This is a genomic window from Azonexus sp. R2A61 (genome assembly GCF_021401135.1).
Taxonomy (GTDB): domain Bacteria; phylum Pseudomonadota; class Gammaproteobacteria; order Burkholderiales; family Rhodocyclaceae; genus Azonexus.
In genome coordinates, this window is record NZ_JACBFO010000003.1 from 279384 (window position 1) to 335591 (window position 56208).

A 56208-nucleotide genomic window follows, 5' to 3' on the forward strand; every position below is an offset into this window, starting at 1 on the left:
CGAGATTCCGGGGTGTGAGTTAAAGGCTGGGCTGGCGCGGCCGGGGAGTGGCGGGTTTGGCTTGCATGTGGCAAGCGGCGGGAGCGGTGAGCCGCTTGCCTGACGCGCCCGGTGGACGGAATTTCCCGGAATCCTGCGGTCGACCGCAGGATTCGTCGAAATTCCGCTTGGGCGACGGGGCGATCCGGCGTTGCTGGCGGGCGCGCAGGATCCGCTGGATCGCAGCCTCAGGAAATGAGGTTTTTCAAGGCGCCAAGCCAGGGCATCCAGCGCGGGTCCGGGCCGGCATAGGCGTTCCAGGTCGTGTTGTTGCATACGTAAGCAACCGCCGTCCCGCTTTCCGGATGAGCAAAGCCGATTCGGCCTCCCATGCCCGGTTGTCCGAAAGAACCGTGGCCGAGCATTGGCGATGCCGCGTAAGGCAATTCGTAACCGAGACCGAAGCGTTGTTTCAGCGGCATTGGCAGGGCCTTGGCGAAGCTTGGTGCGTACAGGCCGCGCAAGAATTCCGGGTACGGCTCCAAGGGCAATCCATCGGTCCGCGGGGCGCGTATCCGTTCCATCGTCTCCTGGCGCAACAGCCTCGTTCCATCGACTTCACCGATCAATGCGGCATACATCCTGGCCAGGGAGCGCGCATCGCTGACGCCATTGCCCGACGGAATTTCCGCGACAAGCGCTTCGCGGAGGTTCATGAACCAGATGAAAGGATTGGCCGAGAAATTGCTGTTGAAAATCGGTGCGACCCGGTTTTCTTCGCTCAAGGGCAAGCCGATCCAGGCATTGAGTCCCAGGGGTTTGGCGATTTCGTCGGCCAGAAAGCGGCCAATCGTTTTTCCGGAAACCCGGCGAACCAGTTCCCCGATCAGGTAGCCGTGAGTGGCCGAGTGATACTGATAGGCGGTTTCCGGCGTCCATAAGGGTTTCATTGCTGCCAGCGCGTCGATGCAACGCTGCCAGTCGACCAGCCCCAGCATCTGGATGCCGGTGTCGGGAGGAAACCAGGGCAAGCCCGAGGTATGTGACAGCAGCGCAGAGACGGGGATGCCCGCCTTGCCGTTGGCGGCAAATTCCGGCCAGTAGCGTGAGACCGGCGCATCAATATCGATCTGTCCGCGTTCCGCCAGCATATGCAGGCATGTCGAGACCATGCCTTTCGCGGCAGAAAATATCACGGTGATGGTTTCGCCGGTGTAGGGGCGGTTGTTGACCTTGTCCAGCCCGCACCAGAGGTCGACCACCGCTTTTCCATGCCGATAGATGCACAACTGCGCGCCGCCCGGATCGTTGGCCTGGGCTGCCGCGAAGGCTTGGCGCACGCTTTCGTAGCCGTCGGCGACATGGCCTTCCACCTTGATCGTTTTGCTGTCTTCGACTGCCGTCTGTGCCTTTGCTTCGGGCATCAGTCCGTTGATCTGGCTGCCCATGCCCAGCGCAGCGGCGGCGGTCATGAACTGTCTGCGGCCCGTTCGGATTTGTTGTTTTTCCACGTTTGTTCCCTCGCTTTTCCGGTACCGGGTCAGAATGACACCGTACCCCGGAGGCCGATCGTCCGCGGTACGGTGCGGGTGGCGAAATTGACCGGGTTGGGGAAGGTCTGTCCGCGGTCATTCATCAGGTTCTCACCGTAGAGCTCGATGCCGTACTGTTTCCTGCTCAACGAAAGGCGCAGGTTCAGCAGTTCGATCCTGTCGTTTGCCGCTGTCGCGTTGTATGTCCTCTGCGCAAAGACCGAACTGCCACGAACGATGTAGTCGGCGCGGAAGCGCGCTTTCACGTTGTGGACGAGGCTGGTCTGCGTTTCGACAAAGACGGCGTAGTTGTATTTCGGGATGTAATTCAGGCGATCACCCTCGGCATAGGAACTGTTGGCCTTGACGGAAACGACTTCGGTGTCCTGCAGCGTGCCGTTGGCGCCGAACGTCACCCAGTCGGCAGGCCGTACTTTGAAGGCCCAGTCGAGTCCCTTGATGTGCGCGCGCCCGATGTTGTCGGTGTAGAAGGTGTTGGGCGTCGCGGCCAGGGTCGACGTCTGCATGTCGGTATAACGACTGACAAAAGCGGCGATTTGCCCGCCGAATAGTCCCCCCATCGCTTCGAACTTGCTGCCGAGTTCATAGCTCCAGACGGTTTCCGGCTTGAACGTTCCGGGAAATGCCGGATTGGCGGCGTTGAAGCCGCCGCTTCGGAATCCCTTTGCCGCACTCGTATAGACGTTCCAGTCCCGCATCAGCTTGTACGAGGCGTACAGCCGGGGATCGATCGAGTCGAAGTGCTGGCTGCTTTGTCCGGCATTGGGGGCCGCCTGTTCGTCGATGAAGTAGCGCAGGCCGCCACCGATCTGGAATCGCTCCGTCAGATCGAAACTGGTGTTGCCATAGAACGACCAACTCTTCGACTTGATCGGCGTAACGGTCACCGTAGCGGGAACGGGCAAGGGGGTGGGGCTGTTGATCGCTCCCATCTGGGAGGCGGTGACGGTCTGGTTGTAATCGACATCGCGGTAGAGTGTGCCGACCGTCCATTGCCAGCGGCCGGGGGTATCGGACATCAGCCGCAACTCACCGCTTTGTGCCTTGTCGCGGTTCTCGAACTTCGAGATGACACCGATCAGTCCGTTCGGCGTCGTACTGTAATAACCGCCCTCCGAGTCGTTGCGGAACATCGATCCGATCGCCAGCAGCTTGATACCGTCAAGGACTTCCCAATCTGCCGTCAGGCTGTAGAGTTCATGGTCATTCCGGGCCGACTGGACGGCGTTGGGCGCGAACGCCGGTAAGACGAGATTGCCGTCGGCGTTCTCCCCGTTGTTCAACGAGCCGACCTTGTTGCGATGGATCTGAACCATCGGGATCAGGGACAACCGGTCGGTGAGGGCGAACAGTCCCTTGATCCGTAGCTGCGCCAATTTTCCGTCGTTGATGTCTTTCTGGCCGGCGGTCGGCGCGTCGATCCAGCCGCCGGTATCCTCGAATGTGCCGGCGATCCGAAGGGCGGCCTGATCTCCGAGCGACAGATTGGCGACGCCGGTCAATCGCTGCGACGGGGCACCTCGCTTGGTGCTCGACACCTCTGCTGCGGCGGTCATGCTGGTCTCGCCGACGACCGCATCGTGGGTCAGGAAGCGAACCGTGCCGCCCATGGCACCCTGGCCGTACAGCGTGCCCTGCGGTCCGTTCAGCACCTCGACGCGTTCAATGTCCAGCGGACGGATATCCAGTCCTCCGCGGAGCGGTCCGTCAACGGCCACTTCGTCCTGGCGGATGCCGACCAGCGGGAAATTGCCGCCACCGGCGCCTTCACCGATCCCTCGCAGCATGACCCGGTTCTGAGCCATGCCCGTCACCACCGTGGTCATCCCGGGTACGGCGAATGACAGGCTTTGCAGATCGGTGATGCCCCGATTGGCAATTTCCTCGGCGCTCAGCGCATTGATTGCGATCGGTACGTCGATTTCACGTTGCGTACGCTGCTGAGCCGTGACAATCACTTCGCCCAGTTCGACAGGATTCCGGCTGCCTTCCGTAGCGGCGGTTCCATTCTTCGGAGCGGCACGGATCGCCACCGATCTTTCTCCCGTGAATTGGTAGGTCAGCCCGCTGCCGGCCAAGGCTCTATCCAGCGCTTCGCGGAGACTGTATTTACCCTTGACGCCGGGGCTTTGCGCGCCCTGCACGGCATGATCGGAAAAGAAGGGCTGCAGGCCGGATTGTCTGCTCAGCGACTCGATCGCCTGTTTGGCCGGTTGGGCGGGAATGTTGAAGTCGTAAGTGACTTCCTGACCGTGCGCGAAGGCGGAAGCAATGGCCAGACAGATGGCGGCCACGGGTTGGTGAAGATGCTGCATTGAAATCCCCTCTGGTTGGATTTGTTCGTACTCCCGGTGTATGACCGGGCGAGGGGAAGAAAACCGCCAGTTGTCGGAAAAATCCTTACGGGAATCCTGTTGACCGCACGCCTCTTCTCAGCGCCGGTCGATCCGCCAGTGTTGCGGGCCGGTTTGCGTCAGCTTGATCGGCAGTGCAGCGGCCATGGTGTGCAGGGCCAGGGGAAGATTGTCGGTCGGGAAGGTGCCGCTGACCCGGGTGTCCAGAATTTGCGGCGTGCTGACGGTGATGCCGGCAGGGTGATAGCGCCCCAGTTCTTCAAGCACCTCCTTCAGCGCTTGTCCCCGGAATACCAGTTGTCCCTCGCGCCAGGCCGAAACCGTGTTGAGATCGATCGGTTGCGGCGCAGTCAACTCGCCGGCGCGGGTGTAGCTGAGGCGCAAGCCGCGTTGCAGTCGCCGGGTAGGCACGGCATCGGCATTTCCGGAAATTTCGATTTCCCCATCCAGGACGGCGACCGACACCCGGTCTTCCATCAGCCGGACGTCGAACTGGGTCCCGATATCGCGGATTCTCCCGCCGCCGGCCAGCACGTCAAAAGGGCGGCTATCGTCATGGGCGACGGTAAACACGGCCTGGCCCCGGATCAGCCGGATTTCCCGGCTGCGCCGGGAATAGTGGACGGTGGCTTCCGAATGCGTGTTGAGTTCGAGTTGGGAACCGTCCGGTAGATTGATTTTCTTTCGCTCGCCCAGTGCGGTTCGATAGGTCTGCTCGTTGAGATGGCTGAGCAGGTCGGAATACCAGAGCAGGCCTGTCGCAAGCAGTAGCGCAGCGGCGAGCGCGACGAGCTTTTGCCGGCCCGGCCGCTTCCGGCACTTTTCCCGGTAAGCCCGGGCTTCGGCCAGCTGTCGATCGGCGATCTCGTCGATGTTGCGCATCCGTTCCCAGAGCGATTCCGCCTGTTCATAAGCCCTGCGATGGCTATCGCTGGCGTTGATCCACAGGAGGAAGGCGCGCTGGTCCTCGGCGCTGGATTCGCCATTATTTCTTCGCGCCACCCATTGGGCGGCGGTGTTCTGCAATTCGCTTGGCGATCTCGGCGTGGGCACAGGATAAGAGCTTGCGGTGAATCCGGTTGGCACTCATTGTATAAGACAGCCTGGTCGGGCAAGAACCGCCACGCATTGGACGACGCTATTCCCCGGCTCGTGCCAGGCAATGGGCTAGCGCTTTGGCGATATAGCGCTCCACCGTGCGTTTCGGAATGTCGAGCGCACCGGCGACTTCGCTTTGCGAAAGCCCGTCGATCCGGTGCAGCAGGAAGACGTGCCGGTAGATTTCCGGCAGTTCATCCAATGCGGACAGGCAGTTTTGCAATTCACTGCGCGCTGCAACGGTGGCTTCCGGACCTGGCGTCGACGCATGGAGCGTCTCCGGTTCGACATCGGGGTCGGTCCATTTCTCGCGGGTTTGGGTCTTGCTGCCGTGATCGTTCGCAACATTGGCGGTGATGCGATAAAGATAAGCGCGCGGGTTTTCCAGCGTGGTTTTTTCCGCGTAATCGATCAGCCGGAGGTAGGCATCATGAACGACGTCCCGCGAATCCTCGCGGCCAACGCGCCGACGTGCGAATGCCTCGAGTTCGCCGGCGTGTGCTTCGTAGAGCGTCCGGAGATTGTTGCCGCTCAATGGCTCAGCCTCCGCCCAGCCGCCCTCTGGCCTGTTTTGCCAGGTCGAAAGCGGTTTTCCGCATGCCGCCGAACATGTCGTCGAGGAACTGGCGGACGACCGCCGGGGCCTTTTCCGGTGAGCCCGCGTCGAACGGCGGTGCCGGGTCGTATTCCAGATAGAGCTGGATGGCCTTGGCGTAATCGGGGCTGCGCAGCAAGGCCGCGATTTCGAGACCGAAATCGATGCCTGCCGTCACGCCGCCGCCGGTGATCCGGTTGCGGTCCCTGACCACCCGTTGCCGGGTGGGGATGGCGCCGAACACATTCAACACGTCGTGCGTGGCCCAGTGGGAAGTTGCCCGGTAACCGTTGAGCAGGCCGGCGGCACCGAGAATCAGCGAGCCGGTGCAGACGCTGGTGACGAAACGCGCATTGCGGCCCCGGTCGGCCAGGAAGGCCAGGACTTCGCGGTCCTCCATCAAGGCAAAGGTGCCCGGAACGCCGCCCGGCACGAACAGCACGTCGAGCGTTTCCGGGCAATCGCGAAAGGCGGTGGTCGGTTTGACCGGAATCAGCACCGGGGTTTCCGGCTTGTCGCCGGCGACCACATCGAGATTTTTCCACAACAGGTGGATGTCGCGGTTCATCAAGGATTCGAATACCGTCAGCGGTCCGACCAGATCCTGCAGAAACATGCCCGGGTAAACCAGCAGACCGATGACGAGCTTGGGGCCTTCGGTCAGCGCGGCATAGCGCCGCATGGCATCGAGATGCAGCTGTTCGGCGCGCTCTCCGCCGGGACCTGCATCGGCCGACGAGTCCTGTGCGGCATCGCTCGTACCCGGTGTGCCGAGCAGGCGCGTCAGTCCCAGGATGCTCGTCCAGCGAGCAAAATCGCGTCGGTTCATCGATGTATTCCGGCATGCGGGCAGTCCGGGACTGCCCGACGAACGATTAGAAGGAGAAGTTGGCCGTGGCGGTGATCGTTCTCGGCAAGGCAGGAATGACCTGGCCACCGCCGAAGTAAGTTGTCGGAACGTAGTATTTCTTGTCGGTCAGGTTGACGATGTTCAGGCCGAAACGCGCTTTCCAGATCGTGTAGGAAAGCTGTGCGTCCCAAACCGTCGTCGCCGGCGTGAAGAAGGTGTTGGTCGATGTGCCCGGCAGCTTCGCGCTGTGGGTCAGGCCGAGGCCGAGGCCGAGACCGGCCAGACTGCCGCTGCGGAAATCGTAGCGGGTGGCCAGGCGGGCGGTCTTTTCCGGAACGTTGAACAGTTGCTTGCCGACCAGCGTGGCGTCGCTGTCTTCGGTGATTTCGGCCTTCTGCACGGCGAACGCGGCGATCCAGGCCCAGGCTGGCGTGGCCTGCCAGCGCAGGTCGACATCCACCCCCTTCGATTCCTGCTTGCCGGCCTGGATCGAATACCCGGGATTGGCCGGGTCACCGATCGCGACGTTCTTGCGCGTCAGATCGAACCAGGCCACGGTGGCGGTGACGCCCGCCAGATCCTTCAGACGGAAGCCGATTTCGGTCTGTTTCGATTCTTCCGGCTTGGGCGGTTTCGAGAAGACGGAAAACGCCGGTACCTGCATGCCTTCGCCGTAACCGGCGAATAGCGAGATGGCCGGCGTCAGTTCATACACTGCGCCGATTCTCGGCGTCAGTTTGGAATTGCTGCTGACGTTGTCGATACCCCACGACGGATTGACGTCGACCACCTTGATGTTCGAGTAGCGGATGCCACCCAGGAAATGCCAGTTGCCGATATCGACCTGGTCCTGGAGGTAGGCGACTTTCGAGGTGTAGCGGTTTTGCCAGTCGGGCGTTCCGGACACGGCGGGTTCGGACCAGGGGGGATAAACCGGGTTGGTCAGATCGACGTTGTTGGGGGAAATCGGGCCGAGCCCGTTCGAATAGGCCATGATCCCGTCATCGCGCGTCTTTTCGTAATCGACGCCGAGATTCAGCGTGTGGCTGGCTGGGCCGGTCCGGAATTTTCCGGTCAGGCTCGGCGACAGGGTCACGGTCTTGACGTTGGCCCACATGCGCGTGCCGCACATCGTGTTCAGCGTCGGCGTGGCGCTGCCGTAGGCCATGCAGCCCATCATGCCGGCCGAATCGACCAGCCAGGTTCCGCGTTGGTCCAGGGTGATTTCGTTGTAGGCGGTCAGCAGCGAGAAATGCCAGGCATCGTTCAGTTTCTGCGTCCATTGCAGGTTGACGCCCTTGGCCTTGTTGGTCGTCTCGGGAAGGTCGCTGGGGGCGATGTTGGTGCTTCTCGGCAGCGTGTAGGTCGAGGTGTTCAGCGTGCCGTTGACCGGCAGGGCGCTGTAGTCGAGCGTGGCGTTTTCGAGGTAGCGCAGGCGGAGTACCACTTTGGTATCGGCGCCGGGGTTCCAGGACAGGCTCGGGAACAGCGCGCGGCGCTTGAAGTAGACGCGGTCCGTTTCACTGTCGCTGTCGGACCATTCACCGGCGACCCGGAATGCCCATGCCGGATCGAGCGGCTGGTTGAGGTCGAAATGGGTGCCCTTTTCGCCGTAGGAGCCGATTTTGAAGCCGATCCGGCGCAGGGTTTCCTGGCTTGGCTCGGCCGTCGTGATCGCGATGGTTCCGCCCAGGGTGCCGTAGCCGCCAACGCCCTGACTGCCGTAAAGGGCGCCGGACGGCCCCTTGATGACGTCGATCCGTTCGGCGTTGACCAGACTTTCCTGGTTCGTGAAATTGCCTTTCATGGCAACGCCGTCGACCACGGTTGCCGAGGTGAAACCGCGAATCCTGAAGACCACGTTGTTGGCATCGCGTGGGTCGATCGAATTGATATTGCTGACATTGCGCAGGGCGTCGGAAAGGGTTTTCGATCCCTGATCCTCGATCATCGCCCGCGGCACGGTGATGACCGACTGCGGGATGTTCTCGACCGGCGTTTCGGTCCGCGTTCCTGCGCTGACCGATTTGACGACATAGCCGGAATCGGCGCGATCCCGGACCTCGATCGTGCCCAGTTGCGTGATTTCTTCTGCATGAATGCCGCCGAAACAGGCCGCCAAGGCGGTGGCGACGATGGTTTTGCGCAATGCTTGCCGGACAGCCGGCTGGTCGTCGCGATCGATGTTCATGAAATTCAGGCCCCGTGGTCAGAATGGCGGGCTGGAAAGCATGGATAAAAGACTCGCCCAAGACCCACCCGAAAGAACCGCCGGAGGTTAATCAAAACGATTCCGCTCGGGAATGCGACACGTTGTCGCACCGCCGGCAGCGCCTCGTGCCGGTTTCCGGTGCGACAACGTGTCGCAGGGCCTTCTGCCGCTCGCTTGCTAGAGTTCGCCAGCTTTTGCAACGGGGGAGATCATGCCAAAACACAAACCAAGCACACTTTTCCTGCTGATGGCGTCGGTATTCGGAACGTCGTCGGCCTGGGCTGAGGAATTGCCGGTGATGACCGAAATGACCGTCGTCGCCACCCGGACGCCGAATGCCGTCGACCGGACGCCGGCATCGGTCAGCGTGGCCAGCGGCGAGGCGCTGGAAGACATGCAGGCGGCGACGATTCAGCCTGTGGTCCGGACGATGCCGAATGTGGAAATGGGCGGCGGGCCGCGCGGCGATGCGCTGATCCCGACCATACGCGGCGTTTTCGGTGCCTCGGTCACGCTGTTGCTCGACGGCGCTCGGCAGAACGATATCCAGTCGCCCGGCATGAAGTCGCCTTTGTATGCCGATCCGTATTTCCTGAAACGGATCGAGGTGCTGCGCGGTGCGGCTTCGTCGCTGTACGGCAGCGGCGGCAATGGCGGGGTCATGTCGCTGAGCACGCTGTCGGCCCGCGACCTTCTTGCCGAAGACCAGAAGATCGGTGGCGGCATACGGGCCGGCTACGCCACGGGGGACAGTTCGTTCCACCTGAACGGCCGCGTCTATGGCGGCAACGACAAGCTCGATGCCCTGGTTGCGGTCGGCCGCCATGGCTGGGACAAGATCGATCAACCGGGGGACAGCCATCTCGACCCGAACGACGGAAATTCAACGACCGGCCTGGTCAAGCTGGGGGTCAATCCGGTGCGCGATGCGCGGATCGAGCTGTCGCATCAGTTCTACAAGAGCGAGAACCTGTCCACCAACAACCCGCTGTCGGGCCGTTATCGCAAGACCACGGACGTGGTCGCGTCGATCCCGTCGATCCAGCCGACCCACATCGACCAGCGCAACACCGTGCTCAAGGCAAGCTACGGCGATCTGGCGAAGCAGACGCCGCAGGCCGAGCTGAGCGTTTACCGGAGCTATCTCGAAGTCCAGATGGATCCCTACGGTACCAATCCGAAATACGGCAATGCAGCGATCGCCAACTACCAGCGCACGCTGACCCGTACGGACGGTGCCAATCTGCTGCTCAGCCATGCGATCGGCGGCCACCGTCTGGCGGTGGGCGGCGATCTGTTCATCGACAAGCTCGATTCCGCGTCGGGAACGGCGACGATTGCCGTCAATCCGGTCAACCCGGCCGGCGAACGCCGCGGCAGCGGTCTTTTCATTCAGGATGAGATTGCCTTCGCCGAGCACTGGAAGCTGATTCCGACCCTGCGCTACGACCAGTACAAGGCGACGCAGGATGGCGGCACCCAGCCGGCGAACGAGGAAAGCCGCCTTTCCCCGAAGGCGACGCTGGCCTGGGAAAACCGCGGGACGCTGGTCTATGCCAGTTATGGCGAGGGTTTCCGCGCGCCGGCAGTCAACGAACTGTTCCAGCGCAGCACCTTCGGCGTGTTTTCCTGGTTCCTGCCCAATCCCGCGCTGAAGCCGGAAGTCGATCGCACCGCCGAAATCGGTACCAAGCTGAAATACCGCAATCTGCTGACGGCCGGCGACAGCTTCCATCTGCGTGCGGCCTTGTTCCATTCCCGCGTCAGCGACCTGATCAGCAGCGTCAATCTCGGCAACATCCCGGGGCAGGTGACTTGCCCGGTGACCGGTACCGGCTGCCAGTACCAGTATCTGAACATCGCGCACGGCCGTCGTGTCGGCGGCGAGATCGAAGCCGGCTACAGCCACGACTTGTGGCGCTACAACCTGGCTTATGGCCGGGTCCGCGTCAGCAATCCGGACAGCCACGAGAACCTTTTTTCGCCGCCGGACAAGTTGACCGCACAAATCCGCCGCGCCTTGCCGGGGCTGGGCATTTCCGTGCTGTGGAACAGTACCTTCGTCGCCAAGCAAGACTACGACTCGACGGTGTTGCGTCGCCGTGCGGGGTATTCGGTGCATGACCTCTACCTGAGCTGGTCGTCCGTCGATGGCAAGTACCGTGTCGATGCCGGTGTCAGCAACCTGTTCGACAAGGCCTATGCGACCTACCAGTCGTCGAACATCTACACCAACACCTACCAGCAGGGGCGCAGCTTGCAGCTGGCCTTCAGCGCTGAGTTCTGAGGAGAGCGATCATGCATCGGGGAATCCTGTGTGGCCTGTTGGCGTCGGCGCTGCTGCCGCTCGCCTGTCCGGCCGAAGAAAGCGCCAGCAAAATCGGCATCGATTTCGCGTTGACCGCAGCCGGCCAGCCCTGGACTTGCTCGGCACCGCCGGCCCCGCTGGGGCGGGGGCAAGCCCCCAGCCGGCTGCGCGATGCGCGTTTCTACGTGCATGACATCCGGCTGATCCGCCATGATGGAGCGTCGGTGGCGCTGCGCCTGGCGCAGAACGAATGGCAGTACCTCGACGTCGCATTGATCGATCTCGAGGACGGGCAGGGCGGTTGCGTCGGCAATCGCGGCCAGCATGCCCGGGTCACCGGCGAGGTGCCGGCCGGCGATTACCGCGGCCTGCAGTTCACGGTGGGTGTGCCGGTCAGTTCGACGACGGCCGACGGCCGGGTCGTCCCGCTCAACCACAGCAATACCGAGCAGATCGCCGCGCCGCTCGACATCCAGGCGATGGCCTGGAACTGGCAGGCCGGCCGCAAGTTCATGAAGGTCGAGTTGCTGCCCGAAGGCGGCGTGGTCCGTGCCGAGGACACAGTCAAGGTATGGACGGTGCATCTCGGATCGACGGGTTGCGTCGGCAATCCGGCCAATGGCGAGATCGTCGCCTGTAGCAGCCCGAACCGTATCGTCGTCCGCTTCGACGATTTCGATCCGGCACGCCAGCGCGTGCTGTTCGATCTGTCGGCCTTGTTCGAGGGCTCCGATGTCGGACGGGACCAGGGCGGGGCGGCCGGTTGCATGAGTTCGCCGCAGGATCCCGAGTGTCCGGCCATCTTCCGCCAGCTCGGGTTGCCGCTGGCCGTCGATGGCGCGCCGGTAGCGGCGCCAACGCCGGCAACGACCAGCGTCTTCCGCGTCGGGTCGTGAGCATGCGCCGGCTATGCATTCCGGGGGTGTTGCTGGCCGTTTGCGCGGCCTGGCCGGTTGCCGCGCACCAGGGCATGGATTGGTGTCCCGATCCCGATGAGCCGGCCAGTGCTGGCGGCACCTGGGTCTGGCAGCTGCCGCGCAATTTTCCGGTACCCCGCGTGCCGGCCGACAATCCGATGTCGGCCAGCAAGGTCGAGCTGGGGCGTCACCTGTTTTACGAAAAGAAGCTGTCGGCCAACGCGACGGTCAGCTGCGGCAGTTGTCATCTGCAGTCGAGGGCGTTCACCGACGGCAAGGCCCGCTCGGCCGGCGCGACCGGCGAGCTGACCGCACGCAACGCGCAGAATCTGGCCAATGTCGCCTGGCACGCCACCTTCACCTGGGCCAATCCGGCACTGGTCAGCCTGGAACGTCAGATGCTGGTGCCGATCTTCGGCGAGGATCCGGTCGAAATGGGCATCAACGACCGCAACAAGCAGGCGGTGCTGCGGCGCATCGAGCAGTCGGCGAGCTATCGCCAGCGGTTTGCCCGGGCTTTTCCGGGCGAGCGCAAACCGGTTTCCTGGGACAACGTGATCAAGGCGATTGCCGCTTTCGAGCGTACGCTGATTTCCGGCGATTCGCGGTTCGACCGTTATCAGCGCGGCGAACTGGCGCTGGCGCCGGCCGAGATGCGGGGCAAGGACCTGTTCTTCGGCGAAAAGGCGGAATGCTTCCATTGCCATGGCAGCTTCAATTTCAACGATCAGGTCGTGCATGAAAAATCGCGCGAGGTCGAAACGCCGTTCCACAATACCGGGCTCTACAACGTCGATGGCAAGGGGGCTTATCCGGCCGCCAGCCAGGGCATCATCGAGGTGACCGGCAAGCCGGACGACATGGGCAAGTTCCGGGCGCCGAGCCTGCGTAATGTGGCGCTGACGGCGCCGTACATGCACGATGGCTCGATCGCCACGCTGGAGGCGGTGGTTGCCACCTATGCCGCCGGCGGCCGTAACCTGACGCAGCCGCCGCATGCCGGCGACGGGCGGCGTAATCCGCACAAGAGCGAGTTGATCGGCAACATCAGCCTCAGTCCGCAGGAACAGGCCGATCTGCTGGCCTTCCTGAAGACGCTGACCGACGAGGCCTTCCTCAACGACAAACGCCATGCCGATCCGTTTGCCGCCAAGGGAGGCAAGCCGCGTCCGGCGTCCCGCCGGTAAGCTGCCGGCAGTTGCCAGATGGCGCCGGTTCGCGGCACGATGCCGGTTTCCTGTTTGCCCGGAGCCGTCCGCCATGTCGTTCCTCCTTTCCGACGAAAGCCCCTGCTGGTTCGTCCGTGCCGGCAACCGTCTGTTGATGTCGCTCGATGCCGGCGGCAATCTGGTGCTGCCGAGCGACGGCCGGTGGGCGGTCGGCGAGGCGGTGCGCGATGTCGGGAACTGGCAGGGTCGCCCCTGTCATGCGGTCGACGTGCCGGAAACGGGCATTTTCCCCGGCCTGCAGCCGTTTTCGCTGCGCGAGGTGTTCCAGTTGGCCGGCCGCGACCTGTTCCAGCTGGCCGGGCGGGCGGCGCAATTGCTCGACTGGCGTCGCCAGCATCGCTACTGCGGCCAGTGCGGCCTGCCGACCGAGCGCAAGGACGGCGAATTCGCGATGCATTGTCCGGGCTGCGGGCTGCACGTCTATCCGCGCATTTCGCCGGCGGTGATGGTGCTGGTGCGCGACGGCGCGCGCCTGCTGCTGGCTCGCAGCCCGCGCTTCAAGCCCGGTGTGCACAGCGCGCTGGCCGGTTTCGTCGAACCGGGCGAAACGCTCGAACAGTGTGCCGAGCGCGAGGTCCGCGAGGAAGTCGGCGTGGCGATCGCCAATCTGCGCTATTTCGACAGCCAGCCGTGGCCCTTCCCGAATTCGCTGATGATTGCCTTCTTTGCCGATTACGCCGGCGGCGAGTTGCGGCCGGACGGCGTCGAGATCGAATCGGCCGGCTGGTTCCTGCCCGGACAGCTGCCGTTGCTACCCGATCCGATCAGCATTTCGCGGCGGCTGATCGACGCGGCGCTCAGCGCTTGAGCCGGCCTTTCACTTCGTAGGAAATGCCCGGCTGCTGCGGGTTGAGCGTGGTCGGCGGCAACCAGAACTGCGCTTCCCGGCGATTGCCGTCGACCACCAGGCTGCCGTGCAGGCTGCGGTTGAAGTCGGCATGGCGGCAGCCGGACAGCGTCAGCGCCAGGTTGAGCATGTTCGCGGTGACGCCCGGCGTCGCGCTGCCGCTCAGCCGGCAGCCGTTGTCCGGCGCCTGGCCGGAGACCACGCCGTGGCGGTCGATGGCGAGCGTGGTCGGCACCACGCTCAGCGCGCCGGGCAGCGGCTGGCCGTCCTGGTTGGCCGAGTAGCGCAGCAGCCCGCGCCATTCGCCGTAAGGCGAGCCGTAGGCATCGCTGCCCGGGGCGGCAATGATGCGGACGCTGGGGCGCGCGGCGTTGTCCTGCGCGCCGAGCGGCGCGGCCGCGAACAGGCCGCACAGGGAGAGGGCAATCCATCGCATGGCGGTCATTCTACGCCGGCCGGAAAAAAGCCCCCATGCTGCGGTCGACCGCAGCCAGCGGGGATTTTTGCCGCGCGGCGCTCACAGGATGCCGAGGACGTTTTCCGGCGGCCGGCCGAGCGCGGCACGGTCGCCGTTGACCACGATCGGTCGTTCGATCAGCTTCGGATGGGCGATCATCGCGTCGATCAGTGCCTGCTGCGACAGCGAGGGATCGGCCAGGCCGAGCGCCTGGTATTCGGCTTCGCCCTGGCGCATCAGCTGGCGGGCGTCGGTCAGGCCGAGCTTGGCCAGCAGGCTGCGCAGCGTGGCGGCGTCCGGCGGCGTTTCCAGATAGGCGACGATGTCCGGGACGATGCCCCGGCTTTCGAGCAGGGCCAGGGTTGCGCGGGATTTGCTGCAGCGGTTGTTGTGGTAGAGGGTGATGGTCATGGGTCAGGTGCCGCAGAAGGTCTGGTAGCAGGTGGTGAATTCGCGGGTTGCCGGTTCGCCGTAGGCGGCATCGGCCGGGCGCGCGTCGAAGGGTGCGCGGAGCACCTCGAGCAGGCGTTCGAAGGGCGCCAGATCGTTGTGTTCGACGGCCGCGTCGAGCGCCGCCTCGACCTGGTGATTGCGCGCGATGTAGCAGGGATTGGCCAGCCGCATGGCGGCCAGCAAGGCCGGCGCGCACTGTGGCTGGCGTGCCTGCCAGCGGGCGCTCCAGGCGACCAGGTCGGCGCCGTCGTCGTCGCTGCGCACGGCATCGCCGGCCAGCGCCAGCAGCCGGGCCGGCAGTTGGTCGGCGGCGTCGGCGAGGCGGGCGTCGTACAGCGCGCGGAAGGATTGCGTGAAGTCGAGGCGCAAACCCTTGATCAGCAGCAGGAAATCGTCGATCAGCGCCTGGTCGACCGCAGCATCGGCCTGCTCGTCCAGCCCGAGCTTGGCGCGGAAAACGCGCAGCCAGTGCGCCGCATGACGCTCCGGGAAGGCGTCGATGACCTCGGTGGCCAGCGTAACGGCGCGCGGGCTGTCGGCGTCGATCAGCGGCAGCAGCGTTTCGGCCAGCCGCGCCAGATTCCAGCGGGCGATGCCGGCCTGCTTGCCGTAGGCGTAGCGGCCGGCGCTGTCGATCGAGCTGAACACCGTGTGCGGGCTGTAGGTTTCCATGAAGGCGCAGGGGCCGTAGTCGATGGTTTCGCCGGACAGCGTCATGTTGTCGGTGTTCATCACGCCGTGGATGAAGCCGACGCCCAGCCAGCGCGCGACCAGTTCGGCCTGGCGTTCGGCGACGGCGGCCAGCAGGTCGAGGTAGGGCGTGGCGCTGGCGGCCAGCTGCGGGTAGTGGCGGGCGATGGTGTAGTCGGCCAGCCGTTTGACGCGTTCCGGGCCGTGGTGCGCGGCGAAGTATTCGAAGGTGCCGACGCGGATGTGGCTGGCGGCGACGCGGGTCAGCACGGCGCCGGGCAGCGCCCGGTCGCGACGCACCATGTCGCCGGTGGCGACCACCGCCAACGCCCGCGTGGTGGGAATGCCGAGCGCGTGCATCGCCTCGCCGATCAGGTACTCGCGCAGCGCCGGGCCGAGCGCGCACTTGCCGTCGCCGTTGCGCGAGAAGGGCGTGCGCCCGGAGCCCTTGAAGGCGATGTCGCGGCGCCGGCCGTTGCGGTCGACGACCTCACCGAGCAATAAAGCGCGGCCGTCGCCGAGTTGCGGCGAGAAACCGCCGAACTGGTGACCGGCGTAGGCCTGGGCGACCGGTTCGGCGCCGGCCGGCACGCGGTTGCCGGCCAGTGCGGCGACGCCGTCGGGGGCGGCCAGCGCTTGCGGGTCGGCGCCCAGTTCTGCGGCTAGTTCGCGGTTGAGTTGCAGCAGCACCGGCCGGCTGGCCGGCGCCGGCGACCAGCGGACGCAATAGTCGTCGAGTTCGCGGGCGTAGCTGTTGTCGAAGGTGAACAGGTCGGGCGTGGCGAGTTCGTTCGGGGCGGGGGCGTGCGGGGCGTTCATCGGGATTCGGTACGGGTCGTGGCGGTGGCGGGGGCTTGCCGGGTTGTGCCCGGTTCGATGCGCGCCCGGGGGATTGGTTCCTTGCGGCGGCCGGATCAGCGGCTGCGATGGTATGCCGCGACCAGCACCTTGGCCTTGAGCAGCATGATGTCCTTGAGCATGCGGATCTTCCGGCCGTGTTCCTGGTGCGCCAGATCGTAGATCTGTTTCTTCAGCGTTTCGTCGCAGGCTTCCGGAAAACTCAGCGACCATTGCGTGAAATAGCCGTCGTAGCTGTCGATGGTCCGGATCAGCTCGAAACGGAGCTTTTCCCGGTTTTTGGGCGGGATCGATGCCAGGGCTTCCTCGATGTCGGCATCGTAATCGTGGCTTTTCTGGCTGCTGGCGATGGGGAAATCGATGATCTGCGTCATGGCTGGCTTGGCGGCTTTGCCGGCGAAGTTGAAGGAAAGACGACAGAAAGTGCCATCTGGCGGCGGTTTTTTCCTCGGGTTGCAAATAACGCACCAGGCGGGCCGGAAATGCAGCGCCTGCTTGCGGTCGACCGGGGAAACGCCGGGTTTTTGCCCGGCTTCCGGTGTCGACCGCCGGCGCGCCCGCTCGATGTTCAGCCGGGGCGGCGGCGCCACAGCCAGCCGGCGAGCAGGGTGCCGCCGATGCCGATACCGAAGGCGAACCATGCGCTGGGCGAGTCGACGATGGCGTTGTGCCGGCGGATGTCGTCGTCCAGCGTCGCCTTCGTTTGCCCGTCGACGCTCAGGCCGAGTGCCGGACGGGCGCGTTCCGGGTCGTTGCCGGGGGCGTCGGCCAGGGTCCAGAAACTGAGTTCGGTGCTGCCGCGCTGCCAGTCGCGGTAGCTTGCGACGATGTCGGGTCGGTTGGTTTCGTAAGCCTGGCGGTCGCCGGCCAGCCGGAAGACCAGCCGCGGCGAGCGCCCGACGGCACCGCTGACGACCTGCTCGAAGCGGCCGCTGTGGTGGACGTAGGCGGCCGGGTCGAGCGGCAGGCGTGGCGACGGCTTGAGCACGAACAGCACGCCCATTGCGTTGAACAGGGAGCACAGCACAAGGACGAAAACGAGTTCGCCGCGGGTACGGATCAGGGGCATGGTCGATGGCGCTGCCGGGGTGGCGCCATGCTAATGGCTTTTGCCGGTCTTGTCCGGGCGGGCCGTCGTGCGTCGCCGTTTTTTGTCGTTGTCACCGGTCGACCGCAGGTTCGGCGGGCGGCTCGGATCGGCGTGTTCTAGCCAGATCAGCGTGTCGACGTAGCTCATGAAGGCCTGCAGGTAATCCGGCGAGATGTCGCGCATCGTTTCCAGCGCGCGCAGCACCAGATGCTGCGAGTTCATCGGGCCGGCGTTGGCCGGCGCCTGCGCCAGCGTCTGCGTCAATTGCTGTTCGGTGGACAGCCGCGACCAGGTCTGGCGGAAATAGGCGACCGATTTCAGCTCGCGGGCCGGTGCGCGTGGCCGGCCGGGGGCGCTTGCCGCGTTGCCCGGGGCCGGGCGCGGCGCGATGCCGGCATCGTGGCCGGCGATGTGGGCCAGCAGCTCGGCCAGCGGGCCGGGACCGGCGGTCGCCACGGTCTGCCGCTCGGCGTCGGCCGGGGACGGGGCGGCGCTGTCGAGCAGTGCGGCGATGCGGGCGAACAGGATGTCGCGCACCGTCGCCGGCTGCGTGGCGGCGCGGCGGGCCAGCGCGTCGATGCGGGCGAGCGTCAGCGGCTTGTTGCGGTCGACGCCGGCGGCCCGCAGTTTTTCCAGCCGCCCGGCGAGCTCGGCCGGCAGCGGGGCAGGGCCGGCCGGCGATGCGCCGGCGTCCGGCCGGGCGTCGGGCTGGTCAGCCATCGGCCTTCTTCGCTGGCGCCGATTTCGGCACCGGCGCCATCTCGACGCGCCGGTTGCGCGCCCGGCCGTCGGCATCGGCGTTCGAAGCCACCGGCTGCTGCGCGCCGAAGGCGGCGGCAAAGACGTTGTCGGCCGGGACGCCTTCGTCGATCAGCGCGCGGGTTACGGTCAACGCGCGCTGCGCCGACAATTCCCAGTTGTCGGCGAACTGGCGGTTGCTGCCGCGCACCGGCATGTCGTCGGTGAAGCCGCTGACCATCAGCATCTGTTCGCTGGCCTTCAGCCAGGCGGCGATCGGCGGCGCCAGGCTCTTCAGCAACTGGCGGCCTGCCGGTTGCAGCTGGTCGGAGTTGAGCGCGAACAGCACGTTGCCGCTGATGCCGATCTTGCCGTTGTTCAGTGTCACCCGGCCGGAGGCGAGCGGGCCGGCCAGCGCTTCTTCGAGCGCCTGGCGCCGTTTTTCTTCCTGCTGGCGTTTCTCGACTTCGGCCTGCAGGCTGGTCACCAGATCGAGCTGCACGCCGAGCACGCCGACCAGGATCAGCACGAAGGCGCCGAGCAGGCCGGACATCAGGTCGCCGAATACCGCCCAGACCGGCGTGGCGTGTTCGATGTCGGTAGCGTCCATGTCGTGCATGGTCAGGCCTCGCCGGCGTTGTGCTGCAGATCGTCGACCACGCGCTTCTGCGCCATGATGCTGAGGTCGATGATTTCGCGCGCCTGGGCGACGTAGTAGGCGAGTTGTTCGTCGCTGCGCGTCATCGACTTGGCCAGCGCGCTCTCGATGCGCTGCAGCGTTGCCATCGTCTTGTCGCTGGAGGCGGCAAAGGCTTCGACCGCCTGGCCGAAGACCTCGCCCAGGCTGGCCACTTCGAGTGCGCTGCCGGCCAGGCCGCTGCCGACTTCGAGCAGCTTGCCGGTCTCGCGGTCGACGCGTTCGGCGAAGCGGTTTTCGACGCGGGCGAGCAGTTCGGCCGACGAGGCGACCAGCGCGTCGATGGCGCTGCGCTGTTCGGTCGAGGCGTGGTTGATCGCGTCGAGCAGGCCGCCCAGGGTTTCCATGATCCGGCTGCGCTCTTCGAGCAGGCTGTTGTCGCGCGCCATGCTGGCCGACAGTTCATGGCGCAGCTGGGCGATGACCTCGGCCGCCGCCTTTGGCGCCTCGGCGGCGGTCTGCATCAGCCGGGTGACTTCGGCGATGGTCGTCTGCGCCTGCTGCTGCGTGCTGGCGGCGATGTCGCGCGCGGTGTCGCCGAGGTGGCGGGTGATCTGCGTCTGCTGCGCCAGCGTTGCTTCGCCGGCATGCTGCCACTGCGCTTCGAGACTGGCGGCGATGGCCAGCAGCGCGTCGCTGAAATTCTGCTGACGGGTATTTTCGCCGGCCGTCCAGTCGCGCTGCCATTGCGCCTGCGCCTCGCGCAGTTCGCCGAGCAGCGCCGCGCTGCGTTCGCTGAAACCGGCGGTCAGGCCGTCGCGGGTCTGGTCGAGTGCGGCGATCAGGTGCGTGCTGGCGGCTTCGTGGCGGGTCAGTGCCTGCGTCCATTGCTCGCCGATCCGGCCGGCGGCGCCGTCGACCCGTTCGAGCAGGCCGTCCAGCTGTTGCGTGAGTTGCGCGCCGAGCGTCGCCTGCTGGCTTTGCGCCGCATCGACCAGCGCCGCGTGACGTTGCGCCAGGTCGCCGCGCAGTTCGGCCTGCGCGCGGTCGACGGCCGACAGCAGCGAGCTTGCATCGTCGGCGAAGCGCCGGGCGAAGCCGTCCAGCGTGGCGTGCAAGGCGCGGTTGTGCTCGTCGCCGGTCCGGGCGTGGCGTTCGAGCGTCGTCCGCCAGCCGTCGGCGAGTTGCCCGGCGACCTCGCCGAGCTGGCCGGAAATGGCCGTCAGACGGCCGTCGACCGTAAGCGCCAGGCGATCATGCAACTGCTGCGTCTGTTCGGCGATGCCGCCCATGGTCGCCGCCACCACCGGCTGGATGCCCTCGGCGGCGAGACGGGCGCTGTCGCTGAGGCTGGCCTTCAGCGACTGGTCGACCGATTGCGCCAGCGCTGCGTACTGTTCGCGCGCTTCGCGATGGAAGGCCTGTTGGCCGGCCTGCAGTTGTTCGTTGAGCGTGCGGTGCTGCTCGCCGATCTGGGTCATCATCGTCTGCAGCGCGCCGACCAGTTCGGGCAGCGCCCGGGCTTGGGCCTGCAAGGCCTTGAAGGTTTCCTGGCGCTGGTGGGCGAGCGAGAAGCCGCGCAGTGCGCCGGCGATGTGTCGGTCGAGCAACTGGCTGGCCCGCTGGCGCTCGCGCCGGCACAGCGCCGAGATCAGGCCGAGCATGGCCGAGGTGGCGACGCCGGCCACCGAGGTGCCGAAGGCGACGCCGAGGCCCTTGACCGGTGCTGCCAGCGCGGCGCGGATGGTGTGCAGGTCGGTGGTGCTTTCCAGCGCCAGCACGGCGCCGTTCAGCGTGACGACCATGCCGAGGAAGGTGCCGAGCATGCCGAGCAGGACCAGCAGGCCGACCAGGTAAGGCGTCATCGTCGGGCCGGGCAGCGCGACGCGTTCGCCTTCGAGGCGCAGGCGCACGGCGTTCTGCAGTGCGCCGGGCAGTTGCTGCAGCCAGTCGCCGAGCTGGCCGAGATCGTCGGGAATCGTTTGCAGTGCCCGATCGAGACGGGCGGTATCGCGCTGGAAGCGGCGCAATTCGTTGGCGCCGGCCAGGTAGACCGCAGCAATCGTGAAACTGACCGTCAGCGCCAGCAGGCTGATCCCGACATAGCCGACGGCGACCCAGGCGACGGCGATCAGCCCGAGCGCGAAGGCGCCCAGCGCGGCAAAGTGGTGCGGAGTGAGTGTCTTGCGATGATTCATGGCGGGGTTTCCCGTGTGGATGCGTTGCCGTCGGCCGGGGCTGCGCCGGCGGCGATCAGCCCGGCGACCGGTTTCAGGCGCAGTTCGAGTTCGGCGAGCAGCACGGCCTGGGCGTCGCGGCAGAAGGTTTCCAGCCAGCTGCTGGGCTGCGTCCACGTGGCCGGGTCGTCTTCGCCGCCGGCCAGCGCGGCACTGTGTTCGCGGAACAGCTCGGCAAAGCGGCGGGCGAGCAGCATCGGCACGGTGGCCAGCAGGTTGCGCTCGCGCGTGTTGAGGATGGCGTCGAACGCCGTGTCCAGTTCAGCCAGCCGGCGGCCGGCCGGCGAAGCCTGGGCCAGCGCCTTGCGGGCGTTGCCGCGCAGCGCGGCGATGGCGGTGCTCATGTCGCGCTGATGAGCGAGGTAGTAGCGATGGTAGGGCGTGAAATCGGCTGCGCTCTCCGCCGTCGCCTGCGGCAACGGTGTCGGAAAGCGCAGCCGGGGGGCATCCCGTTCGCCGTCCGCGGGGAAGACGCCGTCGTTGCGGATCGCCTCGGCCAGGCTGCGCCGCACCCGTTCGAGCTGCTGCGGCAGCGTATTCGCGGCGCCCGTCAACGGGGCGAGCGCCGGCTTCTCCGCGCTCGCGAGGGCGGCGGAGAGACTCAGGGCGTCCGGAAAATCCAGCCACTGGCCCAGTTTTTCCCCGAAGTCGTACTGCGGGGCGCCGGTATCCGGCAGGCTTTCGGAAAGGATGCGGACGAGTCCCGAGCGATTGAAGGTGGCGCGCTGCAAGGCCTGCGTCATGCCGATTTCATCGGGGATGCTCGAAAGGGGGCCGCAAGGCTACTACAAACCGGCGATGCTCGTCATCTGGGCTTTCCGTTTTCCAGGCTATTTCGGTCATACCTAGATCCGCAGCCGCGAATAGCCGACCCCGCCGCCCTTCTCGACGCGGATCTGCGCCGGAATCCTTTCCTTCATGCCTTCGACGTGGCTGATGACACCGATCATCTTGCCGCTGGCGTTGAGCGTGTCGAGGGCGTTGAGGGCGATTTCCAGGGTGTCGGCATCCAGTGTGCCGAAGCCTTCGTCGAGGAACAGCGAGTCGATGCTGGTCTTGTGGCTGACCAGGTCGGAGAGGGCGAGCGCCAGTGCCAGGCTGACCAGGAAGCTTTCGCCACCGGACAGCGTGCGAGTGTCGCGGGCGACTTCGCCTTGCCAGCTGTCGACGATGTCGAGTTCGAGCTCGCCGGTGCTCTTGCGGCGCAGCAGGTAGCGGCCGTGCAGGCGGGCCAGGTGACCGTTGGCGAGGTGCAGCAGGTGGTCGAGGCTGAGGCCCTGGGCGAACTTGCGGAACTTGTCGCCTTTGGCCGAGCCGATCAGGCCGTCGAGGCGCTGCCAGAGGTCGGCGTCGGCGGTTTGCGCGGCGATTTCCTTGAACAGCGCCTGCTGGCCTTGTCGGGCTTGTTCGTCGCGGGTGAGCAGGGCGCGCCGGGCGCCGAGTTGTTCGCTGAGTTCGCGGCGCTGGATTTCCAGTTGGGCGAGGGCCGTGTCGAGGTCGGATAGCGGCGGTACGGGCGTTTCGCCTGTGGCGGTGGGTTCGGACGCCGTCAGGGTATCGCATGCGTCTTCGCTGGTTGAGCTGGTTACGGGCGAGGGCGGTGCCGCCTGCAGGTGGGCGAGCTTTTCGCGGGCGGCCTGGAGTAGCGCGTCGGCCTGCTGTTTGGCGGCTTGCCGGGTTTCCCGGGCTTGTTGCAGGCGCTGGCGTTCTTCCGCCGGCAGCAGGGCGGCGGTGTAGGCGTCGAGGTCGCTGAACGGACTGGCGGCGAGCGCCGTTTGCCAGGCGCTGACGGCGTCGGCGAGGATTTGCTGTTGCCGGGCGAGGTTGGCGTCGAGTTGTGTTTGCCGGCCCAGCAAGGCGGCGAGTTGCTGGCCGAGTTCGGCGAGGCGCTCGGCGCAGTGGGCGAGGGCGGCGGCGGGGTCGTCGGAACTTTCGGAAAACGGTGGCTCAAGCGGTTCGTCCTGAGATGCTTGGCCGATTCTTGCGGTCGACACCGTTTCAGGACCAATTTCGCCCAGCTCGGCCCGCCGTTGCGCGGCCCGTTCGGCCCAGTGCGCAGCCTGCGTTTGTGCGGCGTCGGCGCGCTCTTGTTGCTGGACGAGTTGGGTGGCGAGTTCCTGGCGACGGCGCTGGGTCTGTTGCCAGTGCTGCCATTCGGTGTCGCGCTCGGCCAGCCATGCGGCCGGGTCGGCGGGGATGTCGGTGAGCGTTGCCTTGAGCCGGGCGTCGAGTTCGGCCTGCTCGGCGGCGATGGCCTGGCCGGCTTTGGCGATTTCCGCCTGGCGCAGCGCGGCGGTTTGCCCGGCCTGGATCAGCAGTTGCAGCTGGTTGCCGGCGGCGAGCAGCGCCTGGGCGGCGTCGGCGGCGGTTTTGGCGGCGGCGTTGACCGCCTGTTCGCCGCGTTCGGCGGCTTTCATGCGCTCGTCGAGCGCAAGCAGGCGTTGTTCAGCTGCGTTGCGGGCGGCGGCGATGGTTTTTTCGTCCTGCCAGGCGTCGACCGCAAGACTGCCGGCCGGCAGCGCGGCGAGCTGGGTCTGCCAGTCGTCGGCGAGGCGGGCGAGGTCGCGGGCGGTTTTCGCCTGCTGTTCGTGCAGCGCGGCGTGCGCCGTTTTGGCCTTGGTCTGTTCGTCGCGCAGTTGCTGGCCTATTTCGACCAGCTCGGCGAGCGACTTTTGCGCCGCTTGCAGCGCGGCCTCGGTGGCCGAGACGTCGAGCGCGGCGTAATCGGCGATTGCCGGGTGCTCGTGCGCGCCGCACAGCGGGCAGGGCTGGCCCGGCTGCAACTGGTGGCGGTGGTCGGCGAGGCTGCGGATCAGGCGTTCCTGTTCGAGCAGCTTCTGCTTGTCGGCGACCTGGGCGTTCAGCACCTTGTGCTGCTCGCGCAGCGCGACCAGCGTGCTTTCCCGGGCGGCGATCTGCGGTTCGCCCTGCTGCAGTTGCAGCGCCTGCGCGGCGTGCAGGGCGGCGAGTTCGCGGCGCTGGCGGGCGAGGGCGTCGAGCTGCTGCCAGCGGTTGCCGGCGGCCTGCTCGCGTTGCCAGTGGGCGCGCAGCTCGGCCAATGTCTGGCTGCTGTCGTTCGGCCCTTTTAGGCGCTGATTCTGTTCCGCCCGACGGGTTTCGAGCGCGGCGTCGGCGGCGGTTTTTGCCTTCTGCGCCGCGTCGACCGTACGTTGCTGTTCGGCGCGCTGCTTTTCGTTGGCTGCTTGCTCCGCGGTGAGTTTCTGCTGCGCCTGCTGCTGGGCGGCGAGTTCGCGGGCGAGCCGGCTACGCTGCTCGAACTGCTGGCGCCAGGCGCCGAGGCGTTCGCCAAGCTGGGCGCGCGGCGCGTGGGCGGCGCAGAAGTCGTCGATCTCCCTGGCGTCGCGCCGGCTTTGTTGCAGGGCCTGTTGTGCCTGGGCGGCGATGGCGGCGGCGTGGCTTGCGGCGGCGTCGTGGCCGGCGAGTTGGGCGGCCTGCAGGCGGGCGCGTTCGCCGTGCAGCGTTTGTAGCTCAGCGGCGGTCTGGCGGGCGGCGGCGTCGGCCTGCTGCCATTGCTGGTGCAGCGGGCGCAGCGCTTCCGCCGGTTCGCTGTCGGCCAGGCGCTTGAGTTCGGGCGCGGCGGCGACCAGTGCGGCGTCGGCGGCTTGTTGGCGGGTGAGCGCGGCGGCGACGTCCTGTTCGGCCTGGGCGAGATCAAGACGCCATTGGCGCTGCGTCTGCGTTTGCGCGTGCTGGCGCTGGATGTCGACGAGTTGTGTTTCCAGCCCGGTGCTTTCCAGTTGCATCGCCGCGCGCTGTTCGTCGCTCATCAGTTCCATGCCGTCGGCGCGGGCCTTGAGCTGGGCCAGTTGGTCCCTGGCCTCGCGCGCCTGTTCGAAGACCTTACGCGAGATTTCGCCGTAGATTTCGCTGCCGGTCAGTTCTTCGAGCAGTTCGGCGCGTTCGTTGGCGTTGGCGTTCAGAAAGGCCGCGAAGCCGCCCTGGGCGAGCAGCATCGACTTGGTGAAGCGCGGGAAGTCGAGGCCGGTGATCTCGGCAATGCGCTTCAGCTTGTCGTTGGTCTGGGTGCTGAGGATGGTGCCGTTGCCGGCCGCCAGCTCGACTTTCGGCGCCTGCAGCGCGCCATCGGCCTTGTCGCGGGCGCGCCGCTGACTCCAGAAGGCGCGGTAGACGGCGCCCTTGACCTCGAATTCGACCTCGGCCAGGCAGTCGGCGGTGTGCCGCGTCATGATGTCGTTGTCGGTTGCCGAGATTTTGTCGAGGCGCGGCGTCTGGTGGTAAAGCGCGAGGCAGATGGCGTCGAGCAGCGTCGACTTGCCGGCGCCGGTCGGCCCGGTGATCGCAAACAGCGCGTTGTCTGCGAACGGCGGCCGGGTGAAGTCGATAGTCCATTCGCCTTTCAGCGAATTGAGGTTCTTCAGGCGCAGGGTCAGTATTTTCATGCGCCTTCTCCTTCCGTATCCCCGTGCAGGCTGGCGACGACGCTGCGATAGCGTTCGAGCAGCGCCTGCTGCAATTCGGCGTCGAGCTCCTCCTGCTGCAGGCGGCGGGCGAAGACTTCGTGCGGGTCGAGTTCGTCCAGCGTCTCGCTGGCGGCGGCTTCCAGGCGGGCGGCGGCGTTGCCGCGCTGGCGGCGGATGCGCAGGACTTCGACCGGCCAGCCTTCGGTCATCTGCTCGATGCGCGCCGGCAGGTCGGCGAGGTAGTCGTCCTCGGCGACGGTGACTTCCAGCCAGGTCGGGCGCGCCGGCGTGCCCTGGGCGGCGGCGGCGCCGATCTGCGCCGGCAGGTCGGCGAGTGTGCCGGCAATCGCCACCAGCCCCTGGAAGCGCGGCACCGGCAGCGGTGTTACCGCCTGCAGACCGTCGGCGTCGAGGTCGACGAGCAGCATTTCCTTCTGCTGCTTCGCTTCGTCGAAGCCGAGCGCCAGCGGCGAGCCGCAGTAGCGGATGTGCTCCAGCCCGCCGACCTTCTGCGGCCGGTGGATGTGGCCGAGCGCGATGTAGTCGGCCGGCGGGAAGGCGGCGGTGGGGAAGGCTTCGAGCGCGCCGACGTAGATTTCGCGCACCGATTCGCTGGCGCTGGCGCCGACCGTGGTCAGGTGGCCGGTGGCAACGACCGGCAGGGTGACGCCGAGCTCAGCCATTTTGGCCCGGGCGGCGGCGTCGACCGTGACATAGTGCTGCTGGATCGCCTGCTGCAACGACAACTGCTTGTCCTCGGCGCTCTGCCCGGCCTGGCTGTGCAGCACGTCGCGCGGGCGGACGAAGGGCACGGCGGCGACGATGCAGCCGGGCATGCCGTCGCGCTGCGCCAGGACGACTACCTGCGTCGCCGGATCGGCGTGCGTCGCGGCGATTACCGTTGTCCCCAGGCGCGCCAGCAGTTCGCGGCTCTCGCCCAGCGTCGCCGGCGAATCGTGGTTGCCGCCGAGCAGCAGCAGGGCGACGCCCGCCTCGTGCAGGCGGACGACCAGCTGGCTGTACAGCTCCCGGGCGTAGGAGGGCGGCGTGCCGGTGTCGAAGATGTCGCCGGCGATCAGCACCGCGTCGACGCCGTGTTCCGCCACCTGTTCGAGCAGCCAGACGATCAGCGCCTGGTGCTCGGCCTGCCGGCTCTTGCCCATGAAATGTTGGCCGAGGTGCCAGTCGGAGGTGTGGAGGAGGCGCATGCGGGCGTGTCGGGATGAAACCGCCGATTTTACCGGCATCGCCGGTTCGCCCGGCTGCAAAACCGATGTGCCCGGCGGTCGTTTCAGGTCCTTCCGCCAGCGGGGGCGGTGCTGCCGCCTCGGGTATAATGCCGGCCTCTCCGCCTAACCCGACCGCACATTCCATGGCCGACATTCTTTGCCTCAAGGGCGACGCCGCCTTTTCCGCCTTCCGCCTGCAACGCCTGCTCGCCCGCCTGAGCGCGGCGGTGGCGGACATCGAATCGGTGACTGCCGACTACTGGCACGTCGTTGCGCAGAAACGCGCGCTGGCCGCCGACGAGCGCGCCAAGCTGGCGAAGCTGCTGGAAGAAGTGCCGGCCGGCGAGGACAAGGGCGAACTGTTCCTGGTGGCGCCGCGCATCGGCACCATTTCGCCGTGGTCGTCCAAGGCCACCGACATCGCCTTCAATTGCGACCTGGAACCGGCCATCGAGCGCATCGAGCGCGTCGTCGCCTTCCGCGTGGTTTTGCAGAAAAACCGGGCGTTGACCGCGGAAGAGAAGAAAACCGTCGCCGGCCTGCTGCACGACCGCATGACCGAATCGGTGCTCGCCGGTTTTGCCGAAGCCGGCGAACTGTTCCGCCACTTCGCGCCGAAGCCGCTGTCGACTGTCGACGTGCTGGCCGGCGGCAAGGCCGCGCTGGTCGAAGCCAATGGCACGTTGGGTCTGGCGCTGTCCGACGACGAAGTCGATTACCTGCTCGATATCTTCAGCAAGGCCGGCCGCAACCCGACCGACGTCGAACTGATGATGTTCGCCCAGGCAAACTCGGAGCACTGCCGCCACAAGATTTTCAATGCCTCCTGGGTGATCGACGGCGAGAAGAAGGACAAGACGCTGTTCGGTATGATCCGCGAAACCCACGCTGCCAACCCGCAAGGCACGATCATGGCCTACGCCGACAACGCTTCGATCATCGAAGGCGCGACCATCCAGCGTTTCTACCCGGATGCCGACCGCGGCTACAGCTACAAGGAAGAGCTGACGCACATCCTGACCAAGGTCGAGACGCACAACCACCCGACCGCGATTTCGCCGTTCCCCGGCGCTTCCACCGGCTCGGGCGGCGAAATCCGCGACGAAGGCGCCACCGGCAAAGGTTCCAAGCCGAAGGCCGGCCTGTGCGGTTTCTCGGTCTCCAACCTGAACCTGCCGGATGCGCCGCAACCTTGGGAAAAGGCCTACGGTCGCCCGTCGCGCATCGCTTCGGCGCTCGACATCATGATCGAAGGCCCGATTGGCGCCGCCGCCTTCAACAACGAATTCGGCCGCCCGAACCTGACCGGTTACTTCCGTACCTACGAGCAGGACGTCGCTGGTACCGTGCGCGGCTACCACAAGCCGATCATGATCGCCGGCGGCCTCGGTTCGATCCAGGCCGAACAATCGTTCAAGGAAGAGACCTTCCCGGTCGGCACGCTGTTCGTGCAGCTCGGTGGCCCGGGCATGCTGATCGGCCTCGGTGGCGGTGCTGCCTCGTCGATGACCGCTGGCGTCAATGCCGAAGACCTCGATTTCGCTTCCGTCCAGCGCGGCAACCCGGAAATCCAGCGCCGCGCCCAAGAGGTGATCGACCGCTGCTGGCAGATGGGCAAGGACAATCCGATCCTCTCCGTGCATGACGTCGGCGCCGGCGGCGTTTCCAACGCCTTGCCGGAACTCGCCCATTCGGGCGGCGTCGGCGCCAAGTTCGACCTGCGCAAGGTGCCGACTCTGGAGCCGGGCATGTCGCCGGCCGAAATCTGGTCCAACGAATCGCAGGAACGCTACGTGCTGGCCATTCCGCCAAACCGCATCGGCGAATTCCAGGCCATGTGCGAGCGCGAGCGCTGCCCGTTCGCCGTGGTCGGCGAAGCGACCGGCGACGGCCACCTGACCGTCACCGACGCCCACTTTGGCGTCAATCCGGTCGACATGGAAATGGAAGCGCTGCTCGGCAAGCCGCCGCGCATGACCCGCGATGTCACGTCGCTGCCGTCGACCTTCGTGCCGTTTGACGCGGTTTCCATCGAACTCAAGGACGCCGCCTATCGCCTGATGCGTCTGCCGACCATCGCCGACAAGACCTTCCTGATCTCGATTGGCGACCGCTCGGTCGGCGGCATGACCGCCCGCGACCAGATGGTCGGCCCGTGGCAGGTGCCTGTGGCCGACGTCGCCGTGACGACGATGGGCTACCAAGGCTATCTGGGCGAGGCTTTCGCCATGGGCGAGCGCACGCCGCTCGCCGTGCTCGACGCGCCGGCTTCCGGCCGCATGGCCATTGGCGAAGCGCTGACCAACCTGGCCGCGGCCGATGTCGGCAGCCTGGACAAGGTCAAGCTCTCGGCCAACTGGATGGCGCCGTGCGGCGTGCCGGGCGAGGATGCCCGCCTGTACGCCACGGTCGAAGGTATCTCTGAGCTGTGCAAGCAGATCGGCGTGTCGATCCCGGTCGGCAAGGATTCGCTGTCGATGCGTACCGCTTGGGACGAGAACGGCGAGAAGAAGCAGGTGGTGTCGCCGCTCTCCTTGATCGTCACCTCGTTTGCTGCGGTCGACGACGTGCGCAAGACGAAAACCCCGCTGCTCGCCACCGAGCAGGGCGAAACCGAACTGCTGCTGCTCGATCTCGGCAAGAACCGCCTCGGCGGCTCCTGTCTGGCGCAGGTCTATGACGCCACCGGCGACGATGCGCCGGACGTCGATGAACCGGCCAAGCTCAAGGGCCTGTTCGACGCCGTGCAGAAGCTGAATCGCGACGGTCTGCTGCTCGCCTATCACGACCGTTCCGACGGTGGCCTGTTCGTCGCCGCCTGCGAAATGGCCTTCGCCAGCCGCCGTGGCGTCTCGCTCGACCTCGATGGCGTCTGCTTCGACGCCGCCGCGCTCGACGTCGATGGCGCCGAGAAGCGCCCGGACCTGATGGCCGGCCGCGATTTCGAAAACATCGTCCGCGCCTTGTTCAACGAGGAACTCGGCGCACTGATCCAGATTCGCCGCGCCGACCGCGAGAAGGTCACGCCCATCCTGCGCGCCTGTGGCGTGCCTTACCACTTCGTCGGCCACATGAATGAGTGGGACGAAATCCGCGTCACCCGCAACGCCAAGCGCGTGCTGCGCGAGAAGCGTGTTGACCTGCAGCGCGCCTGGTCGGAAACCAGCTTCCGCATGCAGGCCATGCGCGACAATCCGGACTGCGCGCAGCAGGAATTCGACCGCATCCTCGACGTCGCCGACCCCGGTCTGACGCCGAAGGTCACCTTCGATGCGCAGGAAGATTTCACCCAGGTCTACCGCGACATCAGCGGCCGTCCGCGCGTCGCCATCCTGCGCGAGCAGGGCGTCAACAGCCATTACGAAATGGCCGCCGCCTTCGACCGCGCCGGCTTCCAGTCGGTCGACGTGCATATGAGCGATATCCTCGCCGGTCGCGTCAGCCTCAAGGACTTCAAGGGCCTCGTCGCCTGCGGCGGCTTCTCCTACGGCGACGTGCTCGGCGCCGGCCAGGGCTGGGCCAAGACCATCCTGATGCACGACGGCTGCCGCGACGAGTTCGCCGCCTTCTTCAACCGCCAGGACACCTTCGCACTCGGCGTCTGCAACGGCTGCCAGATGATGAGCGCGCTCAAGTCGATCATCCCGGGAGCCGAACACTGGCCGGCCTTCCGCCGCAACCAGGTCGAGCAGTTCGAAGCGCGCTTCGTGATGACCGAGGTACTCGATTCGCCGTCGATCTTCTTCGCCGGCATGGAAGGCTCGCAGATCCCCATCGTCGTCTCGCACGGCGAAGGCCGCGCCGTCTTCGACAAGGCCGACGACCAAGGCAAGTGCCTGGCCGCCGTGCGCTATGTGGACAACAAGGGCGAGCCGACCGAGGTCTATCCATACAACCCGAACGGTTCGCCGGGCGGCCTGACCGCCGTAACCACGGCTGATGGCCGGTTCACGATCATGATGCCGCACCCGGAGCGCGTCTTCCGTACCGTGCAGATGTCCTGGCACCCAGAAAACTGGGGCGAGGATTCGCCGTGGATGCGGATGTTCCGCAACGCCCGCCGTTGGGTGGGTTGATATCGATATTTAAAATAATCTCGATATTTTTACATGGCCCGGTTATCATCGGGCCATGTCCGCTACCAACGTATTCCGTGTCGTCCGCCGCCGGGCCAGGCCCGGTTGTGCGCCTGCCTACGAAGCCCTGGTCCGGGCGATGTTCGACGATGCAAGACGCTTCCCGGGCTATCTTTCAGCCGAATTGATCCCGCCATTGTCCCCGGAGGGGGAATACCAGATCGTCCAGCGGTTTGCGACGGCTGGCGATCTGGCGCGCTGGAACGATTCGCCGGTGCGTGCCGAATGGATGGAAAAACTCCATGCCGTGGCCGAAGGTGAACCGGAATATCGTCTGCTCCACGGCCTGGAAGCCTGGTTCGCCCCCGCCGAATTGCCGGCCGCCAGGCTGCCGCCGCGCTGGAAAATGGTCGTCGTCAGCTGGCTCGGCATCTTTCCGCTGGTCGCGCTGTTGCTCAGCTTGCTGGCGCCCTTGCTGCAGGATCTTCCCTTTTTGCCGCGTGTCGGGGTGTTGACCGCGCTGGTCGCGATCCTGATGAGCTATGTCGTGATGCCCAGGCTGACACGCTGGCTGGGCTGGTGGATCCGGCGCTAGGAGCGGATTCACCAGCATTTGCTTCGGTTGCCGTCGATATTGTCGGGATCGCTTCAGCGTTCTTCCTGGCGGGCTGCCAGTTCTGCCGCCCGGCGGATGCTGGCCGGCACGCCGCCAATGCCCCAGCGGTCTGGGTGGGCATGGGCGATGTAGACGCGGATGCGCTCCGGGGCGACGTCGAGCAGGCGGGCGGTGATGGCGGTCAGTTCGGCGATCACCCGGTGCAGTTGCTCGGTCGTCCGGCCTTCCATCAGGACCATGCGGATGAAGGGCATCTCGGCGTCGTGGCGGGGTGTTTGTGCCAGTACCTCGTCGGCCGGCTGGCCGTTGATGCCCCACAGTTCGGGGTCGATTTCAGTGACCCAGACTTCCAGGCGGTCCTTCGGGGCGGCGAGGATTTCCGACAATGCGTTGGAGGTTTCGCGGATCCATTGCTTGAGGTTTTCGCGCGGATGGCCGGCGAGGGCGTGCAGGTTGGCGACGGGCATGTTTTTTCTCCGTTTTTCAAGGTAGACCGCGCCGACGGCCGGCGTCGAGCATCAGGCTGGAGCCGGTCATCGCCTCGGCTTCCGAGGCGAGCAGCAGGCTGACTGCCCAGGCGATCTGGGCCGGCGTGCTGAGGATGCCGAGCGAGGATTCGGCACGCATTTCGTCGAGCACCTCGTCGGTGCTGCAGTTGCGCTGTTCGGCGCGGGTGGCGGCGACCCGGCGCAGGCGTTCGGTGTCGGCCGGGCCGGGGACGATGGTGTGGGCGGTGATGCCGCGCGGGCCGTAGGCCAGGCTGAGCTGGCGTACGACGTTGAGGATGGCGGCGTTGGCGACCCCGGCGGCGGCCGCGTAGGCGGTTGGTTCCAGCCCGTAGTGGCCGCCGATGGCGACGATGCGCGAACCGGTTGCCAGCTGCGGATCGGCTGCCCGCACCAGGCGCAAAAGTCCGCCGACCTTGATGTTGACCGCATCGACCATCGATTCGGTCGGCGCCGTCAGGATGCCGCCGGCCACCGCGACGCCCGGGCCATGCACGACCATGCGCACCGGCCTGTCGATGGCGGCGGCGATGGCGGCGATCGCCGAATCGTTGCCGATGTCGGCGGCACAGGCACGCACGCCTGGGTATTGCGCGGTCAGCGCCTGCAGGCTGGCGGCTGAGCGGGCGACGGCAATGACGCCGAGGCCGGCGTCGAGCAGGCGTTGGGTGATCGCCGTGCCAAAGGCGCCGGTGGCGCCGACCAGGATGGCGCAGGCTGCGCGTTCGGCGTAGGGCGTCATGGCGCGACTCCCGCTGCCGCGTCCTGGAGCAGGCCGCGTTCCTTGGCCATGGTCATCGCGGTGTCGACGATCATGTCTTCCTGGCCGCCGATCATCTTCTTGCGGCCGAGTTCGACCAGGATGTCGCGGGCCGGGATGCCGAAGCGTTCGGCAGCGCGGTTGGCGTGCAGCAGGAAGGTCGAATAGACGCCGGCGAAACCCAGCGTCAGCGACGAACGGTCGACGCGAACGATGTGGTCCATCAGCGGGAAGATCAGGTCCTCGGCCATGTCCATCAGCTTGAACAGGTCGCAGCCGGTGTCGATGCCCATCCGCTCGCAGACGGCGACGAAGGCTTCGAGCGGCGTATTGCCGGCGCCGGCGCCCAGCCCGCCGACCGAAGCGTCGATACGGCTGGCGCCGGCCTCGATGGCGGCGATCGAGTTGGCAATGCCTATGCCCATGTTGTGGTGGCCGTGAAAGCCGATCCCGGTTTCCGGTTTGAGCACGGCACGCAGCGCCGAGACGCGGGCCTTGACGTCGGCCGGCAGCATGTAGCCGGCGGAGTCGGTGATGTACACCGTCTGCGCGCCGTAGGACTCCATCAGCTTGCCCTGCTGCGCCAGGCCTTCCGGCGTGTTCAGGTGGGCCATCATCAGGAAGCCGGTACTGTCCATGCCCAGCTTGCGGGCGTAGGCGATGTGCTGCGGCGAGGTGTCGGCCTCGGTGCAATGGGTGGCGACGTGTACGCTGCGCGCGCCGCAGTCGTAGGCCGATTGCAGTTCGCGCATGGTGCCCAGCCCGGGCAGCAGCAGGACCGAGACCTTGGTGCGCTTGACCGCGCTGCACACGGCGCTCAGGTATTCCTCGTTGCTGTGCGGCGCGAAGCCGTGCTGCAGCGAATTGCCGCCCAGGCCGGCGCCGTGCGTGACCTGGATGTAGGGCACGCCGGCATCGTCGAGCGCGCTGGCGATCCTGATCATCTGCTCGACCGACATCTGTTCGCGCTTGGCGTGCATGCCGTCGCGCAGGCACATGTCGTGGACGATGACCTTGCGGCCTTTCAGATCAACTTCACTCATGCTGCCACCTCCACGGGCTTGAGCGGGATGCTGCCGGCCAGGATTTCCTCGGCGAACATTTCAGCGGTGCGCGTGGCGGCCGCGGTCATGATGTCGAGATTGCCGGCGTACTTGGGCAGGTAGTCGCCGAGGCCGGCGACTTCCATGAACACGGTGACGCGCTTGCCGTCGAACAGCGGCCCATTGACCAGGCGGTAGCCGGGCACGTATTTCTGCACTTCCTTGATCATCGCCAGCACCGATTCGGTGACGCGCGCTTCGTCCGGCGTGTCGTCGGTCAGGCAGGAAATGGTGTTGCGCATCAGCATCGGCGGTTCGGCCGGGTTGATGATGGCCAGCGCCTTGCCCTTGCGGGCGCCGCCGACGACCTCGATGGCGTTCGACGTGGTGTAGGTGAATTCGTCGAGATTGGCGCGGGTGCCGGGGCCGATCGACTTCGACGCCAGGCTGGCGACGATCTCGCCGTAGGCCACCGGCTGGATGCGCGACACGGCATGGACGATGGGAATCGTCGCCTGACCGGCGCAGGAGATCATATTGACGTTCATCTCGACCTTTTTTGCGTGTTCGCGCAAGTTGACCGGAGGAACGCACAAGGGGCCGATGGCGGCCGGCGTCAGGTCGATCACCATCACGCCGAGTTCGTTCAACTTGCGCGAGTTCTCGGCGTGGACGTAGGCCGAAGTGGCGTCGAAGGCGATCTGGATGTTGTCTTCCAGCACGTAGGGGAGCAGGCCGTCGACACCGGCAGCAGTGGTCTTCAGGCCCATCGCGCGGGCGCGGGCGAGGCCTTCGGATTCGGGGTCGATGCCGACCATCCACACCGGTTCGAGCACCGGGCTGCGCTGGATCTTGTAGATCAGGTCGGTGCCGATGTTGCCGGAACCGATCAGCGCACAGCGTATTTTTTTCATGTAAACCTCGTTGGGATCAGAGCTTGATGCAGACGTTGCGGGTCTCGGTGTAGAACTCCAGCGAATGGACGCCGCCCTCGCGGCCGATGCCCGATTGCTTGGAACCGCCGAAGGGCGTGCGCAGATCGCGCAGGAACCAGCTGTTGACCCAGGTGACGCCGACCTCGACGCGCTCGGCGACGCGGTGGGCGCGCGACAGGTTGTCGGTCCAGATCGTCGTCGCCAGACCGTAGTCGTTGGCGTTGGCCAGGTCGATGACCTCGTCTTCGCTGTCGAATGGGCGGATGTGGCAGCACGGGCCGAAAATCTCTTCGCGGACGACCGCCGCGGTTTCCGGCAGGCCGGTCCAGATGGTCGGCTGCACCCAGCTGCCGCCGGCCAGTTCGGCCGGCATGTCGGGTACGCCACCGCCGGTGACCAGTGTGGCGCCTTCGTCGATGGCTTTCCGGTAATAGGAGAGCACCTTGTCGCGATGCTCCTGGCTGATCAGCGGGCCGTAGGTGCTGGCGTGGTCTTCCGGGCGGCCGTAGCGGACGGCTTCAGCACGGGTTTTCAACGCGGCGACGAAGCGTTCGAAGATCGGCCGTTCGACATAGACGCGTTCGGTGCCCAGGCAGACCTGGCCGGTGTTGAGGAAAACCGAGCGGAAAATGCCGTCGACCGCAGCATCGAAATGGCAGTCGGCGAAGACGATGCCGGCATTCTTGCCGCCCAGTTCGAAGGACACGTCGCGCATGCCTTCGGCGGCGGCTTTCATGATCGCCGTGCCGGTGCGCGTTTCGCCGGTGAAGGTGATGGCATCGACGCCCGGGTGACGGGTCAGGAATTCACCGGCGGCGTTGGGACCGAAGCCGTTGACCACGTTATAGACACCCTTGGGAATCCCGACCGTATTCATCACCTCGCCGAGCAAGGTTGCGGTCAACGGCGTTTCTTCGGAAGGTTTGACGACCACGGCGTTGCCGCAGGCGAGCGCCGGCCCGACCTTCCAGGTCATCAGCAGGAAGGGCGCATTCCACGGCGAGATGACGCCGATCACGCCTTTGGGATTGCGGATGGCGTAGTTCAGCGCGCCGCGCCCGTCGGGCGTCGCCATGCGGAAGGATTCGGCGGCAACGTTCTTGACGACGTCGGCGAAGATCTTGAAATTGGCAGCGCCGCGCGGGATGAAAACCTGTTCGATGACGTGCGCCGGTTGTCCGGTATCGGCCATCTCGGCGGCGACGAAGTCGTCGAAGCGGCGGGTGATTTCGTCGGCGACACCGTACAGCAGGTCGACGCGTCGCTCGATGCTCAGCTTGCCCCATTCTCCTCGCATGGCGCTGCGGGCAGCCGCGACGGCTGCGGCGATATCGGCCCGGCCGGCTTCGGCGATTTTTGCCAGCGGCCGGCCGTCGACCGGGGAATACTTCGTGAAATGGGAGGCATCGGCAGCGGCGGTGAATTCGCCATCGATGAAATGAAGGATGTGTCTGCTCTGATCCATGATGTGTATCGCTGGATGGGGTCGATCGGCATGCCGGCGTTCGCCGGCATGGCGCGCTGGGTCGGTGGCGGCGAGCCGTCAGGTCACGACGGTCAGGAAAGTCTCGTGCAGCTTGCGCTGCGGATAATCCAGGCCGCCGCCGGCGCCCAGGCCGTCGAAGGTCCAGGTCGTCGGTTCGTAGTCGGGGTAGGGCTGGTAGCCGCCCATGAAGGTCTCGAAACGGTTGCCGGACGGGTCCCAGGCGTAGATCGTGCAGCCGCGGGTGATGCCATGGCGGGTCGGGCCAATGTCGATCGGCACGTTGTTCATCGACAGGATGTCGCTGGCGCGCAGCACTTCCTCCCAGCTATCGAGCAGGAAGGACAGGTGGTGCAGTTTGCCGGGCTCCGGATGCTCGACGAAGGCGATGTCGTGTACCTTGTGCGAGCAGGACAGCCAGACGGCCGCGCTGTTTTCGTTGTCCGGTGCCAGTACGTGTTCGACCAGATAGAAGCCGAGCACTTCGGTGAACAATTTGTGGACGGCGGCGACATTGGGTCCGTAAAGCAGGCAGTGATCGAGGCGCACCGGCGCAATGCCGTTTTCCGAGGCCTTGGTCCAGGGGGCTGGATTCGGCACCTGCAAGCCGTTGCCGACCGCCTGTTTCTCGGCATAGAGCTCGATCAGGTGGCCCGACGGCGTTTCGAAGCGGACCCGCTCGCCGGTGCCGAGCATTTCACCGGCCGGGATGCGCTCGGTATTGACGCCCCAGGCGCGCAGATCGGATTCCAGCTTGTCGAGCGTCGCCCGGTCGAGCACCTTGAAGCCGAAGAAGTCGATACCGGCGCGGTCGGCCTGGCGCAGCACGACGCTGTTGTGATCGCGCTCGTCCCAGCATTTGAGATAGACCCGACCCTGGGCGTCGCGGCCGGTTTCGACCAGCCCCATGATGTCGCGGTAGTGATGAACTGCCTCATCCAGATCCAGCACACGGATTGCGCCGTGCCCGGGGCGCAGAACGCCTGTCATTGCCATTGTCTTAGCTCCTTTGGTAGTGGTGGTGGGTAATGGGCCGTTCGTCGACAGCCTCTGCTTATTGCATTTCGTTCAATACGTGCCGGGCGCTCCGCCGGCGCCGTGGCCCGGTTTGTAGCAGTCGAGCAGCGCACCGGTAGCCGCGCTGAGCAACAGTGCATCGACGCCGACGGCGACAAAACCGGCGCCGGCAGCCAGGTAGCGTTCGTTCAGCTGCCGGTCGCTGCACAGCACGCCACCGGCCTTGCCGGCGGCACGGGTGCGGCGCAGCCCGTCTTCGATGGCGGCGACGATCCGCGGATGGGTCGACTGGCCGAGATGTCCATAGGACGCCGCCAGGTCGGCCGATCCGAAAAACACCCCGTCGACGCCGTCGACCGCAAGAATGCGATCCAGGCTCTCGTATCCGGCCCGGGTTTCGACTTGCACCAGCAGACACATTTCGGCGTCGGCGCGATGCGCGTAGTCGTCGATCCGTCCCCAGCGCGACGCGCGGGCCAGCGCGCTGCCGACGCCGCGGATGCCGGCTGGCGGGTAGCGCATCGCTTCGACCAGCCCGCGGGCCTGTTCGGCCGAATCGACCATCGGAACGAGTAGCGTCTGGACGCCGGTTTCCAGCAATTGCTTGATCAATACGTGATCGCCCTGCGGCGGCCGGACGACCGGCTGGACGGGGTAGGGGGCAATCGCCTGCAACTGGGCCAGGATGCTGCGCAGATCGTTGGGGCCGTGTTCGGCATCGATCAGCAGCCAGTCGAAGCCGGCGCCGGCGCAGATCTCGGCGCTGAAGGTTTCACCCAGGCCGAGCCACAGCCCGATCTGTCGGCAATCGGCCTGTAGCGCTTTCTTGAACCGGTTGACGGGCATTTCCATGGCAATTCACCTGGCAGCGATCGTTGCGGATACCGGAAAAACGGCTTTCCGGCGGCTTGCAGGTCAATTTAAGGTGATGCGGGAAATACCGTCCAATACCATTGAAATCGGCGCCTGATACGGAAAAGGTATGTTTTGTCGGCAAGCGCTGCGGCCGGCGGGCATTACGGCCGGGCGGCCGTTTTTTCCCGGAATTCGCGGATCGTCTGCAGGAAGCCGAGAAGGAGCGGCGAATCCTCGTCGGTGCGATAGATGCAGCTCAGGTCGACCACGGCATCGGGCGCGTTCGCCAGGCGGCGGTAGGCGACGCCGGGTACGCTCAGACTGCTGGCTGCCTCGGGGACGAGGCTCAGGCCGAAGCCGGCAGCCACCAGCGCGACGCTGGTCGGCGCGTCGCCGACTTCCTGGGCGACCTTCGGTTCGAAACCCTCGCCGGCGCATAACGCCCAGACCTTGTCGATGAAGCTGGGACGGCTGCCGCCGGGAAACAGGATCAGCGGCTGGCCGGCCAGTTCCTTGAGCAGGATGGCCGGTTTTGCGGCGAGCGGGTGTTTTTCGTTGACCGCCACCATGATGCTTTCAAGCATCACCGGTTCGCTCGAAATATCCGGCAGCGGCGCCAGCATGCGGTTGAATCCGGCCATGATGCGGCGCTGGCGCAAGGCTTCGATCTGCTCATTCTTGTTCATCTGGTGCAGGGCGATCTGCACGTCGGGATGGGTGGCGCGAAAGGCATGCAGGACTTTCGGGATGACATCGAGAATGCCCGAACCGAAAATCCCGATATCCAGCTTGCCGCGCTTGCCCTGGCCGGCTTCGCGTACCCGTTCGATCGATTGCAGCATCAGGTCGCGGATGTTGCGCGCGTCGCGCAGGAACATTTCGCCGGCCTGGGTCAGTTCGACGCCGCGCGGCGTGCGCAGGAAAAGCTGGGTGTCGAACTCCTCTTCCAGTTGCTGGATCTGGCGGGTCAGCGGCGGCTGGGAAATGTGCAGGCGGGCGGCTGCACGGCCGATGTTCAGTTCCTCGGCGACTGCAATGAAGTATTTCAGCTGGCGGAATTCCATGCTTTCAAGCGCCTTCCTTCTTCTTCAGCCGGTATTGCAGTTGCGGCCGGGTGATCCCCAGGGCCCGCGCGGCACAGGCCAGATTGCCGTCGGCACGGCCGACGGCTTCGTCGATCAGCCGGGTTTCCAGTTCTTCGAAGGCGATGCCGCTGTCGAGAATGGCATCGATCAGGCTGTCGACCGGACAAGGGGCGGTACGGGCTTCGAGGTTGCCGGACGGATCGATCCGGGTTTCGTCGTATTCGCTGTCGGCGATGTTGGCGAACAGGTGTTCGAGCTCGATCCATCCTCCGTTGGGGGCGAGGATGATGCCGCGTTCGATCATGTTTTCCAGTTCCCGGACATTGCCCGGCCAGCGGTAGTTCTTGATCGCCCGCATGGCCTTGTCGCTGATGCCGAGCAGCTTTTTCTCGTAGAGCGTGCAGAAACGGGCAAGCATCGCTTCGATGAGCAGCGGAATGTCGGCCAGCCGTTCGCGCAGCGGGGGAATCTGGATCGGGTAGACGCTGAGCCGGTAATAGAGGTCGGAGCGGAAGCGTCCTTCCTTGACGGCCGTCTGCAGATCGACGTTGGTGGCTGCGACCAGCCGGATGTTGAGTTTGCGCACGCGGTCGTCGCCGAGGCGCTCGATCTCGCCTTCCTGCAATACGCGTAACAGCTTTGCCTGGGCGGTCAGCGGCAGTTCGCCGATTTCGTCGAGGAACAGCGTTCCGCCGTCGGCGCGTTCGAACTTGCCCATGCGCGAGGTCTGGGCGCCGGTGAACGCGCCTTTCTCGACCCCGAACAGTTCCGACTCGATCAGGTCGTTCGGCATCGCCGCACAATTGACGGCCACGAAGGGGCCTTGGCGACGGTTGCTCATCTGGTGCAGGGTGCGCGCAAAGCGCTCCTTGCCGACGCCGGTCTCGCCGAGCAGCAGCACCGTGACCTGGGTGCCCGAGGCACGGCTGACCAGATCGTAGGCCTGCAGGAATCCCTTTGAGTTGCCGACCATCTGCGGTACCTGGCTTTGCTGCGAGATGGTGCTGCGCAGGTAATCGACCTGATGGCGCAGTTCCAGCAGGTGATTGAGGATGGAGTCCGATTCGAAATAGCTGGCGTGCTGGTCCGCGTCTTCCCATTCCTCGAGCGGCTTGCCGACGATCCGGCAGGCGTTGTGACCGCAGGCGACGCACTCGACTTCCTTGAACAGGATGAAACGTCCCATGAAGGCCGAGGTATAGCCCGATGCGTAACCGATCTGGGACCAGCAGACCGGTTCTTCGGAAAGACCGAGTTCGCGCAGATGGATGTCCTGTTCCCAGGAGTTTTCCCAGAGAAATTCGCCGGAGAAGCTGCCTTTCTCGAAATCGATCTGCATGTGCACCGGCGTGACGCGTACCACGCCTTCGAGCATGTGCAGTTGCGGACCGGTGAAGAAGGCATCCTGCAGCGACTGGTTGCCGCGGATGCGTTTGGCCAGTTCGGCATCGCTGGCGCCGGCGGCATATCCCATGCGGGTCAGCAGGCGGCGGGCGTGTTCCTTGCCGACGGAGCCGACCAGTTCGCGGCGCAAGGCACCCAGCGCCGAGGTATGCATGAGGACCATGCGATGCTCGGCGAGCCAGATCGTTCCATCCTTCTCGCAGAACCTGACCAGATTGCGCAGGTCGTTGGATTCCGGGTAACGAATTATCGTCATCTTGTCTCTCTATTGCGGATCGGCGATCCACTTTTGGTTATTTTTGTGCCGTTGACCGTAGCCATCGTCGATGACGATAGGTCTGTCAAATTTCTCGAGATTATTTCATGGTTTCACCGTGAAAGGGGATTCGGGCCGGTGCGCGTCGCGGGCCTCCGGTGCATCGGACCGGAAGTCGGCCAGGTTGATCATTTGGTTAATTAATGGGAAATCAATTTACCAAATCATAATCTTGCGCCGCAGCAAAATCGATGATGCCTTATGGATAATAGAATTAAAACAATGGCTTGATAACTGGCACGCTCCTTGTTTATAGCAGTCGGCGGGCAGCAGTCGATTGGCTGTCCTGATTTTCAGGAGACAAAGATGAGGCAGCAACAGCAGTCGGTCAGTGTTTTCGATGCCGGACGGCGTTACGTCCGTATCTGCGGCAGGCGGGCGGACGGTTTCGTCGAATTCGAGTTTTCGATCGGCGATCCGGAACTGGCGGTCGAACTGATGTTGCCGGAGTCGGCGTTTCACGAATTCTGTCTGGCCAACGAAGTGATCATGCTCGACCCGCTGGCCGGGCAGGGCGACTGGGTTTCCCGCCTCAACGACGCGTCGCGTCAGGGCTTCGAAGACGCAGTCTGAACATCCCGGTCGACGGGAACAACAATAGGAGACAAACGATGCAGATCGATCTGCGCACTGTGGCAATCAAGCCGTTGCGCCAAACCTTCGACCATCTGGTCGAACGCTTCGGCGACAAGCCGGCCAGCCGTTATCAGGAAGGCAGCTACAACATCCAGCAGGAAAGCATTTTCCATTATCGGCCGGCATGGGATGCCGACCGGGTGTTGTTCGACAAGAAACGCACGCAGATCCGGATGAAGGACTGGTACGCGCTGAAGGATCCGCGACAGTTTTACTACGGGGCCTACACCATCGCCCGGGCGCGTCAGCAGGAAGCTGCGGAGTCGAGTTTCGACATGATCGAGGAGCGCGGCCTGGCCGAGCTTTTGCCCGTCGAGCTCAAGCAGCTTGCCCTCGACATCCTGTTGCCGATGCGCCACGTTGCGTGGGGCGGCAACATGGGCAATGCCTACATCAGCGCCTACGGCTACGGCACGGTGATCACGCAGCCCTGCCTCTATCACGCGATGGATCATCTCGGCGTGGCCCAGTACCTGACCCGCATCGGGCTGGTGCTCGACGGTCCGGAAGCGCTGGCAACGGCCAAGGAAGCCTGGATGTCGGGTCCCGACTGGCAACCGATGCGTCGCCACGTCGAGAACCTGCTGGTGCTGGAGGATTGGTTTGAGATCTTCGTCGCCCAGAACCTGGTGCTCGAAGGATTGCTCAATCCGATGCTCTACGACCATCTGGATGCCGACTTCTCGGCCAAGGGGGGCACGGCGATCTCGATGATGACCCGGTTCATGGCCGAATGGTCCACGGAAACGGCCAAGTGGATCGATGCGCAGATCAAGGCGGCTGCGGCCGAGTCGCCGGAGAACCGGGATGTGTTGAGTGCCTGGGTCCGGCAGTATCGGGCGGCCACCCTGGAAGCGCTGGCGCCGATCGCCGGCCGCGCCTTCGGCGAACATGCCGACGAGACGCTGGCCGAACTGCGTGCCGAATTCAACAACCGCTGCAACAAGCTCGGCCTGAGCGTCTAGGAGCCCGCATGTCCACCGTTTTCATCGCATTCCAAACCAACGAGGAAACGCGGCCAATCATCGAGTCGATCCTCGAAGACAACCCGCATGCCGTGCTCGACGAGCAACCGGCCATGGTCAAGATCAACGCCGAAGGCAGTCTGGTCATCCGGCGCGCGTCGATCGAAGAACGTATCGGTCGCGATTTCGATCTGCAGGAACTGCAAGTCAACCTGATCACGCTGTCCGGCAATCTGGACGAAGACGACGATCAATTGACGCTGGCCTGGAAAAACTGAACAAGGAGATTCCTCATGGACATGAAAGCCAACAAGAAAAAACTGGGCCTCAAGGAAAAATATGCCCACATGACGCGCGGTCTCGGCTGGGAAACCACCTATCAGCCGATGGACAAGGTATTCCCGCAGGCGACTTTCGAAGGCATCAAGATTCACGACTGGGAAAAGTGGGAAGACCCGTTCCGCCTGACCATGGATGCCTACTGGAAATACCAGGCCGAGAAGGAGCGCAAGCTCTACGCGGTGCTCGATGCCTTCGCCCAGAACAACGGTCACCTCGGCATCACCGATGCCCGCTACCTGAATGCAGTCAAGCTGTTCCTGACCGGCATCTCGCCGCTGGAGTACGTTGCCCACCGCGGCTTCGCGGCGGCCGGCCGCAACTTTCCCGGGGTCGGGCCGCGCGTGGCCTGCCTGATGCAATCGATCGACGAGATTCGCCATGCGCAGACACAGATTCACGCGCTGTCGAACTACAACAAGTTCTACGAAGGTTTCCATGCCGGTGCCACGCATCAGATCGAGCGTGTCTGGTACCTGTCGGTGCCCAAGTCCTTCTTCGACGACGCCTTTTCGGCCGGCCCCTTCGAATGGATGATCGCCATCGGCTTCTCCTTCGAATACGTGCTGACCAACCTGCTGTTCGTGCCCTTCATGTCGGGCGCCGCCTACAACGGCGACATGGCGACGGTGACCTTCGGCTTCTCGGCGCAGTCCGACGAAGCCCGCCACATGACGTTGGGCCTGGAATGCATCAAGTTCATGCTCGAGCAGGATCCGGACAACCTGCCTATCGTCCAGAAGTGGATCGACAAGTGGGCCTGGCGCGGCATCCGCGTGCTGACCCTGGTCGGCATGATGATGGACTACATGCTGCCGAAGCGCGTGATGAGCTGGAAGGAAGCCTGGGAAATCTACTTCGAGCAGAACGGCGGTGCACTGTTCAACGACCTGGCCAAGTACGGCATCAAGGTCCCGGAATGCATCACGCAATGCACCGTCGACAAGGAACACATCTCGCACCAGGCCTGGGCCACCTTCTACCAGTACGCCCACGCTTCGGCCTTCCATACCTGGCTGCCGAACGACGAGGAAATGGACTGGCTGTCGGCCAAGTATCCGAATACCTTCGACAAGTACTACCGGCCGCGCTTCACCCAGTGGCGCGAAATGGCCGACCGCGGTGAGCGTTTCTACAACAACACGCTGCCGATGTTGTGTCAGGTCTGCCAGATCCCGATGGTGTTCACTGAACCGGACGACCCGACCAAGATCTGCTATCGCGAATCCGAATACCAGGGCGAGAAGTACCACACCTGTTCGGACGGCTGTCAGCGCATCTTCGACGACGAACCGGAGAAGTACATCCAGGCCTGGCTGCCGGTGCACCAGATCTTCCAGGGCAACTGCTGGCCGGAAGGCACCGATCCGACGGTCGAGGGCTTCGATCCGCTACTCAAGGTGCTCGAGTGGTACCACCTGGAGAACGGCAAGGACAACATGGACTACGAAGGTTCCGGCGACCAGGCCAACTTCGCCGCCTGGCGCGGCATGGCCACCCAGAACACCTGATCAGCGAAAGCCGGGGGCCGGCGTGCCCCCGAGCAAAAACAAAAGGAGACAAACATGGCTGTCAAAGCCCTCTACGATTACCACTTCCCGGCCGCCGACACCCAGGACAAGTTCCACGGCAACCAGCTGCTTTATGTCGGTTGGGACGATCACCTGATGTTCTGTGCGCCGTTCGCCTACTGCCTGCCGCCGGAGACGAAGTTTTCCGAACTGGTCGAGCAGCACCTGCCGCATTCCTACGGTCGACACCCGGACTGGGCAAAAATCGATTTCTCGACGGTCCGCTGGCTCAAATCCGGCCAGCCTTTCGTCCCGGACATGAACAAGACGCTGGCCGAGCAGGGCCTCAGGCACAAGGATGCGCTGCGTCTGCAGACACCCGGCCTGAACGGCAACGGTACGTATTTCTGAGCCGGGGGCGGCATGAGCTACGAACTGACCATTGAACCGCTGGGCCAGACGATCGAGGTCGAGGATGGCCAGACCATCCTCGATGCCGCCCTGCGAGCCGGCATCTACCTGCCGCATGCCTGCTGCCACGGTCTTTGTGCGACCTGCAAGGTGCAGGTCACCGACGGCGAGATCGACCACGGCGAAGCCTCCACCTTCGCGCTGATGGATTTCGAGCGCGAGGAAGGCAAATGCCTGGCCTGCTGCGCGCGTCTGGAATCGGATGTCGTCATCGAAGCGGAAATCGAGGACGATCCCGATTCGCTCAACCTGCCGGTCGAGGACTATGCCGGCGAAGTCGTCCGGATCGAAGCCCTGACGCCAACCATCCGCGGCATCTGGCTCAAGCTCGATCGCCCGATGCAATTCCAGGCCGGACAGTATGTGAACCTGGAAGTCGATGCGCTGGGCGGGTTGTCGCGGGCATTTTCACTGGCCAACGCACCCCGGACCGGGGATGTCATCGAACTGAACGTGCGCATCGTACCGGGCGGCCAGGTCACGAGCTGGTTGCACGAGTCGCTGGCCGTGGGCGACCGCTTGCGTCTGAGCGGTCCTTACGGTCGCTTCTTTGTGAAGAAATCGGCCGAGCTGCCGATGATCTTCATGGCCGGCGGCTCCGGGCTGTCCAGTCCGAAATCGATGATCGAGGATCTGTTGAACGACGGGTGCACACTGCCGATCACGCTGGTCTACGGTCAACGCAGCCGGGTCGAGCTTTATTACGACGCGGAGTTCCGGGCGCTGGCCGAACGTCACCCGAACTTCACCTATGTGCCGGCCTTGTCGGACGAGTCGTCGGACAGCGACTGGCCCGGCCAGCGCGGTTTCGTCCACGAAGCTGCCAAACGGCATTTCAACAACGATTTCCGCGGCCACAAGGCCTATCTGTGCGGCCCGCCGGCGATGATCGAAGCCTGTGTGGCAACGCTGATGCAGGGGCGTCTGTTCGAGCGCGACATCACCATGGAGAAGTTCTTTTCCGCGGCCGATGCTTCGCAGCAGCTCAAAAGTCCGTTGTTCCGGAATATCTGAGCGGACCGGGGGCGAACATGATCTATTTCAATGTGCTGATCGAGGAAACGGGCGAGGTCTTTCGTTGTGCGCCCAGCGAGTCGCTGTTGGCCGGCATGGAGCGCCTCGGCAAGAAAGGCATTCCGGTCGGTTGCCGGGGCGGCGGTTGCGGCGTCTGCAAGGTGGAAATCGTTGCCGGCACCTATCTGAAGCGGGTGATGAGCCGCGATTACGTGAGCGCCGAGGAAGAAGCCGAAGGGCGTGTCCTGGCTTGCCGGGTCAGGCCGACCAGCGACATCCGCCTGCGGGTGTTGGGAAAAATGGCGAAAAACGTCTGTCGACCGCAGCCGGCCGTGCAACCGGCGTTTTCGCCGGGCCCTTGAAGGCCGTGCCCGGTTCAGGCCGGGTTTTTCCGGTTCAGTTGCTCGGCCGGAATGGCCTGAACCGAGCGGAAGGTCAGCAGGATGTGTTCGGAGAGGATTGCCGCAGCACCGTCGGCATCGCGCCGGATGGCTGCCTGCAGCAAGGATTCGTGCTCGCTATGGATGTCGCGCGGAATCGGCTGCAGGTAAAGCGACAGGCGTCGGTAGCGCTCGGCCTGCTGGTAGAGGAGGGAGAGGAAATGCTTGAGCCAGCGCGACGGGCAGGCCGAGATCAGTACCTCGTGGAAGATCCGGTTGCGTTCTTCCCATTCCTCGCGCGATTCGCTGCCGATGCGCTTTTCCTCCGCCCGTGCCAGGCGGTGAAAGGCGGCGACCAGGTCGGCTTCCCAGGCATCGTCGCCGATGGCGATCGACTGTCGCAGCGCTTCGCATTCCAGCATGACGCGGGTGCGCGTGATGTCGTCGAAGTCGGCCAGGGAGACCGGCGCCACCCGGAATCCCCGCTGTCCCTGGCTGACGACCAGCGCATCCGAGATCAGCAGCGACAGCGCCTCGCGCAAAGTCCCCGCGCCGACGCCGTAATTGTCCTTGAGATGCTCGACGCGGAGCTTTTCCCCCGGCGCCAGGCGGCCTTCGATGATGTCGCGGCGCAGGGCCCGGTAGGCCCCTTCGGCCAGGGTTTTCGGTTCGATCGCCAGGCCGTCGCTGGCGCTGCTGATATTCATGATGTTTGGGTGGCTGCTGAAAGTGGCGCGATTTTACCGCGGTAGGCTGGATTTTCGATCATCTTAAAAATCTCGAGAAAAAATGTTGACATCGAGATTGTCACAAAATATCGTAATAGTAAATTGATTGCACAACAGTGCGGTCACCACACCAAAGAAAGAGGAGCAGACAAATGGCAATGACTGGCGTACTTCGTCCCGGACACATTCAGTTGAAAGTGCTCGATCTCGACGAGAGCGTGGATTTCTATTCGAACGTGCTGGGGCTTGCCGAGACCGGCCGCGACGCTCAGGGCCGCGTCTATTTCAAGGCCTGGGACGAGCGCGATCACCACAGCGTGATCCTGCGTCAGGCCGATAGCGCCGGTATCGATTTCTTCGCCTTCAAGGTCGATAGCGAAGCCTCTCTCGACAAGTTCGAGAAGGATCTCAACGCCTATGGCGTGGCCACCCGCCGCATTCCGGCCGGCGAACTGCTGGAAACCGGCGAGCGCGTCCGCTTCACGCTGCCGACCGGCCACGACATCGAGCTGTACGCCCACAAGAGCGAAATCGGCAACGGCCTCAGCGACGTCAATCCGGAAGCCTGGACGGCCGCCGCCGAGAAGGGCATCGCCCCGATCCGCCTCGACCACTGCCTGCTCTACGGCCCGGACATCGAGAAGGCGCAGGCCATCCTGCAGGACGTGCTGGGCTTCTACCTGGTCGAACACATCCAGCTCGAAGACGGCAAGACCGACCTGGCGATCTGGCTGTCCACGTCGATCAAGGCGCACGACATCGCCTTCGTCCGCCATCCGGAACCGGGCAAGCTGCACCACGTCTCCTTCCTGCTGGAAAGCTGGGAGAAGGTGCTGCGCGCCGCCGACCTGATGTCGATGAACCGCGTCTCCATCGATATCGGCCCGACCCGCCACGGCGTCACCCGCGGCACGACGATCTACGCCTTCGATCCCTCGGGCAACCGCTTCGAGACCTTCTGCGGCGGTTATCAGTGCTATCCGGACCAGAAGCCGACCAAGTGGACCATGGACGAAGTCGGCGCCGCTGTCTTCTACCACGACCGCAAGCTCAACGAGCGCTTCCTGACGGTGGTCAGCTGATGCAGGTCATCCTCAGCCTGCCGGGCATCACCGACGAGGCGGCGGCTACCGCCTGCCGTGCGGCGGTAGCCCATGCCGCCGTTCGCGGCTGGCGGATCAACGTTGCCGTCGTCGATCGCGGCGGCAACCTGATGGCGTTTCTTCGCCAGCCCGGCGCCTTCATCCACTCGATCCAGATTGCCATCGACAAGGCCTATACCGCCGCCAGTTTCGGTTTTCCGACCAAGGCCTGGATGGGGGCGGTCGGACGCGACGAGGGAATGAAGTTCGGCTTTGCCAGCCAGCCGCGGCTGATCGTTTTCGGTGGCGGCCTGCCGGTACCCGGCGAGGGTGGCGAGTGGATCGGCGGTATTGGCGTTTCCGGCGCCTCGGAGAGCGAGGACGAGGAATGCGCCCGGGCAGGCCTGGCCGCCATCGGACTGGCCTGACAGAACAACAACGGATAAGGAATCCAAAGGGAATGAAACAGATCCTGAATTTCATCAACGGCGAATTCGTCGCCACCGCGCGTCAGTTCGAGAAGCGGACGCCAACCGACAATTCGCTGATCGCCATGGTGCACGAGGCCGGCAAGGCCGAGGTCGATGCCGCGGTCCGTGCCGCGCGCGCGGCGCTTGATGGTCCGTGGGGCAGGATGACCGTGGTCGAGCGGACCGACATCCTCAACAAGGTCGCCGACGAGATCAATCGCCGCTTCGACGAATTCCTCGATGCCGAATGCGCCGATACCGGCAAACCGAAGAGCCTGGCGTCGCATATCGACATTCCGCGTGGCGCCGCCAACTTCAAGATCTTCGCCGACGTGATCAAGAACGCGCCGACCGAATTCTTCGAAATGGCCACGCCGGACGGCAAGGGAGCGCTGAACTATTCGACGCGTCGCCCGGTCGGCGTGGTCGGCGTCGTCTGCCCGTGGAACCTGCCGTTGCTGCTGATGACCTGGAAGGTCGGCCCGGCACTGGCCTGCGGTAATGCGGTGGTCGTCAAACCTTCGGAAGAAACGCCGTCGACCGCAGCATTGCTCGGCGAAGTGATGAACGCCTGTGGCGTGCCCAAGGGCGTCTACAACGTCGTCCACGGATTCGGCCCGGCTTCGGCCGGCGAATTCCTGACCACCCATCAGGGCGTCAATGCCATCACCTTCACCGGCGAGACGCGTACCGGCGCGGCGATCATGAAGGCCGCCGCCGAGGGTGCCAGGCCGGTGTCGCTGGAAATGGGCGGCAAGAACCCGGCCATCGTCTTCGCCGATGCCAATCTTGAGGTCGCCATCGAGGCCACGCTGCGCTCCTGCTTCTCGAACTGCGGCCAGGTCTGCCTGGGGACCGAACGCGTCTATGTCGAGCGTCCGTTCTTCGACACTTTCGTCGCCGCACTGAAGGTCGGGGCCGAAAAGCTGAAGCTGGGTGTCCCGTCGGATGCGAGCGCCAACATGGGACCGTTGATCAGCCAGGAACATCGCAACAAGGTGCTGTCCTATTACGCGAAGGCGGTCGACGAAGGTGCCAGCGTGGTCACCGGCGGCGGTATTCCAGAGATGCCGGGCGAACTGGCCAACGGCGCCTGGGTGCAGCCGACCATCTGGACCGGGCTGGACGACAACGCCGCCGTGGTTCGCGAAGAAATTTTCGGGCCCTGTACGACGGTGATGCCGTTCGACAGCGAAGAGGAAGTCATTGCGCGCGCCAACGGCACCGACTACGGCCTGGCCGCCTCGGTGTTCACCCAGGACGTCAACCGCGCCCACCGCGTCGCCGGCCGCATCGAAGCCGGCCTGGTCTGGGTCAACAGCTGGTTCCTGCGCGATTTGCGCACGCCGTTCGGCGGTGCCAAGCAGTCCGGCATCGGCCGCGAGGGTGGCGTGCATTCGCTCGAGTTCTATACCGAACTCAAAAACGTCTGCATCAAACTGTAAGGCGAGCCATGTCCGCGAATGCCCCGGAAATCGGCCAGCGCATCGTCGCTGCCGGCATCGAGACCAACTACCACGATGTCGGCAGCGGGGCGCCGGTGCTGCTGATCCACGGCTCCGGGCCGGGGGTAACCGCCTGGGCCAACTGGCGGCTGGTCCTGCCGGAACTGGGCAAGACCTGTCGGGCCATCGCGCCCGACATGCTCGGCTTCGGCTATACCGAGCGGCCGGCCGCTCGCGACTACAGCATCGACGCCTGGGTCGCGCACGCCGTCGGTCTGCTCGACGCGCTGGGCATCGAACGGACCGATCTGGTCGGCAATTCCTTCGGCGGCGCCATCGCGTTGGCGCTGGCCATCCGTCATCCGCAGCGGGTGCGCCGGCTGGTGCTGATGGGCAGCGTCGGCGTGCCGTTCGAGATCACGCCGGAACTCGACGCGGTGTGGGGCTACCAGCCGTCGCTGGCGGCGATGCTCGACCTGCTCGACATCTTCGCCCACGACCGCGGGCTGGTGACCGACGAACTGGCGGAACTGCGCTACCAGGCGAGCATCCAGCCGGGCTTCCAGGAATCGTTCGCGGCGATGTTCCCGGCCCCGCGCCAGCGCTGGGTCGATGCGCTGGCCAGCACCGAGGCGGACATCCGGGCGATCAAGCACAAGACGCTGATCATCCACGGCCGCGACGACCGGGTCATTCCGCTCGCCAATTCGCTGACCCTGAACCGCTGGATCGACGATTCCCGATTGCACGTCTTCGGCCGTTGCGGTCACTGGGTGCAGATCGAGCACAGCGCCGATTTCAACCATCTGGTCGGTCATTTTCTGGCCGATTGAGCAAGGAAACCTCAGAGGAAAACAACGATGGAACAAACGCAAATCCTGCAACTGGGCGACGAACTCTACGAAGCGCTGGCCAACCGCCAGACGGTCAGCCCGCTGACCTCGCGCGGCTTCGAAATCAGCATCGAGGACGCTTATCACATCCAGCAGCGGATGCTGTCGCGCCGTCTGGCCAAGGGCGAAAAGATCATCGGCAAGAAGATCGGCGTCACCAGCAAGGTGGTGATGGACATGCTCGGCGTCTATCAGCCGGACTTCGGCTACCTGCTCGACGGCATGGTGTACAACGAGGGCGAGTCGATCCCGATGGACACGCTGATCCAGCCGAAGGCCGAGGGCGAGATCGCTTTCGTGCTCAAGAAGGACCTGATGGGCCCGGGCGTCACCAATGCCGACGTGCTGGCCGCGACCGAAGGCGTCATGGCCTGTTTCGAGATCGTCGATTCGCGCATCGAGAACTGGAAGATCAAGATTCAGGACACCGTTGCCGACAACGCTTCCTGCGGCGTCTTCGTGCTCGGCGACCGGCTGGTCGATCCGAAGTGTCTGGACCTCACCCTGTGCGGCATGGTCGTCGAGAAGAACGGCGAGATCATCGGTACCGGCGCCGGTGCCGCCGCCCTCGGCTCGCCGGTCAACGCCGTTGCCTGGCTGGCCAATACGCTGGGCCGTCTGGGCATTCCGTTGAAGGCCGGCGAGGTCATCCTGTCGGGATCGCTGGCACCGTTGTTCCCGGTTCGGGCCGGCGACAGCCTGCGCGTGACCGTCGGCGGCGTCGGCGGCTGCTCCGTGCGTTTCGTCTGATTGCTGCGGTCGACCACCATGGATCTGCAAATTTCCGGCAAGCGCGCCCTGGTCAGCGGTTCGACCCGTGGCATCGGTTTCGCCATCGCCGCCGAACTGGCGCGCGAAGGGGCAAAAGTGACCCTGAACGGTCGTCGACCGCAGGATGTCGAGGCGGCCGTCGAGCGGCTGAAAGGCCTCGCTCCACAGGCCGAGGTGGATGGCATCGCCGCCGACCTCGGCACGGCCTACGGCGTCGCCGCGCTGAGCGCGCAACTGCCGGCCGTCGACATCCTGGTCAACAACCTCGGCATCTTCGATCCCTCGCCCTTCGACGCCATTCCCGACAGCGAATGGCTGCGTTTCTTCGAAGTGAACGTGATGAGCGGCGTGCGCCTGTCGCGCCACTACCTGCCGGGCATGAAGGCCAACCGCTGGGGCCGCGTGGTCTTCATTTCCAGCGAATCCGGCATCAACACGCCGGGCGAGATGGTGCATTACGGCATGAGCAAGTCGGCCCAGCTCGCCGTCTCGCGCGGCCTGGCGCAGGACTGCGCCGGTACCGGCGTGACGGTCAACGCCGTGCTGCCCGGCCCGACGCGCTCGGAAGGCGTCGCCGATTTCTTCGGCAAGCTCGCCGCCGCCGAGGGCATTCCTCTGGCCGAGATGGAGCAGCGCTTCTTCGCCGAGGCCCGTCCGACTTCCCTCATCAAACGCATGATCGACCCGGCCGAAGTCGCCGCGCTGGTCGCCTACGTCTGCAGTGGCCGCGCCGCCGCGACGACGGGGGCGGCGCTGCGCGTCGAGGGCGGGATCGTCTCCACCATCTGCTGAACCCCCTGACAAGGAAAAACCCCATGACCAACAAGATCAAATGCGCGCTGATCGGTCCCGGCAACATTGGCACGGACCTTTTGTACAAGTTGAAGCGCAGCCCCTTTTTGGAACCGGCCTGGATGGTCGGTATCGACCCGGAATCGGAAGGCCTGAAGCGCGCCGCCGAGCTGGGCCTCAAAGTCACCGCCGGTGGCGTGGACGGCCTGCTGCCGCACGTCAAGGCAGACAACATCCAGATCGCCTTCGACGCGACCAGCGCCTACGTGCACGCCGAGAACAGCCGCAAGCTGAATGAACTGGGCGTGCTGATGATCGACCTGACGCCCGCCGCCATCGGTCCCTACTGCGTGCCGCCGGTGAACCTCGCCCAGCACGTCGGCCAGCGCGAAATGAACGTCAACATGGTCACCTGCGGTGGTCAGGCCACCATTCCCATGGTCGCCGCCGTCTCCCGCGTCCAGAAGGTCGCCTACGGCGAAATCGTCGCCACCGTCTCCAGCAAGTCCGCCGGTCCCGGCACGCGCAAGAACATCGACGAATTCACCCGCACCACCGCCGGTGCAGTGGAAAAGGTCGGCGGCGCCGCCAAGGGCAAGGCCATCATCATCATCAACCCGGCCGAGCCGCCGCTGATCATGCGCGACACCGTGCACTGTCTGACGGTCGACACCCCGGATCAGGCAAAAATCACCGAATCCATCCACGCCATGATCAAGGAAGTCCAGAAGTACGTGCCCGGCTACCGCCTGGTCAACGGCCCGGTCTTCGACGGCAACCGCGTCTCCGTCTTCCTCGAAGTGCAGGGTCTCGGCGACTTCCTGCCGACCTACGCCGGCAACCTCGACATCATGACCGCCGCCGGTGCCCGCACCGCCGAGATGTTCGCCGAAGCCATCCTCAAGGGCGAGCTGACGCTGCAGCCCGTGGCCGCCTGAGACAAGGAGAGAAGACATGACCCTGCAAGGCAAACAAATCACCCTCCACGACATGACCCTGCGCGACGGCATGCACCCGAAGCGCCACCAGATGACGCTGGACCAGATGGTCGCCATCGCCAGCGGCCTGGATGCAGCCGGCGTGCCGCTGATCGAAGTCACGCACGGCGACGGCCTGGGCGGCTCCTCGGTGAACTACGGCTTCCCGGCCCACACCGACGAGGAATACCTCGGCACCGTCATCCCGAAGATGAAACAAGCCAAGGTCTCGGCACTGCTGCTGCCCGGCATCGGCACCGTCGACCACCTGAAGATGGCGCGCGACCTGGGCGTCAACACCATCCGTGTCGCCACGCACTGCACCGAAGCCGACGTCTCCGAGCAGCACATCACGCTGGCCCGCAAACTCGAGATGGACACCGTCGGCTTCCTGATGATGAGCCACATGAACAGCCCGGAAGGTCTGGTGCAGCAAGCCAAGCTGATGGAAGGCTACGGTGCCAACTGCATCTACGTCACCGACTCGGCCGGCCACCTGCTGCCGGAAGGCGTCAAGGCCCGCCTGGGCGCCGTCAGAGAAGCGCTGAAGCCGGAAACCGAACTGGGCTTCCACGGCCACCACAACCTGGCCATGGGCGTTGCCAACTCCATCGCCGCCATCGAAGTCGGCGCCAACCGCATCGACGCGGCCGCCGCCGGCCTGGGCGCCGGTGCCGGCAACACGCCGATGGAAGTGCTGGTCGCGGTGTGCAGCCTGATGGGTATCCAGACCGGCGTCGACGTCGCCAAGATCACCGACGTCGCCGAAGACCTGGTCGTGCCGATGATGGATTTCCCGATCCGCATCGACCGCGACGCGCTGACGCTGGGCTATGCCGGCGTCTATGGCTCCTTCTTGCTGTTCGCCAAGCGCGCCGCCGTCAAGTACGGCGTGCCGGCCCGCGAGATTCTCGTCGAGCTCGGCCGCCGCGGCATGGTTGGAGGACAGGAAGACATGATCGAAGACACCGCCATCACCATGGCTCGCGAAAGAGGACTGCTCGCATGAAGCTCGACCAACAAACCATCGCCCAACTCGCCGAACACCTGGAAAACGCCGAGTTGCAGGCCCACGACGTCCTGAAGATCACCGACGACCATCCGGAGATGGACTGGGGCGACGCCTACGCGATCCAGAACGAAATCCTGCGTCGCAAGCTGGCGCGCGGCAACAAGGTGGTCGGCCTGAAGTGCGGCCTGACGTCGCGGGCGAAAATGCAGCAGATGGGGGTCGAAACGCCTTGTTTCGGATTCCTGGTCGACAATTTCACGGTCGACGACGGCGGCACGGTAAAAACCGCCGAACTGATCCATCCCAAGGTCGAGCCGGAAATCGTTTTCGTGCTTAAAAAGGCGCTCAGCGGCCCCGGTTGCCATGTCGGCAACGTGCTGGCGGCGACCGATTTCGTGATGCCCGGCATCGAAGTCATCGATTCACGCTATCGCGATTTCAAGTTCGACCTGAAGAGCGTGATTGCCGACAACTGCTCGTCGTCGCGTTATGCGCTGGGCGGCATGGCAGTGCCGGTGGCCGATCTCGACCTGCGCACGCTGGGCGTGGTCATGGAAAAGAACGGCCAGGTCGTGTCGATCGGGGCCGGCGCCGCGGTGCTCGGCCATCCGGCGGCAGCCGTCGCCATGCTGGCCAATCACCTCGGCGCGCGTGGCGAGGAAATTCCCGCCGGCACGATGATCCTCTCCGGCGGTGTGACCGAAGCGGTGAGCGTGGCGGCCGGCGATCACGTCAATCTGCGCATCCAGTCGCTGGGCAGCGTCAGTCTCAGGTTCGCCTGATCCGGGAGGAGGACGGAAATGCCTTTTGCCCAGATTTACCTGATCGAAGGTCGTACCGACGAACAGAAGAAGCTGCTGATCGAGAAAGTCAGCCTGGCAATGGCCGAAGCGCTCGGCGCACCGCTGGAGAACACCCGGGTCTGGATCCAGGACGTTCCCAGCGGGCAATGGGGCATCGGCGGCAAGACCGCCAGGGAACTCGGTCGCTGACACCGCGGAGGCGAGCGGGGTGGCTTCGGCTGTCCCGCTCCACCGCCGGCCCTGTTTTGACATCGATACCTGGCAAGTATCGAAAAGTTCTTCAAATGGTATTGGACGGTATGGTCAATGGCGGCCATATTGACGTCAATAAAAATATCGAGATTTTAAGATTTCCCGTGAAAGCTTCGGCTTATCGGGAAGGCAAGTCGTAAGGGGCGGTCGTCATGCGGCGCGCTTCAAAGGAGGAGGAGTTATGCGGAGGATATCTGCCACGAAACGGTTGCCTGTGGGCACCGTGCTGGCCGGCATGTTGCTGGCTGCCTGCACGCAGGCACCCGACATGTCCGGTATTGCGCACGAGCGGAATCGTTCGGTACAGCGCTACGACGTCAGCCAGGCGATCGCCAGCAACGGCGATGTGCTGGTCGTCGGTACGCAGAACGGCGTTGCCCTGGTGTCGCACGATCAGGGAAAGAACTGGGAACGAATCGTTCTGGGCCAGACCTCGCTGGTCGATATTGCGGTCTGCAAGGACAAGCGTTTCGTTGCCATCGACCACTATCACAAGGTCTGGTCGGCCGATGCACAAGGCAGGAACTGGCAATCGGTTCCGTTGGCACAACCGCATACGCCGCTGGCGGTGACCTGCAGCCCCCAGGGGGACTGGTGGGTGGCGGGAACAAATGCGGTGATTGCCGCCAGCAGCGATGCCGGCAAGACGTGGCGCACCACCGATTTCGGCGAGGACACCCAGATCACGGCGATCCAGTTTGTCGACGACAGGCACGCCTTCGCCCTGGGTGAGTTCGGCCTGCTGCTGACCTCCGCCGATGGCGGCGCCAGCTGGCGCAAGGGACCGGCGCTGCCCGG

Annotated in this window: 52 protein-coding genes (2 of these 52 running past the window's edge); 25 read left to right on the forward strand and 27 right to left on the reverse strand. The window is 64.9% G+C overall.

What is annotated here, in order from left to right:
* Positions 1 to 103, forward strand: partial view of an NAD(P)H-dependent oxidoreductase gene (locus L0962_RS11075; RefSeq protein ID WP_234086493.1) — the 3' portion only. Its footprint begins 704 nt before the window's first position; 103 of the gene's 807 nt are visible here — the last part of the coding sequence; its start codon lies beyond the left edge, outside the window; the stop codon is at positions 101 to 103.
* Between the two features lie 124 nt (positions 104 to 227).
* Here L0962_RS11075 and L0962_RS11080 read toward each other — a convergent pair whose 3' ends face one another.
* From L0962_RS11080 to L0962_RS11105, 6 genes are all read right to left on the reverse strand, one after another.
* Positions 228 to 1451, reverse strand: a complete 1224-nt coding sequence (locus tag L0962_RS11080) for a serine hydrolase (RefSeq protein WP_234086494.1) — start codon at positions 1449 to 1451, stop codon at positions 228 to 230.
* Between the two features lie 68 nt (positions 1452 to 1519).
* Positions 1520 to 3847, reverse strand: a complete 2328-nt coding sequence (locus L0962_RS11085) for a TonB-dependent receptor (RefSeq protein ID WP_234086495.1) — start codon at positions 3845 to 3847, stop codon at positions 1520 to 1522.
* 117 nt (positions 3848 to 3964) lie between these two features.
* Positions 3965 to 4912 (reverse strand): FecR family protein, encoded by a 948-nt coding sequence (locus tag L0962_RS11090; RefSeq protein WP_234086496.1) that lies wholly within the window; start codon positions 4910 to 4912, stop codon positions 3965 to 3967.
* A 112-nt stretch (positions 4913 to 5024) separates the two neighbouring features.
* Positions 5025 to 5519 carry an RNA polymerase sigma factor gene (locus L0962_RS11095; RefSeq protein ID WP_234086497.1) on the reverse strand — a complete coding sequence of 165 codons (495 nt, stop codon included), beginning with the start codon at positions 5517 to 5519 and terminating at the stop codon, positions 5025 to 5027.
* A 4-nt stretch (positions 5520 to 5523) separates the two neighbouring features.
* Positions 5524 to 6408: a DJ-1/PfpI family protein gene (locus L0962_RS11100; RefSeq protein ID WP_234086498.1), complete on the reverse strand. Its 885-nt coding sequence runs from the start codon at positions 6406 to 6408 to the stop codon at positions 5524 to 5526.
* 46 nt (positions 6409 to 6454) lie between these two features.
* Positions 6455 to 8620 (reverse strand): TonB-dependent siderophore receptor, encoded by a 2166-nt coding sequence (locus tag L0962_RS11105; protein ID WP_234086499.1) that lies wholly within the window; start codon positions 8618 to 8620, stop codon positions 6455 to 6457.
* A 232-nt stretch (positions 8621 to 8852) separates the two neighbouring features.
* Between L0962_RS11105 and L0962_RS11110 the strand changes: the two genes are divergently transcribed.
* The 4 genes from L0962_RS11110 (at position 8853) to nudC (ending at position 13903) form a co-directional block, all read left to right on the forward strand.
* Positions 8853 to 10928 (forward strand): TonB-dependent receptor, encoded by a 2076-nt coding sequence (locus tag L0962_RS11110; RefSeq protein WP_234086500.1) that lies wholly within the window; start codon positions 8853 to 8855, stop codon positions 10926 to 10928.
* 11 nt (positions 10929 to 10939) lie between these two features.
* Positions 10940 to 11845, forward strand: a complete 906-nt coding sequence (locus L0962_RS11115; RefSeq protein ID WP_234086501.1) for an MbnP family copper-binding protein — start codon at positions 10940 to 10942, stop codon at positions 11843 to 11845.
* Between the two features lie 2 nt (positions 11846 to 11847).
* Complete coding sequence (locus L0962_RS11120) at positions 11848 to 13053, forward strand: methanobactin export MATE transporter MbnM (protein WP_234086502.1); 1206 nt, start codon at positions 11848 to 11850, stop codon at positions 13051 to 13053.
* Positions 13054 to 13126: 73 nt separating this feature from the next.
* Positions 13127 to 13903: an NAD(+) diphosphatase gene (gene nudC, locus L0962_RS11125; RefSeq protein WP_234086503.1), complete on the forward strand. Its 777-nt coding sequence runs from the start codon at positions 13127 to 13129 to the stop codon at positions 13901 to 13903.
* On the opposite strand, the gene L0962_RS11130 is transcribed toward nudC, so the two are convergent.
* The 11 genes from L0962_RS11130 to sbcD form a co-directional block, all read right to left on the reverse strand.
* Positions 13893 to 14378 (reverse strand): hypothetical protein, encoded by a 486-nt coding sequence (locus L0962_RS11130; protein ID WP_234086504.1) that lies wholly within the window; start codon positions 14376 to 14378, stop codon positions 13893 to 13895. The two genes, nudC and L0962_RS11130, sit on opposite strands and share 11 nt — an antisense overlap.
* An 81-nt stretch (positions 14379 to 14459) precedes the next feature.
* Positions 14460 to 14810 carry an arsenate reductase (glutaredoxin) gene (arsC, locus tag L0962_RS11135; RefSeq protein WP_234086505.1) on the reverse strand — a complete coding sequence of 117 codons (351 nt, stop codon included), beginning with the start codon at positions 14808 to 14810 and terminating at the stop codon, positions 14460 to 14462.
* Positions 14811 to 14813: 3 nt separating this feature from the next.
* Positions 14814 to 16361: a YdiU family protein gene (locus L0962_RS11140; protein WP_234086506.1), complete on the reverse strand. Its 1548-nt coding sequence runs from the start codon at positions 16359 to 16361 to the stop codon at positions 14814 to 14816.
* A 95-nt stretch (positions 16362 to 16456) separates the two neighbouring features.
* Positions 16457 to 16774 (reverse strand): hypothetical protein, encoded by a 318-nt coding sequence (locus L0962_RS11145; RefSeq protein ID WP_234086507.1) that lies wholly within the window; start codon positions 16772 to 16774, stop codon positions 16457 to 16459.
* A gap of 194 nt (positions 16775 to 16968) precedes the next feature.
* Positions 16969 to 17469, reverse strand: a complete 501-nt coding sequence (locus L0962_RS11150) for a hypothetical protein (protein ID WP_234086508.1) — start codon at positions 17467 to 17469, stop codon at positions 16969 to 16971.
* Between the two features lie 30 nt (positions 17470 to 17499).
* Positions 17500 to 18210: a DUF2894 domain-containing protein gene (locus L0962_RS11155; protein WP_234086509.1), complete on the reverse strand. Its 711-nt coding sequence runs from the start codon at positions 18208 to 18210 to the stop codon at positions 17500 to 17502.
* Positions 18203 to 18847, reverse strand: a complete 645-nt coding sequence (locus L0962_RS11160; protein ID WP_234086510.1) for an OmpA family protein — start codon at positions 18845 to 18847, stop codon at positions 18203 to 18205. The genes L0962_RS11155 and L0962_RS11160 overlap by 8 nt, the downstream gene beginning before the upstream one ends.
* Before the next feature lie 2 nt (positions 18848 to 18849).
* Entirely contained in the window at positions 18850 to 21063 is a 2214-nt protein-coding gene (locus L0962_RS11165) for a DUF802 domain-containing protein (protein WP_234086511.1), read from the reverse strand.
* Positions 21060 to 21845, reverse strand: coding sequence for a DUF3348 family protein (locus tag L0962_RS11170; RefSeq protein ID WP_234086512.1), 786 nt, complete (start codon positions 21843 to 21845; stop codon positions 21060 to 21062). The genes L0962_RS11165 and L0962_RS11170 overlap by 4 nt, the downstream gene beginning before the upstream one ends.
* A 102-nt stretch (positions 21846 to 21947) precedes the next feature.
* Complete coding sequence (locus L0962_RS11175) at positions 21948 to 25523, reverse strand: AAA family ATPase (protein WP_234086513.1); 3576 nt, start codon at positions 25521 to 25523, stop codon at positions 21948 to 21950.
* Entirely contained in the window at positions 25520 to 26752 is a 1233-nt protein-coding gene (gene sbcD, locus L0962_RS11180; RefSeq protein ID WP_234086514.1) for an exonuclease subunit SbcD, read from the reverse strand. The genes L0962_RS11175 and sbcD overlap by 4 nt, the downstream gene beginning before the upstream one ends.
* 164 nt (positions 26753 to 26916) lie before the next feature.
* Here sbcD and purL point away from each other — a divergent pair, with 164 nt between their 5' ends.
* Both purL and L0962_RS11190 read left to right on the forward strand, forming a co-directional pair.
* Positions 26917 to 30849 (forward strand): phosphoribosylformylglycinamidine synthase, encoded by a 3933-nt coding sequence (gene purL, locus L0962_RS11185; RefSeq protein ID WP_234086515.1) that lies wholly within the window; start codon positions 26917 to 26919, stop codon positions 30847 to 30849.
* Positions 30850 to 30904: 55 nt separating this feature from the next.
* A complete protein-coding gene (locus L0962_RS11190; RefSeq protein ID WP_234086516.1) occupies positions 30905 to 31444 on the forward strand; it encodes an antibiotic biosynthesis monooxygenase in 540 nt (179 codons plus the stop codon).
* Positions 31445 to 31497: 53 nt separating this feature from the next.
* On the opposite strand, the gene L0962_RS11195 is transcribed toward L0962_RS11190, so the two are convergent.
* The 9 genes from L0962_RS11195 to L0962_RS11235 all read right to left on the reverse strand — a co-directional run bounded on the left by L0962_RS11195 (position 31498) and on the right by L0962_RS11235 (position 40809).
* On the reverse strand, positions 31498 to 31932 hold the full coding sequence (locus L0962_RS11195; RefSeq protein WP_234086517.1) for a tautomerase family protein: 435 nt from the start codon (positions 31930 to 31932) through the stop codon (positions 31498 to 31500).
* A gap of 16 nt (positions 31933 to 31948) precedes the next feature.
* The gene (locus tag L0962_RS11200; RefSeq protein ID WP_234086518.1) at positions 31949 to 32713 is read right to left on the reverse strand and encodes an SDR family NAD(P)-dependent oxidoreductase; all 765 of its coding nucleotides are present in this window, start codon (positions 32711 to 32713) and stop codon (positions 31949 to 31951) included.
* The gene (gene dmpG, locus L0962_RS11205) at positions 32710 to 33774 is read right to left on the reverse strand and encodes a 4-hydroxy-2-oxovalerate aldolase (protein WP_234086519.1); all 1065 of its coding nucleotides are present in this window, start codon (positions 33772 to 33774) and stop codon (positions 32710 to 32712) included. Before dmpG (L0962_RS11205) ends, L0962_RS11200 begins: the two co-directional genes overlap by 4 nt.
* Positions 33771 to 34688 carry an acetaldehyde dehydrogenase (acetylating) gene (locus L0962_RS11210; RefSeq protein WP_234086520.1) on the reverse strand — a complete coding sequence of 306 codons (918 nt, stop codon included), beginning with the start codon at positions 34686 to 34688 and terminating at the stop codon, positions 33771 to 33773. Before L0962_RS11210 ends, dmpG (L0962_RS11205) begins: the two co-directional genes overlap by 4 nt.
* A gap of 16 nt (positions 34689 to 34704) precedes the next feature.
* Positions 34705 to 36174 carry a 2-hydroxymuconic semialdehyde dehydrogenase gene (locus L0962_RS11215; RefSeq protein ID WP_234086521.1) on the reverse strand — a complete coding sequence of 490 codons (1470 nt, stop codon included), beginning with the start codon at positions 36172 to 36174 and terminating at the stop codon, positions 34705 to 34707.
* A gap of 78 nt (positions 36175 to 36252) precedes the next feature.
* A complete protein-coding gene (locus tag L0962_RS11220; protein WP_234086522.1) occupies positions 36253 to 37188 on the reverse strand; it encodes a catechol 2,3-dioxygenase in 936 nt (311 codons plus the stop codon).
* Between the two features lie 72 nt (positions 37189 to 37260).
* Positions 37261 to 38061 (reverse strand): 4-hydroxy-2-oxoheptanedioate aldolase, encoded by an 801-nt coding sequence (hpaI, locus tag L0962_RS11225; protein WP_234086523.1) that lies wholly within the window; start codon positions 38059 to 38061, stop codon positions 37261 to 37263.
* A gap of 164 nt (positions 38062 to 38225) precedes the next feature.
* Positions 38226 to 39128, reverse strand: coding sequence for a LysR substrate-binding domain-containing protein (locus L0962_RS11230; protein ID WP_234086524.1), 903 nt, complete (start codon positions 39126 to 39128; stop codon positions 38226 to 38228).
* A 4-nt stretch (positions 39129 to 39132) separates the two neighbouring features.
* Complete coding sequence (locus tag L0962_RS11235; RefSeq protein WP_234086525.1) at positions 39133 to 40809, reverse strand: sigma-54-dependent Fis family transcriptional regulator; 1677 nt, start codon at positions 40807 to 40809, stop codon at positions 39133 to 39135.
* Positions 40810 to 41175: 366 nt separating this feature from the next.
* Here L0962_RS11235 and L0962_RS11240 point away from each other — a divergent pair, with 366 nt between their 5' ends.
* The 7 genes from L0962_RS11240 to L0962_RS11270 are packed head-to-tail and all read left to right on the forward strand — an operon-like array spanning position 41176 to position 46167.
* Positions 41176 to 41442: a phenol hydroxylase subunit gene (locus tag L0962_RS11240; protein ID WP_234086526.1), complete on the forward strand. Its 267-nt coding sequence runs from the start codon at positions 41176 to 41178 to the stop codon at positions 41440 to 41442.
* A 38-nt stretch (positions 41443 to 41480) separates the two neighbouring features.
* Positions 41481 to 42470 carry an aromatic/alkene monooxygenase hydroxylase subunit beta gene (locus L0962_RS11245; protein ID WP_234086527.1) on the forward strand — a complete coding sequence of 330 codons (990 nt, stop codon included), beginning with the start codon at positions 41481 to 41483 and terminating at the stop codon, positions 42468 to 42470.
* Positions 42471 to 42478: 8 nt separating this feature from the next.
* Complete coding sequence (locus L0962_RS11250) at positions 42479 to 42748, forward strand: MmoB/DmpM family protein (protein WP_234086528.1); 270 nt, start codon at positions 42479 to 42481, stop codon at positions 42746 to 42748.
* Positions 42749 to 42763: 15 nt separating this feature from the next.
* Positions 42764 to 44320: an aromatic/alkene/methane monooxygenase hydroxylase/oxygenase subunit alpha gene (locus L0962_RS11255; protein ID WP_234086529.1), complete on the forward strand. Its 1557-nt coding sequence runs from the start codon at positions 42764 to 42766 to the stop codon at positions 44318 to 44320.
* Positions 44321 to 44374: 54 nt separating this feature from the next.
* Positions 44375 to 44731, forward strand: a complete 357-nt coding sequence (locus L0962_RS11260; protein WP_234086530.1) for a phenol hydroxylase subunit P4 — start codon at positions 44375 to 44377, stop codon at positions 44729 to 44731.
* Positions 44732 to 44743: 12 nt separating this feature from the next.
* Positions 44744 to 45805 (forward strand): NADH:ubiquinone reductase (Na(+)-transporting) subunit F, encoded by a 1062-nt coding sequence (locus L0962_RS11265; protein ID WP_234086531.1) that lies wholly within the window; start codon positions 44744 to 44746, stop codon positions 45803 to 45805.
* Positions 45806 to 45822: 17 nt separating this feature from the next.
* Positions 45823 to 46167, forward strand: coding sequence for a 2Fe-2S iron-sulfur cluster binding domain-containing protein (locus L0962_RS11270; protein WP_234086532.1), 345 nt, complete (start codon positions 45823 to 45825; stop codon positions 46165 to 46167).
* 14 nt (positions 46168 to 46181) lie between these two features.
* Here the strand turns inward: L0962_RS11270 and L0962_RS11275 are convergent, their stop codons facing one another.
* Positions 46182 to 46892 (reverse strand): GntR family transcriptional regulator, encoded by a 711-nt coding sequence (locus L0962_RS11275; RefSeq protein WP_234086533.1) that lies wholly within the window; start codon positions 46890 to 46892, stop codon positions 46182 to 46184.
* A 173-nt stretch (positions 46893 to 47065) separates the two neighbouring features.
* Between L0962_RS11275 and L0962_RS11280 the strand changes: the two genes are divergently transcribed.
* From L0962_RS11280 to L0962_RS11330, 11 genes are all read left to right on the forward strand, one after another.
* Positions 47066 to 47995, forward strand: coding sequence for a catechol 2,3-dioxygenase (locus tag L0962_RS11280; RefSeq protein ID WP_234086534.1), 930 nt, complete (start codon positions 47066 to 47068; stop codon positions 47993 to 47995).
* Positions 47995 to 48423 (forward strand): heme-binding protein, encoded by a 429-nt coding sequence (locus tag L0962_RS11285; RefSeq protein WP_234086535.1) that lies wholly within the window; start codon positions 47995 to 47997, stop codon positions 48421 to 48423. The genes L0962_RS11280 and L0962_RS11285 overlap by 1 nt, the downstream gene beginning before the upstream one ends.
* Before the next feature lie 32 nt (positions 48424 to 48455).
* The gene (locus L0962_RS11290) at positions 48456 to 49910 is read left to right on the forward strand and encodes a 2-hydroxymuconic semialdehyde dehydrogenase (protein WP_234086536.1); all 1455 of its coding nucleotides are present in this window, start codon (positions 48456 to 48458) and stop codon (positions 49908 to 49910) included.
* 8 nt (positions 49911 to 49918) lie between these two features.
* Positions 49919 to 50743, forward strand: coding sequence for an alpha/beta fold hydrolase (locus L0962_RS11295; protein WP_234086537.1), 825 nt, complete (start codon positions 49919 to 49921; stop codon positions 50741 to 50743).
* Between the two features lie 27 nt (positions 50744 to 50770).
* The gene (gene dmpE, locus L0962_RS11300) at positions 50771 to 51553 is read left to right on the forward strand and encodes a 2-oxopent-4-enoate hydratase (RefSeq protein ID WP_234086538.1); all 783 of its coding nucleotides are present in this window, start codon (positions 50771 to 50773) and stop codon (positions 51551 to 51553) included.
* 18 nt (positions 51554 to 51571) lie between these two features.
* Positions 51572 to 52366: an SDR family NAD(P)-dependent oxidoreductase gene (locus tag L0962_RS11305; protein ID WP_234086539.1), complete on the forward strand. Its 795-nt coding sequence runs from the start codon at positions 51572 to 51574 to the stop codon at positions 52364 to 52366.
* Positions 52367 to 52389: 23 nt separating this feature from the next.
* Positions 52390 to 53304, forward strand: a complete 915-nt coding sequence (locus L0962_RS11310) for an acetaldehyde dehydrogenase (acetylating) (protein ID WP_234086540.1) — start codon at positions 52390 to 52392, stop codon at positions 53302 to 53304.
* 16 nt (positions 53305 to 53320) lie between these two features.
* Positions 53321 to 54352: a 4-hydroxy-2-oxovalerate aldolase gene (gene dmpG / locus L0962_RS11315; RefSeq protein ID WP_234086541.1), complete on the forward strand. Its 1032-nt coding sequence runs from the start codon at positions 53321 to 53323 to the stop codon at positions 54350 to 54352.
* Positions 54349 to 55137 (forward strand): 2-oxo-3-hexenedioate decarboxylase, encoded by a 789-nt coding sequence (gene dmpH, locus L0962_RS11320; protein WP_234086542.1) that lies wholly within the window; start codon positions 54349 to 54351, stop codon positions 55135 to 55137. The genes dmpG (L0962_RS11315) and dmpH overlap by 4 nt, the downstream gene beginning before the upstream one ends.
* 18 nt (positions 55138 to 55155) lie before the next feature.
* A complete protein-coding gene (locus tag L0962_RS11325; protein WP_234086543.1) occupies positions 55156 to 55347 on the forward strand; it encodes a 2-hydroxymuconate tautomerase in 192 nt (63 codons plus the stop codon).
* Positions 55348 to 55624: 277 nt separating this feature from the next.
* On the forward strand, positions 55625 to 56208 hold the 5' portion of the coding sequence (locus tag L0962_RS11330) for a YCF48-related protein (protein ID WP_234086924.1). 349 nt of this gene lie beyond the right edge of the window; 584 of the gene's 933 nt are visible here — the first part of the coding sequence; its start codon is at positions 55625 to 55627; the stop codon falls past the right edge of the window.

Excerpts from the sequence above, each read along its gene's own strand:
- L0962_RS11170 (WP_234086512.1), bottom strand. The coding sequence starts at position 21,845 with ATGACGCAGGCCTTGCAGCGCGCCACCTTCAATCGCTCGGGACTCGTC.
- L0962_RS11160 (WP_234086510.1), bottom strand. The coding sequence starts at position 18,847 with ATGCACGACATGGACGCTACCGACATCGAACACGCCACGCCGGTCTGG.
- L0962_RS11220 (WP_234086522.1), bottom strand. The coding sequence starts at position 37,188 with ATGGCAATGACAGGCGTTCTGCGCCCCGGGCACGGCGCAATCCGTGTG.
- L0962_RS11305 (WP_234086539.1), top strand. The coding sequence starts at position 51,572 with ATGGATCTGCAAATTTCCGGCAAGCGCGCCCTGGTCAGCGGTTCGACC.
- L0962_RS11145 (WP_234086507.1), bottom strand. The coding sequence starts at position 16,774 with ATGACGCAGATCATCGATTTCCCCATCGCCAGCAGCCAGAAAAGCCAC.
- arsC (WP_234086505.1), bottom strand. The coding sequence starts at position 14,810 with ATGACCATCACCCTCTACCACAACAACCGCTGCAGCAAATCCCGCGCA.
- L0962_RS11080 (WP_234086494.1), bottom strand. The coding sequence starts at position 1,451 with ATGACCGCCGCCGCTGCGCTGGGCATGGGCAGCCAGATCAACGGACTG.
- L0962_RS11295 (WP_234086537.1), top strand. The coding sequence starts at position 49,919 with ATGTCCGCGAATGCCCCGGAAATCGGCCAGCGCATCGTCGCTGCCGGC.
- L0962_RS11270 (WP_234086532.1), top strand. The coding sequence starts at position 45,823 with ATGATCTATTTCAATGTGCTGATCGAGGAAACGGGCGAGGTCTTTCGT.
- L0962_RS11140 (WP_234086506.1), bottom strand. The coding sequence starts at position 16,361 with ATGAACGCCCCGCACGCCCCCGCCCCGAACGAACTCGCCACGCCCGAC.
- hpaI (WP_234086523.1), bottom strand. The coding sequence starts at position 38,061 with ATGGAAATGCCCGTCAACCGGTTCAAGAAAGCGCTACAGGCCGATTGC.
- L0962_RS11280 (WP_234086534.1), top strand. The coding sequence starts at position 47,066 with ATGGCAATGACTGGCGTACTTCGTCCCGGACACATTCAGTTGAAAGTG.
- L0962_RS11100 (WP_234086498.1), bottom strand. The coding sequence starts at position 6,408 with ATGAACCGACGCGATTTTGCTCGCTGGACGAGCATCCTGGGACTGACG.
- L0962_RS11155 (WP_234086509.1), bottom strand. The coding sequence starts at position 18,210 with ATGGCTGACCAGCCCGACGCCCGGCCGGACGCCGGCGCATCGCCGGCC.
- dmpG (WP_234086541.1), top strand. The coding sequence starts at position 53,321 with ATGACCCTGCAAGGCAAACAAATCACCCTCCACGACATGACCCTGCGC.
- dmpH (WP_234086542.1), top strand. The coding sequence starts at position 54,349 with ATGAAGCTCGACCAACAAACCATCGCCCAACTCGCCGAACACCTGGAA.
- L0962_RS11255 (WP_234086529.1), top strand. The coding sequence starts at position 42,764 with ATGGACATGAAAGCCAACAAGAAAAAACTGGGCCTCAAGGAAAAATAT.
- L0962_RS11325 (WP_234086543.1), top strand. The coding sequence starts at position 55,156 with ATGCCTTTTGCCCAGATTTACCTGATCGAAGGTCGTACCGACGAACAG.
- L0962_RS11310 (WP_234086540.1), top strand. The coding sequence starts at position 52,390 with ATGACCAACAAGATCAAATGCGCGCTGATCGGTCCCGGCAACATTGGC.
- L0962_RS11235 (WP_234086525.1), bottom strand. The coding sequence starts at position 40,809 with ATGACGATAATTCGTTACCCGGAATCCAACGACCTGCGCAATCTGGTC.
- L0962_RS11120 (WP_234086502.1), top strand. The coding sequence starts at position 11,848 with ATGCGCCGGCTATGCATTCCGGGGGTGTTGCTGGCCGTTTGCGCGGCC.
- dmpE (WP_234086538.1), top strand. The coding sequence starts at position 50,771 with ATGGAACAAACGCAAATCCTGCAACTGGGCGACGAACTCTACGAAGCG.
- L0962_RS11285 (WP_234086535.1), top strand. The coding sequence starts at position 47,995 with ATGCAGGTCATCCTCAGCCTGCCGGGCATCACCGACGAGGCGGCGGCT.
- L0962_RS11195 (WP_234086517.1), bottom strand. The coding sequence starts at position 31,932 with ATGCCCGTCGCCAACCTGCACGCCCTCGCCGGCCATCCGCGCGAAAAC.
- nudC (WP_234086503.1), top strand. The coding sequence starts at position 13,127 with ATGTCGTTCCTCCTTTCCGACGAAAGCCCCTGCTGGTTCGTCCGTGCC.
- L0962_RS11290 (WP_234086536.1), top strand. The coding sequence starts at position 48,456 with ATGAAACAGATCCTGAATTTCATCAACGGCGAATTCGTCGCCACCGCG.
- L0962_RS11240 (WP_234086526.1), top strand. The coding sequence starts at position 41,176 with ATGAGGCAGCAACAGCAGTCGGTCAGTGTTTTCGATGCCGGACGGCGT.
- L0962_RS11210 (WP_234086520.1), bottom strand. The coding sequence starts at position 34,688 with ATGAAAAAAATACGCTGTGCGCTGATCGGTTCCGGCAACATCGGCACC.
- L0962_RS11245 (WP_234086527.1), top strand. The coding sequence starts at position 41,481 with ATGCAGATCGATCTGCGCACTGTGGCAATCAAGCCGTTGCGCCAAACC.
- purL (WP_234086515.1), top strand. The coding sequence starts at position 26,917 with ATGGCCGACATTCTTTGCCTCAAGGGCGACGCCGCCTTTTCCGCCTTC.
- L0962_RS11215 (WP_234086521.1), bottom strand. The coding sequence starts at position 36,174 with ATGGATCAGAGCAGACACATCCTTCATTTCATCGATGGCGAATTCACC.
- L0962_RS11260 (WP_234086530.1), top strand. The coding sequence starts at position 44,375 with ATGGCTGTCAAAGCCCTCTACGATTACCACTTCCCGGCCGCCGACACC.
- L0962_RS11110 (WP_234086500.1), top strand. The coding sequence starts at position 8,853 with ATGCCAAAACACAAACCAAGCACACTTTTCCTGCTGATGGCGTCGGTA.
- L0962_RS11130 (WP_234086504.1), bottom strand. The coding sequence starts at position 14,378 with ATGCGATGGATTGCCCTCTCCCTGTGCGGCCTGTTCGCGGCCGCGCCG.
- L0962_RS11175 (WP_234086513.1), bottom strand. The coding sequence starts at position 25,523 with ATGAAAATACTGACCCTGCGCCTGAAGAACCTCAATTCGCTGAAAGGC.
- L0962_RS11275 (WP_234086533.1), bottom strand. The coding sequence starts at position 46,892 with ATGAATATCAGCAGCGCCAGCGACGGCCTGGCGATCGAACCGAAAACC.
- L0962_RS11115 (WP_234086501.1), top strand. The coding sequence starts at position 10,940 with ATGCATCGGGGAATCCTGTGTGGCCTGTTGGCGTCGGCGCTGCTGCCG.
- sbcD (WP_234086514.1), bottom strand. The coding sequence starts at position 26,752 with ATGCGCCTCCTCCACACCTCCGACTGGCACCTCGGCCAACATTTCATG.
- L0962_RS11105 (WP_234086499.1), bottom strand. The coding sequence starts at position 8,620 with ATGAACATCGATCGCGACGACCAGCCGGCTGTCCGGCAAGCATTGCGC.
- L0962_RS11250 (WP_234086528.1), top strand. The coding sequence starts at position 42,479 with ATGTCCACCGTTTTCATCGCATTCCAAACCAACGAGGAAACGCGGCCA.
- L0962_RS11230 (WP_234086524.1), bottom strand. The coding sequence starts at position 39,128 with ATGGAATTCCGCCAGCTGAAATACTTCATTGCAGTCGCCGAGGAACTG.
- L0962_RS11190 (WP_234086516.1), top strand. The coding sequence starts at position 30,905 with ATGTCCGCTACCAACGTATTCCGTGTCGTCCGCCGCCGGGCCAGGCCC.
- L0962_RS11200 (WP_234086518.1), bottom strand. The coding sequence starts at position 32,713 with ATGACGCCCTACGCCGAACGCGCAGCCTGCGCCATCCTGGTCGGCGCC.
- L0962_RS11150 (WP_234086508.1), bottom strand. The coding sequence starts at position 17,469 with ATGCCCCTGATCCGTACCCGCGGCGAACTCGTTTTCGTCCTTGTGCTG.
- L0962_RS11165 (WP_234086511.1), bottom strand. The coding sequence starts at position 21,063 with ATGAATCATCGCAAGACACTCACTCCGCACCACTTTGCCGCGCTGGGC.
- L0962_RS11085 (WP_234086495.1), bottom strand. The coding sequence starts at position 3,847 with ATGCAGCATCTTCACCAACCCGTGGCCGCCATCTGTCTGGCCATTGCT.
- dmpG (WP_234086519.1), bottom strand. The coding sequence starts at position 33,774 with ATGAGTGAAGTTGATCTGAAAGGCCGCAAGGTCATCGTCCACGACATG.
- L0962_RS11265 (WP_234086531.1), top strand. The coding sequence starts at position 44,744 with ATGAGCTACGAACTGACCATTGAACCGCTGGGCCAGACGATCGAGGTC.